The sequence below is a fragment of the Cohnella sp. CFH 77786 genome (assembly GCF_019400745.1).
Classification (GTDB): domain Bacteria; phylum Bacillota; class Bacilli; order Paenibacillales; family Paenibacillaceae; genus Cohnella.
Map to the genome: position 1 here is coordinate 57,672 of NZ_WJIB01000013.1, position 55,385 is coordinate 113,056.

Annotated in this window: 61 protein-coding genes (1 of these 61 only partly in view); 15 read left to right on the forward strand and 46 right to left on the reverse strand. The window is 57.9% G+C overall.

Translation table 11 applies throughout. The features are described from left to right. From GE107_RS18895 to GE107_RS18925, 7 genes are all read right to left on the reverse strand, one after another. Positions 1–474: a DinB family protein gene (locus tag GE107_RS18895; RefSeq protein WP_219641555.1), complete on the reverse strand. Its 474-nt coding sequence runs from the start codon at positions 472–474 to the stop codon at positions 1–3. Then, on the reverse strand, positions 452–682 hold the full coding sequence (locus GE107_RS18900; protein ID WP_219641556.1) for a hypothetical protein: 231 nt from the start codon (positions 680–682) through the stop codon (positions 452–454). Before GE107_RS18900 ends, GE107_RS18895 begins: the two co-directional genes overlap by 23 nt. A gap of 5 nt (positions 683–687) precedes the next feature. After that, a complete protein-coding gene (locus tag GE107_RS18905; RefSeq protein ID WP_219641557.1) occupies positions 688–1,218 on the reverse strand; it encodes a YfiT family bacillithiol transferase in 531 nt (176 codons plus the stop codon). Further along, entirely contained in the window at positions 1,215–2,057 is an 843-nt protein-coding gene (locus tag GE107_RS18910) for an AAC(3) family N-acetyltransferase (RefSeq protein WP_255570641.1), read from the reverse strand. The genes GE107_RS18905 and GE107_RS18910 overlap by 4 nt, the downstream gene beginning before the upstream one ends. After that, complete coding sequence (gene hisC, locus GE107_RS18915; protein ID WP_219641558.1) at positions 2,054–3,139, reverse strand: histidinol-phosphate transaminase; 1,086 nt, start codon at positions 3,137–3,139, stop codon at positions 2,054–2,056. The genes GE107_RS18910 and hisC overlap by 4 nt, the downstream gene beginning before the upstream one ends. After that, entirely contained in the window at positions 3,136–3,534 is a 399-nt protein-coding gene (locus tag GE107_RS18920; protein WP_219641559.1) for a glyoxalase superfamily protein, read from the reverse strand. The genes hisC and GE107_RS18920 overlap by 4 nt, the downstream gene beginning before the upstream one ends. A gap of 230 nt (positions 3,535–3,764) precedes the next feature. Then, a complete protein-coding gene (locus GE107_RS18925; protein WP_255570655.1) occupies positions 3,765–4,763 on the reverse strand; it encodes an NAD-dependent epimerase/dehydratase family protein in 999 nt (332 codons plus the stop codon). A gap of 178 nt (positions 4,764–4,941) precedes the next feature. On the opposite strand from GE107_RS18925, the gene GE107_RS18930 reads away from it, so the two are divergent. After that, positions 4,942–6,498 (forward strand): ABC-F family ATP-binding cassette domain-containing protein, encoded by a 1,557-nt coding sequence (locus GE107_RS18930; protein ID WP_219641561.1) that lies wholly within the window; start codon positions 4,942–4,944, stop codon positions 6,496–6,498. 90 nt (positions 6,499–6,588) lie between these two features. Here GE107_RS18930 and GE107_RS18935 read toward each other — a convergent pair whose 3' ends face one another. Further along, the gene (locus tag GE107_RS18935; protein ID WP_219641562.1) at positions 6,589–7,020 is read right to left on the reverse strand and encodes a hypothetical protein; all 432 of its coding nucleotides are present in this window, start codon (positions 7,018–7,020) and stop codon (positions 6,589–6,591) included. Between the two features lie 76 nt (positions 7,021–7,096). On the opposite strand from GE107_RS18935, the gene GE107_RS18940 reads away from it, so the two are divergent. After that, positions 7,097–7,504, forward strand: a complete 408-nt coding sequence (locus GE107_RS18940) for a hypothetical protein (protein ID WP_219641563.1) — start codon at positions 7,097–7,099, stop codon at positions 7,502–7,504. A 141-nt stretch (positions 7,505–7,645) separates the two neighbouring features. Here the strand turns inward: GE107_RS18940 and GE107_RS18945 are convergent, their stop codons facing one another. Genes GE107_RS18945 through GE107_RS18965 form a run of 5 tightly spaced genes read right to left on the reverse strand, consistent with a single transcriptional unit; the run spans position 7,646 to position 12,735 of the window. Next, positions 7,646–8,794 (reverse strand): metallophosphoesterase, encoded by a 1,149-nt coding sequence (locus GE107_RS18945; RefSeq protein WP_219641564.1) that lies wholly within the window; start codon positions 8,792–8,794, stop codon positions 7,646–7,648. 44 nt (positions 8,795–8,838) lie between these two features. Beyond that, entirely contained in the window at positions 8,839–9,414 is a 576-nt protein-coding gene (locus GE107_RS18950) for an RNA polymerase sigma factor (protein WP_219641565.1), read from the reverse strand. Between the two features lie 17 nt (positions 9,415–9,431). Further along, the gene (locus GE107_RS18955; protein WP_219641566.1) at positions 9,432–10,604 is read right to left on the reverse strand and encodes an ABC transporter permease; all 1,173 of its coding nucleotides are present in this window, start codon (positions 10,602–10,604) and stop codon (positions 9,432–9,434) included. Then, positions 10,601–11,302, reverse strand: a complete 702-nt coding sequence (locus GE107_RS18960) for an ABC transporter ATP-binding protein (RefSeq protein WP_370636456.1) — start codon at positions 11,300–11,302, stop codon at positions 10,601–10,603. The genes GE107_RS18955 and GE107_RS18960 overlap by 4 nt, the downstream gene beginning before the upstream one ends. Before the next feature lie 2 nt (positions 11,303–11,304). Continuing rightward, on the reverse strand, positions 11,305–12,735 hold the full coding sequence (locus GE107_RS18965) for an efflux RND transporter periplasmic adaptor subunit (RefSeq protein ID WP_219641567.1): 1,431 nt from the start codon (positions 12,733–12,735) through the stop codon (positions 11,305–11,307). Positions 12,736–12,928: 193 nt separating this feature from the next. Between GE107_RS18965 and GE107_RS18970 the strand changes: the two genes are divergently transcribed. Continuing rightward, positions 12,929–13,612 carry a response regulator transcription factor gene (locus GE107_RS18970; protein WP_219641568.1) on the forward strand — a complete coding sequence of 228 codons (684 nt, stop codon included), beginning with the start codon at positions 12,929–12,931 and terminating at the stop codon, positions 13,610–13,612. Then, the gene (locus tag GE107_RS18975) at positions 13,609–15,081 is read left to right on the forward strand and encodes a sensor histidine kinase (protein WP_255570643.1); all 1,473 of its coding nucleotides are present in this window, start codon (positions 13,609–13,611) and stop codon (positions 15,079–15,081) included. The genes GE107_RS18970 and GE107_RS18975 overlap by 4 nt, the downstream gene beginning before the upstream one ends. A gap of 106 nt (positions 15,082–15,187) precedes the next feature. On the opposite strand, the gene GE107_RS18980 is transcribed toward GE107_RS18975, so the two are convergent. After that, positions 15,188–15,637: a GNAT family N-acetyltransferase gene (locus GE107_RS18980; RefSeq protein ID WP_219641569.1), complete on the reverse strand. Its 450-nt coding sequence runs from the start codon at positions 15,635–15,637 to the stop codon at positions 15,188–15,190. Positions 15,638–15,768: 131 nt separating this feature from the next. On the opposite strand from GE107_RS18980, the gene GE107_RS18985 reads away from it, so the two are divergent. Genes GE107_RS18985 through GE107_RS18995 form a run of 3 tightly spaced genes read left to right on the forward strand, consistent with a single transcriptional unit; the run spans position 15,769 to position 19,517 of the window. Then, a complete protein-coding gene (locus GE107_RS18985) occupies positions 15,769–16,863 on the forward strand; it encodes a GerAB/ArcD/ProY family transporter (protein WP_219641570.1) in 1,095 nt (364 codons plus the stop codon). Next, positions 16,850–18,352, forward strand: coding sequence for a spore germination protein (locus GE107_RS18990; protein ID WP_255570644.1), 1,503 nt, complete (start codon positions 16,850–16,852; stop codon positions 18,350–18,352). Before GE107_RS18985 ends, GE107_RS18990 begins: the two co-directional genes overlap by 14 nt. A gap of 1 nt (position 18,353) precedes the next feature. After that, positions 18,354–19,517 carry a Ger(x)C family spore germination protein gene (locus GE107_RS18995; RefSeq protein ID WP_219641571.1) on the forward strand — a complete coding sequence of 388 codons (1,164 nt, stop codon included), beginning with the start codon at positions 18,354–18,356 and terminating at the stop codon, positions 19,515–19,517. Positions 19,518–19,611: 94 nt separating this feature from the next. Here GE107_RS18995 and GE107_RS19000 read toward each other — a convergent pair whose 3' ends face one another. Beyond that, positions 19,612–20,421, reverse strand: a complete 810-nt coding sequence (locus tag GE107_RS19000; protein WP_219641572.1) for a DUF2935 domain-containing protein — start codon at positions 20,419–20,421, stop codon at positions 19,612–19,614. A gap of 292 nt (positions 20,422–20,713) precedes the next feature. Then, positions 20,714–21,877, reverse strand: a complete 1,164-nt coding sequence (locus tag GE107_RS19005) for a CobW family GTP-binding protein (protein WP_219641573.1) — start codon at positions 21,875–21,877, stop codon at positions 20,714–20,716. Between the two features lie 291 nt (positions 21,878–22,168). Between GE107_RS19005 and GE107_RS19010 the strand changes: the two genes are divergently transcribed. Continuing rightward, entirely contained in the window at positions 22,169–23,095 is a 927-nt protein-coding gene (locus GE107_RS19010) for a transposase (protein WP_219641574.1), read from the forward strand. A gap of 423 nt (positions 23,096–23,518) precedes the next feature. Here GE107_RS19010 and GE107_RS19015 read toward each other — a convergent pair whose 3' ends face one another. From GE107_RS19015 to GE107_RS19030, 4 genes are all read right to left on the reverse strand, one after another. Next, positions 23,519–24,430, reverse strand: a complete 912-nt coding sequence (locus GE107_RS19015) for an aldo/keto reductase (RefSeq protein WP_219641575.1) — start codon at positions 24,428–24,430, stop codon at positions 23,519–23,521. 12 nt (positions 24,431–24,442) lie between these two features. Continuing rightward, entirely contained in the window at positions 24,443–24,760 is a 318-nt protein-coding gene (locus GE107_RS19020; RefSeq protein WP_219641576.1) for a YbjQ family protein, read from the reverse strand. Positions 24,761–24,839: 79 nt separating this feature from the next. Continuing rightward, positions 24,840–26,759: a tetratricopeptide repeat protein gene (locus GE107_RS19025; protein ID WP_219641577.1), complete on the reverse strand. Its 1,920-nt coding sequence runs from the start codon at positions 26,757–26,759 to the stop codon at positions 24,840–24,842. 50 nt (positions 26,760–26,809) lie between these two features. Then, entirely contained in the window at positions 26,810–27,334 is a 525-nt protein-coding gene (locus GE107_RS19030) for an ADP-heptose synthase (RefSeq protein WP_219641578.1), read from the reverse strand. A 159-nt stretch (positions 27,335–27,493) separates the two neighbouring features. Between GE107_RS19030 and GE107_RS19035 the strand changes: the two genes are divergently transcribed. Then, positions 27,494–28,006, forward strand: a complete 513-nt coding sequence (locus GE107_RS19035) for a hypothetical protein (protein ID WP_219641579.1) — start codon at positions 27,494–27,496, stop codon at positions 28,004–28,006. A gap of 82 nt (positions 28,007–28,088) precedes the next feature. On the opposite strand, the gene GE107_RS19040 is transcribed toward GE107_RS19035, so the two are convergent. From GE107_RS19040 to GE107_RS27260, 5 genes are all read right to left on the reverse strand, one after another. Continuing rightward, entirely contained in the window at positions 28,089–28,385 is a 297-nt protein-coding gene (locus GE107_RS19040) for a hypothetical protein (RefSeq protein ID WP_219641580.1), read from the reverse strand. 15 nt (positions 28,386–28,400) lie between these two features. After that, a complete protein-coding gene (locus GE107_RS19045) occupies positions 28,401–30,710 on the reverse strand; it encodes a thiamine pyrophosphate-dependent enzyme (protein WP_219641581.1) in 2,310 nt (769 codons plus the stop codon). A gap of 40 nt (positions 30,711–30,750) precedes the next feature. Next, entirely contained in the window at positions 30,751–31,755 is a 1,005-nt protein-coding gene (locus tag GE107_RS19050; protein WP_219641582.1) for a 2-oxoacid:acceptor oxidoreductase family protein, read from the reverse strand. A gap of 142 nt (positions 31,756–31,897) precedes the next feature. After that, complete coding sequence (locus GE107_RS19055; RefSeq protein WP_219641583.1) at positions 31,898–32,812, reverse strand: polysaccharide deacetylase family protein; 915 nt, start codon at positions 32,810–32,812, stop codon at positions 31,898–31,900. 176 nt (positions 32,813–32,988) lie between these two features. Continuing rightward, the gene (locus GE107_RS27260; RefSeq protein ID WP_370636457.1) at positions 32,989–33,669 is read right to left on the reverse strand and encodes an MOSC domain-containing protein; all 681 of its coding nucleotides are present in this window, start codon (positions 33,667–33,669) and stop codon (positions 32,989–32,991) included. 79 nt (positions 33,670–33,748) lie between these two features. Here GE107_RS27260 and GE107_RS19065 point away from each other — a divergent pair, with 79 nt between their 5' ends. Further along, entirely contained in the window at positions 33,749–33,889 is a 141-nt protein-coding gene (locus tag GE107_RS19065; protein WP_219641584.1) for a DUF6254 family protein, read from the forward strand. A gap of 6 nt (positions 33,890–33,895) precedes the next feature. On the opposite strand, the gene GE107_RS19070 is transcribed toward GE107_RS19065, so the two are convergent. After that, complete coding sequence (locus GE107_RS19070; protein WP_219641585.1) at positions 33,896–34,624, reverse strand: phosphonate ABC transporter ATP-binding protein; 729 nt, start codon at positions 34,622–34,624, stop codon at positions 33,896–33,898. Between the two features lie 141 nt (positions 34,625–34,765). Here GE107_RS19070 and GE107_RS19075 point away from each other — a divergent pair, with 141 nt between their 5' ends. Next, positions 34,766–34,996 (forward strand): hypothetical protein, encoded by a 231-nt coding sequence (locus tag GE107_RS19075; RefSeq protein WP_219641586.1) that lies wholly within the window; start codon positions 34,766–34,768, stop codon positions 34,994–34,996. Positions 34,997–35,017: 21 nt separating this feature from the next. Here the strand turns inward: GE107_RS19075 and GE107_RS19080 are convergent, their stop codons facing one another. Beyond that, positions 35,018–35,155 (reverse strand): hypothetical protein, encoded by a 138-nt coding sequence (locus tag GE107_RS19080; protein WP_219641587.1) that lies wholly within the window; start codon positions 35,153–35,155, stop codon positions 35,018–35,020. A gap of 134 nt (positions 35,156–35,289) precedes the next feature. Here GE107_RS19080 and GE107_RS19085 point away from each other — a divergent pair, with 134 nt between their 5' ends. Next, a complete protein-coding gene (locus GE107_RS19085) occupies positions 35,290–36,072 on the forward strand; it encodes an HAD family hydrolase (RefSeq protein ID WP_219641588.1) in 783 nt (260 codons plus the stop codon). Positions 36,073–36,109: 37 nt separating this feature from the next. Here the strand turns inward: GE107_RS19085 and GE107_RS19090 are convergent, their stop codons facing one another. From GE107_RS19090 to GE107_RS19120, 7 genes are all read right to left on the reverse strand, one after another. Beyond that, on the reverse strand, positions 36,110–37,195 hold the full coding sequence (locus tag GE107_RS19090) for a hypothetical protein (RefSeq protein WP_219641589.1): 1,086 nt from the start codon (positions 37,193–37,195) through the stop codon (positions 36,110–36,112). 31 nt (positions 37,196–37,226) lie between these two features. Then, positions 37,227–37,553, reverse strand: a complete 327-nt coding sequence (locus GE107_RS19095) for a hypothetical protein (RefSeq protein ID WP_219641590.1) — start codon at positions 37,551–37,553, stop codon at positions 37,227–37,229. Between the two features lie 79 nt (positions 37,554–37,632). Beyond that, on the reverse strand, positions 37,633–39,123 hold the full coding sequence (locus GE107_RS19100; protein ID WP_219641591.1) for a glutamate synthase subunit beta: 1,491 nt from the start codon (positions 39,121–39,123) through the stop codon (positions 37,633–37,635). A 128-nt stretch (positions 39,124–39,251) separates the two neighbouring features. After that, entirely contained in the window at positions 39,252–39,734 is a 483-nt protein-coding gene (locus GE107_RS19105; protein ID WP_219641592.1) for a dihydrofolate reductase, read from the reverse strand. Positions 39,735–39,886: 152 nt separating this feature from the next. Beyond that, positions 39,887–40,654 carry an anti-sigma factor gene (locus GE107_RS19110; RefSeq protein ID WP_219641664.1) on the reverse strand — a complete coding sequence of 256 codons (768 nt, stop codon included), beginning with the start codon at positions 40,652–40,654 and terminating at the stop codon, positions 39,887–39,889. Positions 40,655–40,657: 3 nt separating this feature from the next. Next, positions 40,658–41,224, reverse strand: coding sequence for an RNA polymerase sigma factor (locus GE107_RS19115; RefSeq protein ID WP_219641593.1), 567 nt, complete (start codon positions 41,222–41,224; stop codon positions 40,658–40,660). A gap of 92 nt (positions 41,225–41,316) precedes the next feature. Further along, positions 41,317–41,580 carry a cupredoxin domain-containing protein gene (locus GE107_RS19120; protein ID WP_219641594.1) on the reverse strand — a complete coding sequence of 88 codons (264 nt, stop codon included), beginning with the start codon at positions 41,578–41,580 and terminating at the stop codon, positions 41,317–41,319. On the opposite strand from GE107_RS19120, the gene GE107_RS19125 reads away from it, so the two are divergent. Beyond that, positions 41,549–42,055, forward strand: a complete 507-nt coding sequence (locus tag GE107_RS19125) for a hypothetical protein (protein WP_219641595.1) — start codon at positions 41,549–41,551, stop codon at positions 42,053–42,055. The genes GE107_RS19120 and GE107_RS19125 overlap by 32 nt on opposite strands. On the opposite strand, the gene GE107_RS19130 is transcribed toward GE107_RS19125, so the two are convergent. The 8 genes from GE107_RS19130 to pdhA all read right to left on the reverse strand — a co-directional run bounded on the left by GE107_RS19130 (position 42,042) and on the right by pdhA (position 51,024). Next, entirely contained in the window at positions 42,042–43,670 is a 1,629-nt protein-coding gene (locus tag GE107_RS19130) for a plastocyanin/azurin family copper-binding protein (protein WP_219641596.1), read from the reverse strand. The two genes, GE107_RS19125 and GE107_RS19130, sit on opposite strands and share 14 nt — an antisense overlap. 184 nt (positions 43,671–43,854) lie before the next feature. Continuing rightward, complete coding sequence (locus tag GE107_RS19135; protein ID WP_219641597.1) at positions 43,855–44,502, reverse strand: DNA-3-methyladenine glycosylase family protein; 648 nt, start codon at positions 44,500–44,502, stop codon at positions 43,855–43,857. Beyond that, the gene (thyA, locus tag GE107_RS19140; protein WP_219641598.1) at positions 44,499–45,293 is read right to left on the reverse strand and encodes a thymidylate synthase; all 795 of its coding nucleotides are present in this window, start codon (positions 45,291–45,293) and stop codon (positions 44,499–44,501) included. Before thyA ends, GE107_RS19135 begins: the two co-directional genes overlap by 4 nt. 45 nt (positions 45,294–45,338) lie before the next feature. Next, positions 45,339–45,860: an acyl-CoA thioesterase gene (locus GE107_RS19145; protein WP_219641599.1), complete on the reverse strand. Its 522-nt coding sequence runs from the start codon at positions 45,858–45,860 to the stop codon at positions 45,339–45,341. A 93-nt stretch (positions 45,861–45,953) separates the two neighbouring features. Further along, positions 45,954–47,375 (reverse strand): dihydrolipoyl dehydrogenase, encoded by a 1,422-nt coding sequence (lpdA, locus tag GE107_RS19150; protein ID WP_219641600.1) that lies wholly within the window; start codon positions 47,373–47,375, stop codon positions 45,954–45,956. A 3-nt stretch (positions 47,376–47,378) separates the two neighbouring features. Next, positions 47,379–48,734: a dihydrolipoamide acetyltransferase family protein gene (locus tag GE107_RS19155; RefSeq protein WP_219641601.1), complete on the reverse strand. Its 1,356-nt coding sequence runs from the start codon at positions 48,732–48,734 to the stop codon at positions 47,379–47,381. Between the two features lie 161 nt (positions 48,735–48,895). Then, entirely contained in the window at positions 48,896–49,873 is a 978-nt protein-coding gene (locus GE107_RS19160) for an alpha-ketoacid dehydrogenase subunit beta (protein WP_219641602.1), read from the reverse strand. Positions 49,874–49,920: 47 nt separating this feature from the next. After that, complete coding sequence (pdhA, locus tag GE107_RS19165; protein ID WP_219641603.1) at positions 49,921–51,024, reverse strand: pyruvate dehydrogenase (acetyl-transferring) E1 component subunit alpha; 1,104 nt, start codon at positions 51,022–51,024, stop codon at positions 49,921–49,923. Between the two features lie 245 nt (positions 51,025–51,269). Between pdhA and GE107_RS19170 the strand changes: the two genes are divergently transcribed. After that, positions 51,270–52,016 (forward strand): alpha/beta hydrolase, encoded by a 747-nt coding sequence (locus tag GE107_RS19170; protein ID WP_219641604.1) that lies wholly within the window; start codon positions 51,270–51,272, stop codon positions 52,014–52,016. Positions 52,017–52,281: 265 nt separating this feature from the next. On the opposite strand, the gene GE107_RS19175 is transcribed toward GE107_RS19170, so the two are convergent. From GE107_RS19175 to GE107_RS19185, 3 genes are read right to left on the reverse strand one after another with little or no spacing between them, the layout of a single operon-like run. Continuing rightward, positions 52,282–52,821: a hypothetical protein gene (locus GE107_RS19175; RefSeq protein WP_219641605.1), complete on the reverse strand. Its 540-nt coding sequence runs from the start codon at positions 52,819–52,821 to the stop codon at positions 52,282–52,284. Beyond that, on the reverse strand, positions 52,818–53,297 hold the full coding sequence (locus tag GE107_RS19180) for a low molecular weight protein-tyrosine-phosphatase (protein ID WP_219641606.1): 480 nt from the start codon (positions 53,295–53,297) through the stop codon (positions 52,818–52,820). The genes GE107_RS19175 and GE107_RS19180 overlap by 4 nt, the downstream gene beginning before the upstream one ends. Then, entirely contained in the window at positions 53,294–53,935 is a 642-nt protein-coding gene (locus tag GE107_RS19185; RefSeq protein ID WP_255570645.1) for a trimeric intracellular cation channel family protein, read from the reverse strand. Before GE107_RS19185 ends, GE107_RS19180 begins: the two co-directional genes overlap by 4 nt. Before the next feature lie 136 nt (positions 53,936–54,071). On the opposite strand from GE107_RS19185, the gene GE107_RS19190 reads away from it, so the two are divergent. Then, positions 54,072–54,734, forward strand: a complete 663-nt coding sequence (locus GE107_RS19190) for a thiamine diphosphokinase (RefSeq protein WP_219641608.1) — start codon at positions 54,072–54,074, stop codon at positions 54,732–54,734. Here the strand turns inward: GE107_RS19190 and GE107_RS19195 are convergent. Beyond that, positions 54,731–55,385: the 3' portion of an MBL fold metallo-hydrolase gene (locus tag GE107_RS19195; RefSeq protein ID WP_219641609.1), read on the reverse strand. The gene runs 119 nt beyond the window's last position; the window shows 655 of its 774 coding nt (coding positions 120–774); its start codon lies off the right edge, out of view; its stop codon occupies positions 54,731–54,733. The genes GE107_RS19190 and GE107_RS19195 overlap by 4 nt on opposite strands.

The following is a 55,385-nucleotide window of genomic DNA, read 5'->3' on the forward strand; positions in this document are numbered from 1 at the left end:
TTAACGACCCAAAACATTGTCGATCTGCTTGCGGTGGTGGGTGTCGTGTTCGGCGAAGTCGAGCAGATAGGCTGCGAGCGAGAACGGGCGGCCGTCGGCGTCCGGGTATTCTCGGTCGTACTCGCTTGGCGGGACGGAACGGATGGCTGCAACAAGACGCTCGCGAGCCGCTGCGGCTTGTTCGGTCAGGTACTGCCAATCGAGAGAACTGCAAGCGATTTTCGCGTTTTCATTGAACGAATTGAAATCCAGGTGATGGTACGTCAACGGTTTACCTTGGGTCAGCGGCTGGATCGCGTGCTCCCAGAAAAACTCGTCCCATTTCCACATGTGGGCAATGACATCCCGGACGGACCATTTGCCTTCTCCAAGGGGCTTCCGCTGTTTCTCTTCCGTCAAGGAAGCGAGCGAACGCACATACGCAATGAAATCCTCAAACAGCTGTTGGTTTTCAAACGTTTCGGTCGGGGTCACGGGCGGATTCCTCCAGCAGGCCTCTGATTTGCTTCATTTCCTCGGACAGCGCCTCGATCGCTTTAGCGTTCCGGAGCTGCGCATCTGTCGATTGCCTCATCTCATGATGCAGATCCGCCATGACGGAATTGTTGATGGCGCTCTTTACGACAAGGTACAGGAGCAACAGGCTGACGGCCGTCGTAACGATCCATAAGAATACGGCCATTGCGGTTACCATCCCATCCGTTCGCGAAGCCCGGTAATATGCGCGACGTGATGGCGCCCGTGCCAGGCGTACAAGCCAAGCGTTCGGTCCAGGCGCGATACTCTTTTGTTTTCAGGGTGGTAAAAGGTTTTGGCGAAATCGGCATCGGACATCGAACGAAGCAGCAGTACCCAACGGGCGTGAAGACTGCGGACCGAATCCAGCGCATGCTCGATCGGCGCTTGCCGCGTATCCTCGAGCTGTGCCCATGCGTTCTCGTCGTAAGGTTTGATCGCCGGCTCCGACTCCGTGAGCGCCAGCTTGAAGCGCATGATGCTGTTCATATGGCTGTCCGCGACATGATGCGCCACTTGCCGGACGGTCCAGCCTCCGTCGCGGTACGGAGTGTCCAGCTGATCCTGCGATAACCCGGAGACCGCTGCCGCAAGCCGCTCGGGCAGCTGTTCGATCTCCCGGATCCACTCTTCCCGTTGCGACGGGGTGATTTCGCCTTCGTGCGAGAATTTGCCGACCGGATAACGCAAGTCAATCGTCATGGATTTTGCTCCTTTGTATGTAGGTTTCGTTTCTTGATTTCCCGGTTCAGCCAAGTTACGGCGAAATCGACGGCGTCACGCTGGCGGAAAAGACGGCTGTCTGCCACGCCCATCTTGCCGATGACGACCGGACAAGAGGCTTCGAATGCACGTCCGATCTCCTCGAACAGCTCTGTCTGGAATTCGATTTCGCGGTACGTTCTCCAAACGCGCCGCCCTTCTTCCGAAATTGGAGCGCCTTGAAGAATTTCCTTCCGGTAGACGGAACGGTTCTCCGCCAAATGCAGAGAGGTGTTGCTGTCATGTCCGATGCCGAGCAATAATACCGAGCCGTCCAGATCGTAAATCCGGGCGAGGGGCGACCGTTCCCCCAGTCCGAAATCAAGCCCGTGGTGATCGGTCACGAAGTCCGCATGCTTGCCCCAAGCGGCGAAGGACACGGAGGGATGGCAACTTCGGACTACACCCGGGAACGTTCGGAACGTATCCACGATCCGGCCCATTCCCCTCGTCGGCGCGCAAACAGGATCGAAAGCCGGCATCGTAGCCCGTATGGTATCCCACCAGGCTTCGGGCACCGGAGGATTCCGCCACCTGGCCGGATCCGAATATTCTCCCGAATGCGTCGGCATAACGAGCGTTCCCTGCTCGGTTAACGTCTCCATGAGCGCTTGAACGACCGCAACCGGTCCCCCGTTTACCCATCCGATTTGGCTTAACGAAGAATGGACGAGCAGCGTCATGCCGGCCACAACGCCCAATTGGCGAAAATCGTTCACCAATGTTTCCTTGGTTACTACATCAGGTGACCGTTCCACCGCCTGCCATTCCCCATTCAAGATTCCGCCGAACCTCCCTCCAGGCTCAACACCTCTTCCAGAACCTTCAGGAACGTATCCATCTCTTCGTCGGTTCCGATGCTGATCCTTAAGTAGTTGTCGATCCTCGGCTGGTTGAAGTATCGGACGAGCACGCCGCGCTGCTTCAATTCCTGGAAAAGGCGGGAAGCCGCATGTCCCGGATGCGTCGCGAAAACGAAATTCGCCGAAGAATCGATGACTCGGAATCCCAGTTCTCTCAGCCGCGATGTTGTCCGTTCACGCGTGGCCACTACTTTGCGTGTCGTTTCCTCAAAGTAGGCTTGGTCGTCGAAAGCGGCAACGGCGCCGGCCAACGCGAGGCGGTCGATCGTGTAGGAATTGAACGAGTTTTTGACCCGGTTCAGCCCTTCGATCAGATCGGGATGGCCGATCGCGACCCCTACGCGCAATCCGGCCAGCGACCGGGATTTCGACAGCGTATGGACGACGAGCAGATTCGGAAATTCCGCCGCGAGCTCGATCGCGGATTTGCCTCCGAAATCGATGTAGGCTTCGTCAAGGATGACGACGACGTCAGAGTTCCATTCCAGCACGCCGCGGAAAAGTTCCGTCTCGATGTACCGGGCCGTCGGCGCGTTCGGGTTCGGCAAGACGATGCCGCCGTTCGGTTCGTCGAACGCGTGCAGCGGTATCCCGAACTCCTCGTCAAGAGGGACGGTCTTGTACGGAATGCGGTACAAGGACGCATATACCTTATAGAAGCTGTACGTGATGTCCGGGAACAGGATCGGCCGGTTCGACGGCGAGAAGAACGCGGCGAAAGCGAACGCGAGGATTTCGTCCGATCCGTTCCCGACGAACACCTGGTTCGGCTGCACGCCGTAATAGGACGCGGCTTTCTCCGCGAGCTCGCTGCACGTGGGGTCGGGGTAGAGCCTCAAGTCCCCGTCTGCCGCATTGCGGATCGCTTCGAGCACGCGGGGAGAAGGCGGATAAGGGTTTTCGTTCGTGTTCAGCTTGACGTAAGTTTGATCCTTGGGCTGCTCTCCCGGCACGTACGGAACGAGAGACGCGGCCAAATCGCTCCAATATTTGCTCACAGCGGCTGGTTCCTTTCCGAAGATTCCTCGTAGAAAATGATGCGGTTGCCGAACGGGTCGTGCAGGCTCAATTCTTCGGTTTCCCATGGGGTTTGCTCGATTTTGGACAAGGCGTTCGGATATTTCTTGGCCACCAGTCCCTGATGGTATTCGGTCAGGTTGTCCGTCTGGATCCGGACGGCTCCGCCGGGCGTGCAATCGCCGTGATGCTCGGACAAATGAAGCACGCAGCGATCGAACGAAACTTGCATGTACAGCGGCATGCCGTCGGAGAAGCGGTGCTCCCAATCCAGGCGGAATCCCAGAAAGCGTAAGTAAAACTCCTTCGCTTTCTCCTCGTCGAAAATGCGTAGGATCGGGATCGGACTTCTCATCGCCGGTTTCATAACGGTCATTCGAAATCACCCTCCGCAAGGAAATTTGTCTTTAAGGGAGAAGACGCCGCGCATGCTCCGCGAGTTCCGGCTGCGGCGAACGCTGTCCCGCGATACTTGAGGCATTTTTTCCCGAACATTTGGCCCGTTTCCGCATCGAAGCGGTTTTTCAGATCGGAACCGATTACTTCATAATTGGGCTTGAGGTTCCATCATGCGTAGCTCCTCCTTATACATCAGGTTTCCTGGCATTATTCCGATACCAGCCATTCGGCGAGAAGCGCTGCCTCCCGTTCTTCCTTCATGCCCGCTTTGCGTTCCAAATCCGACGGCCGGGCGGCATCCCATTCGGCGGTATCGCGGATCGTTTCCCTGAGCGGACGGAATACGAGACCGTCATCTACCGCCTTGCGGTTATTAGCCGCCATCAGGCAAACGACCTCGGCGGTTTCTCCGGCTTCGGGCAGCCACAGAGGCATTTCGATCCACGGTCCCACCCCATGTCCGAGCAGGAAATCCTGATCCGCCCAAATCAGCCGGGCATGGGGATTCAGCTCGTCCCGGCACGCTTCCAGCAATTCGAGCATCGTCAAGCTCCGGTCGGGGCCGATCGCGTTATAAGTGCCGGTTCGGCTTCGTTCCGCCATCCGCACGATCCACTCGGCCAAATCACGGACGTCGATCACCTGGACTTGGGCGGCCGGCCGGCCGGGCGCGAGCACCCGTCCTCCCCGCCGGATCCGGGAGGGCCAATACGTGAAGCGGTCGGTCGGATCCCGGGGGCCTACGATCAAGCCGGGGCGAACGATGAGCGAACGGTCCGGGAAGGCGGCCAACACTTCCTGCTCGCACAAGGCTTTGAGCGCTCCGTAATGCTTGGGCACGTCTTCGGATCCGGGTTCGGCAAGTTCCAGCACCGGACTTCGTTCGTCCACGCCCGGCCGGTCCAAGCCGCTGTATACGGAAATGCTCGAAACGAAAGCGTAGTGGCCGACCTGTCCGGCGAGCAACCTGGCGGATTGGCGGACGACTCTCGGGACGTACCCGGACGTATCGAGGACGACGTCCCATGTACGGCCTTCCAGCGCTTCAAGCCGTCCGTCCCGGTCGCCGATCAAGCGCTCGACGCCGGCAGGCAGCTCCGATGGACTGGACACTCCTCTCGTGAAGACGGTGACTTCATGACCGGCCCGAACGGCCGATTGAACCAGGTAATAACCCAAAAACCGGGTTCCTCCGAGGATGAGCATCTTCAACTCCGGCAAACCCCTCTCTTCACCGTTTCCATGATTATACTCCGGTTGGACATGAGCAGAAAAGAGCGGCGGACGATTCCTTTTTTCGGGGTCCCGTTCTATAATGAAATCTGTTGTGTACGTATCCATCAAGCGACATAACCCTTATCCTATATAAAAAAGGTGTCGAACCATGAGCATTCTAACCGTAAAAAATTTAAGCCACGGATTCGGTGACCGGGCGATATTCCGGGACGTATCCTTCCGTCTGCTGAAAGGCGAGCACGTCGGGCTGATCGGCGCGAACGGCGAAGGCAAATCCACCTTCATGAGCATCATTACGGGAAGTCTCGAGCCCGACGGGGGAACCGTCGAATGGTCGAAGAAAGTCCGCGTCGGCTACCTCGACCAGCATTCGGTGCTGCAGAAAGGTTTGACGATCCGCGACGTGCTGAAGAACGCGTTCCGCTATTTGACGGATCTCGAGACGGAAATGAACCAAATGTACGAGCGCATGGGAGAAGCGACGCCGGAGGAACTGGAGCAGCTGCTCGAGGAAGTCGGGTCGATCCAGGACACGCTCAATAACAACGACTTCTACCTGATCGATGCCAAAGTGGAAGAAGTCGCTCGGGGTCTCGGGCTGGGCGACATCGGATTGGAGCGGGACGTCCACGATCTGAGCGGCGGACAGCGGACCAAGGTGCTTCTGGCCAAGCTGCTGCTCGAGAAGCCGGACATCTTGCTGCTCGACGAACCGACCAACTACCTGGACGAGCAGCACATCGAGTGGCTGAAACGGTATCTGCAGGAATATGACAACGCGTTTATCCTTGTCTCCCACGATATTCCGTTCCTGAACAGCGTCGTCAACCTCATTTACCACGTGGAAAATCAAGAACTCAGCCGATACGTGGGCGATTATGAAACGTTCGTGCAACAGCACGAAGCGAAGAAGCAGCAGTTGGAAGCCGCGTACAAACGCCAGCAGCAGGAAATCGCCGATCTGAAGGATTTCGTGGCGCGCAACAAAGCCCGGGTGTCCACCCGCAACATGGCGATGTCCCGCCAGAAGAAGCTCGACAGCATGGAGATCATCGAGCTCGCCAAGGAGAAGCCGAAGCCGCAGTTCCATTTCAAGGAAGCCCGCACGTCCGGCAGGATGATTTTCGAAACGAAGCAGCTGGTCATCGGCTACGACGAGCCGCTGTCCCGTCCGCTCGACCTGCAGATGGAACGCGGCCAGAAGATTGCGCTCGTCGGCGCGAACGGCATCGGCAAAACGACGCTTCTCCGCAGCATCTTAGGCGAACTCCTGCCCCTCTCCGGCTCCGTCGTACGCGGGGAGAACCAGTTCCTCGGTTACTTCGAGCAAGAGGTTAAAGGCGGAGCGGACGAGACATGCATCGAGTCCGTATGGAAGGAGTTCCCTTCCCTGTCCCAGTTCGAAGTGCGCGCGGCCTTGGCCAAATGCGGGCTGACTACGAAGCATATCGAGAGCAAGATCTCCGTGCTGAGCGGCGGCGAGAAAGCCAAGGTGCGGCTGTGCAGGCTGATCAACCGGGAGACGAACTTGCTCGTACTCGACGAACCGACGAACCATCTCGACGTCGATGCCAAGGACGAATTGAAGCGCGCTCTGAAAGCCTACAAAGGCAGCATCCTGCTCATCAGCCATGAGCCGGAATTTTACCGGGAAGTCGCGACCGACGTATGGAATTGCGAGTCGTGGACGACGAAAGTGTTCTAAAGGAATGAAACCAAGGAGAACAGCCCCATCGTGCATTCCGCACTGGGGCTGTCGTTCATTAATATCATTAAATACAAAGGATTGCTTCTTCTATCCCCGCAATGCTACGGGGATGACCAGCTTCAGCCCCGACCAGACATGGTCCACCGCGCACACCTTCACGTCGACAAGCCCATGGGACAAAGCAAACGATCGGATCGCATCCTCGGTGATGTCGGTCGGCACCTTGGATGCTTTTTTCGGCCAGGACACCCAAATCATGCCGCTGCGTTTGATCCGGGTTCGGCTGGCGATCACTTGAGCCTCGCATTCCGCTAACGAGGTGGCGAACAGATGAACGAGATCGAGTTCCCCCTCTTCTCCTCCTGTCATCGAGGTTCGGTCGGGCATCTCACCCAGCAGTTCGAAATAATCATTTGGGGCATTAAATATCCAAACGCGAAAACCCTCTTTGTAACCGAGTTTCTTTACGAGCGGCGTGCCGGAATAGCCGGCTGCTGCGCCGGATGAAGGATTTACCATGGCGTTTTCCCTTCCCCTTTCCTCGAAAAGCGTTTACGATGGGTATCGAAAACCGGTACAGATTGGAGCGTCTATGATGAGACTGGAGCACCACGAATTTACGGGAACGCTGAAAGGCAAAATCATGGAGGCGGAGCGGAAGTTCGCCAAGCTGTGCGAAGACTTGACCTTGAAGTATAAGCCTATCGCGGCGATGAAGCAATTGGATGTCGAAATCCAAATGTTCCGCGACGGACACGATTCGTACATTCCCGGATACCGATCGGAAATCGCATTGGGCGTATCGAGAAATGAAGTTCCGCTCGACACCCATGTCATCGTCATCTGGGCGTGCAGCCGCGAATTCCTCGGTCTCCCGGTCAAATGGAACCTTCCCGGCTCCAAAGTCGTCGGCGAGTTCCTCGACGAAACCTTCGAACAGGTAGCGCTGGAGCTGGAAGAGCTCTTGGGGACATTTCTGCAAGACGACCATACAACCGCATAAGAAAATGATTCTCTCTAGCACGGCCAATTCCTTCGAAATCATCTCTTCAATTGTGAAATCATGGACGACGAGTCGGCGCCAAACGAAATGAACCAGCCACGGAGGCGACGGCTCCCTTCCTGGCTGGTTCTTCTATAACGATTATCCCGAGAAAGTCATGTCGATTTGCACGATTTCGGAGCGGCTTGCGATCCGGATCGGCGGTCCCCATGAACCGAATCCGGAGGACACGACGACGTGCATTGCCGCTTTTCGCATGTAGCCCCAATCCAACTCGAACAAGCGTCTCGTGAGCAAGTGGTTGGGGGCGAATTGTCCACGGTGGGTATGGCCGCACAACAGCAGATCGACGCCCGCTTCCGCGGCTTGCGCGAAATGGCGGGGCTGGTGGTCCATCAGGAGGATCGGCTTGCTCCGGTCGATGCCCTCAAGCAGCTTCTCTACGCTCAGCCTGCCGGTCGGATCCGCCGTTTCCGCGGTGGAGTCCTTGCGCCCCGCCACGATGACGGATCCTCCCGCAACGGCGACCGTCTCGTCCCGAAGGACGGGGATGGCGATTTCCTTCATCCGCTCCACGTACTCTTCGATATGGCCCCCGTAGTATTCATGGTTGCCGAGCACCGCATACACGCCGTATCGGGCCTTAAGCAGGCGAAGCAAATCGCTGAGCCGGTTGCGCACGAACGGCTCGATGCTGTCGTCGATCACGTCCCCCGGCAGCAAAATCAAGTCCGGTTCGAGCGCGTTGACCCGTTCGACTAAACGTCGCAAATGCCGTTTGCCGACGATGTTGCCCAGATGGAGATCCGAAGCCGCGACGACGCGAAGCCGCTCCATCCCTTCCACCCGTTTGTCGACGCGGACCGGATAGTGCCGCACGACCGGGCTCCACGCATTCCGCGACCCCCAGACCAGGATCAAGGCGATGAAGCCGATCACGCCCCAACCCGCGATGCTCACGTAGTTTTCGGGTCTCGCACCGGCTGCATCCAATAGCCAACCGGCCAAATCCGCGACAGGCAGCAAGAGCACGGCGAACTCCATCACCGCGAAATAATAGGATCCGATGACCTTGAGCAAGCGGGCGGCCGGGCGAACCGGTTTCGGAACCGGGATCCTTCCGATCAAATACGCGTACACGATCAAGACGAACACGATCCAATAGGCCCCAAGCGGCACGGCAGGAGCGATTTCCTCCAGGAAGATTGACCCTTGCCAACCGATATACAGATTCACCAGTGCATGAAGCGTCAAAAACATTGCAAAAACAACCGCCATGCGTCCCTTCATTTCCCGCGTCTCCCCATCTCTAAACTGAGAAGAGTATATCACAGTCAGAGACAAGGCGGGAGGTCCCTCATAATCGCTTTGGACCAACGTTCGACATCGAAAAGAATGACTTTCGCTCCTTCCGTTTTCCGCACCGAATCGATGCTGATCTCCCGGAGCAGGCTGCGCGTGCGGAACAGCACCGATTTGACGGCCGGGACCGTCGATCCCGTCGTCTCGGCGATCTCCTGCATCGTATAGCCGAAATAATCGGACAGCAGGAGCATTTCGATGTTGCGGCCGGGCAGGCGTTCGCCGATCCATTCGATCAAGCTTCTGACCTCCGCGTAATCGGAGTCATGGCAAGAAGCCGGGAGGCTCTTCGGGTTCAGCCTCCTCTGCCTCTTCAGGGCCCGGCAGCCGTCGATCCACAAATTCCGGGCCACCCGGATCAGGAACGGCTTCACGTCCGGATGGGGCTCCTTGTTCCGGAAATAAACCATGGACTTGAGAATCGCCTCTTGGCACAGGTCTTCCCCGTCCCATTTGGATTTCGTCAGGAAGAAGCAGTATCTCCGCAAATCGTCCAGGTGAGGCTCCACCAACGATTCGTAGAAGGAAGTCACGCTCACCTGCGGCACACCCTTTCCTCCGGGAATTATTCGAAGCGCAGCGCTTCGATCGGCTTCAGCGTGGCCGCCTTGTTGGCCGGGAACATGCCGAAGATGACGCCGATCAGCACGGAAAACACGAACGCGACCACGATGATGTTCGCCGAAAATTCCACTTGCATCTTTAATAGGGACGCCGCCAGCTTCGCAGCTCCGATGCCGATGCCGATCCCGAGCAAGCCGCCCAGTCCGCTGAGCGCCATGGATTCGATCAGGAATTGCGTGAGGATATCCCGTTTCTTCGCCCCGATCGCTTTGCGGATTCCGATTTCTCTCGTCCGCTCCGTAACCGACACCAGCATGATGTTCATGATGCCGATCCCCCCTACGAGAAGGGAAATACCGGCGATGCCGCCCAGTGCGAGCGACAACGTTCCCGTGACCGTGCTCAGCGTGGAGAGTACGTCGCTCTGGTTGAAGACCCGGTAGCTGTCCGTGTTGCCGCGGAACTTCTTGCTTAGTGCCGTTTCCAGCCGGGCGGCGACCGCGTCGATCTGATCGGCCGTCTCCACCTGGACGTATATCGTTCGCACGCCTTTCGATTTGAACAGACGTTCCGCCGAGCTCTGCGGGATCATGACGACTTCGTCGCTCGAGCCGTTCGTGGTGCTCCCCTTGGAAGCGAGCACGCCGACGACCTTGAAGCGGGAGCCGTTGATTTGCACGTACTGCCCGATCGGGTTGCCTCCGCTGAACAGGTCGGATGCCGTTTGCGACCCGATGACCGCCACCTTCTGGTAGAAATCCAGGTCGATCTGCGACAGGAAGCGGCCGGTCGCCACCTGATACTCCCGAACGTCCGCGTATTCCGCGTTCGTGCCGACGACGCTCACGTTCACGCTTTCCGTGCCGCTCTTGACCGACGCGTTCGTCGTGCTGGCCGGCGCCAAATACTGGATGCCGCTGATGTTGCCCAATTCGTCCGCTTCCTTCAAGGACAACGTATTTGTCGTCCCCCGGCCGAGAATGTTGACCGTCAGCAGGTTCGTGCCCAGGCTTTGCACCTGCTCGGTAACGGATTTCGTGGCGCCTTGGCCGAGCGCGACGAGGGCGATGACGGCGGTGACGCCGATGATGATGCCGAGCATCGTGAGCAGTGAACGAAGCTTGTTGGACAGAATGCTCTTGAACGCCATCTTGATTCCCTGCGCAAAATTCATGCCGGCAGCACCTCTTCCTCGCTCAGCCTGCCGTCCTGGATGCGGACGACGCGTTTGGCCTGGCGGGAAATGTCAAGGTCGTGCGTGATCAGGACAATCGTATGGCCGAGTCCGTTGAGCTCCCGGATCAGGCCCATCACTTCCTTGCCCGTCTTCGTGTCGAGCGCGCCCGTGGGTTCGTCCGCGAGCAGCATCGGGGGATTGCCGGCCAGCGCCCTGGCGATCGCCACGCGCTGCTGCTGGCCGCCCGAAAGCTCCACGGGGCGGTGGTTCATCCGCTCCTCCAGGCCGACCTTGCGGAGCGCCTCGATCGCCTGTTCCCTGCGTTTCTTAAGCGGCACGCCTCGGTAAATAAGCGGCAACTCCACGTTCTCGTAAGCCGTAAGTTTGGCGAGCAGGTTGAAGCCTTGGAAAATGAAGCCGATTTTGCGGTTGCGGATTTCCGCGAGCTTATTCTCCCTCAGCCGGCTGACTTCCTCCCCATCCAGCCAGTAGCTGCCGGAAGTCGCGGAATCGAGGCAGCCGACGACGTTCATGAGCGTGGATTTGCCCGAGCCGGAGGGCCCGATGATGGCCACGAAATCCCCATGCCCGACGGTCAAGGACACCTCGTTCAGCGCATGGACCGTTTCCCCGCCCATTTTGTACAGCTTGGACAACTGCTCGATCCGGATCAGCGGATGTGCCATATTCATCATCCTCACGATCCGCCTCCCTGTGTCCCTCCGCCTCCGAAGTTGCGCGTGCCGCCGTTTCCGCCCTGGAATCTGCCGCCTCCCTGGAAGCCGCCGCCGGCGCCGAGGAAGCCCACTCCAGGAATGCCGATCGCCCCGTTGCGGTTCTGGGTGCTGCTGCTGGTCGTCATCGTCGGCACCACGACCGCTTCTCCCTCTTTGAGGCCGGATAAGATCTCGATGTTGTCCTCGTTATGGATCCCGACCTGAACTTCGACCCGCTTCACGCCGCTTTGCGACAGGCCCGCGAACTGCCGATATTGCCGATTCCCGTTTCCGTATTGACCGGATTGGGCGCTTCCGCTCCGGGCGCTGCCGTATTGTCCGGATTGGGCGCTTCCCCCCCGGCCTCTGCCGAATTGTCCGCTGCCGGCTTGACCCGTTCCGGGTTGACCGCTGCTCTCGGCTGCTCTCGCTCCCCCTCGGCTTCCGGCAGCCGCGGTGCCGGAAGCATCCGGCAGCAGGACGAAATATCGCCCCCCGAACGACTGTACGGCTTCGATGGGCAAGTACAGCGCGTCCGTCTTCTGCTCCACCAGAATGCGGGCTTCGGCGGACATGCCCGCCTTAAGTCCGGCGATGTCATCCAGCGTCACGGTGACGTCGAACGTCGACACCCCGTTGCTTGTCGTTCCTTCTTGAGCGATCGCAGTCACTTTACCGGTAAAAGTCTGGTCCGGCAGCGCCTCGACCAGCACTGTCGCTTGCTGGTTTAACTTCACCTTGGAGATGTCCAGCTCGTCCACCCCGACCACCATTTGCAGATGCTTATAATCGACGACTTCCCCCAGCGAAGAAGATCCGCTGCCGCCTTGTCCTCCGACCGTTTCCCCAACCTTGATGTTGAACGTCGCGAGGGTGCCGTCGATCGGCGCCGTGATCGGCTCCAGTACGCTGTCGTTCTCTTCGTCCCGCAGCGACTGAATGTCCGATTCCTCGGTCTCGATGTCGAGCTGCTGTTTCTGGATGTTGATCGAGAGCTGGGCGCGCTGATCGTCGTCAGCCGCCTCCTTATACTGAGTTTGCATGCTTTCCAGATCGAGACGTTTCTTTTTAAGGTCGATCTGCTTGCCGCGAATCTGGCTTTCGACGGACGTGCTCTCGCTGTTTTGCCCGAACGTGGCCAACACTTGCCCTTTTTTGACGAGATCCCCTTCTTTGACTTTCACGGAAGCGATCTTGCCCGAGGACGACGAGGTCAGCGTTTCCCGGTAGGCCGTCTCGATGTTGCCCGTTCCGCTGATGTTCACCTCCAGGTTTCCTTTCCGGACCTGGGTCGTCGGCAAAGCGGCTTGCAGCGGCTTCTGCTGGCTGCCCGACCACCAGCGGTAACCCCCGTAAGCGCCGGCCAGGATGACCAATACCGATCCGATCGTCCACCACTTGTTCCATCTCATCTGAATGGGCTCCTCCTTAAGCGGCATGTTCAACGGTCATTATGAGAGGTGAACCTTAGTTCAAGATGAGCGCCCGCTGAATGTTTGCTGAACGGGATTTTCAGCTATTTTTCAGCTATTCCTCAGCCAGACTTAAGCCCTATCCAATACAATAGAGGCATCGATGCCTATTATCCGGACGGAGGAAGCTGCCATGACGCAAACCAAAGGAATCAAGGTTCTGCTCGTCGACGACGAACCGAACATTTTGCAGTTTCTCGAGATGGGACTGGTGAACGAAGGATACCAGGTCGGCTGCGCGAGGAACGGCGCGGAAGGACTGGAGCTGTTCCGTACCTTCTCTCCCCATATCGTTATCCTGGACGTCATGATGCCGGAGCTAGACGGGTACGAGGTGTGCCGGAGGATGAAACGGCAGCAGCCGGTGGCCGTGATCATGTTGACGGCGAAGGAGGAGCCGGAGGATCGGGTGCGGGGGCTGACGATCGGGGCGGACGATTACATGCCCAAGCCGTTCAGCTTCGAGGAGCTGCTCGCCAGAATCCATGCGCGTCTTCGCAACCAGTTTCCCAATTTGCTCGAGGAAATCCACGCGGGTCCGTTCTGCATCGACGACAAGCGCAAAGAGATCCGGCTGCGCGACGAACCTCTCGATCTGTCTCCCACCGAGTACGGCCTGCTCAAACTCCTGGTGCTGGAAAACGGATCGGTGCTCAGCAAAAGCGCCATTTTGGATCGGGTATGGGGGTATGATTTCGGCGGCGAGGAGAACATCGTGGAAGTGTACGTCCGCGCCTTGCGAGAGAAAATCGGCGACCGGGAGCACCAGACGATCCGCACGATCCGAGGGGCCGGTTACCGGATGGATCTGGCATGACGAAGTTTCGTTTCCCGATGCTCGCGAAATGGCACCGAATTCGACCCGCCGGCTCCCTCCGCTCTCAGCTGCTGGTCCGGTCGCTTCTCCTGCTGACGGCTATCCTGGTCGGAGTCGGCTTCTTTCAATATTTATATATGGAGCGATTCCTCTACCGGAACAAGGCCGATTCCATCCGCAGGCTCGTCCAATCCACCCCGGGCGACTTGTGGCAGCGGTTATCCGAAGGCATGCGACGCGGGCGGGAACCGCCTCTCTTCTTTTTCCCTGCATCGTCGATCGTGTACCGCGATTCAAACGGCAACATCACGGAACTGGCGCCGAATGCCGGTTCCCCTCGGCTGAACGAAGATTTGCTGCGTGAAATCGAATCGGACCCGAGAGGTCCCGGCCGCCGCGCTCCTTACCGGATCGCGAATAACGAGAAAGGCGTCGAGCAGCTCGTCGTGATGCAGCCGGTTAGATCGTTCGGCGGCACGAGAGGGATCGTGCAGATCAGCACGGACACGTCTCCGCTCAAAGCGGAAGTGTACCGGCAGCTGGCGCTTTATTCCGTTATTTCCCTCATTGCGCTCCTGCTCGGCTGGGCGCTGTTCCTTCCCGTCATCCGGCGCACGCTGGTCCCTCTGTCGAGGGTTGCCGGTACGATGGAACGCATCGACGCAGGCAGCCTGGATGAGCGCTTGCCCGTCCGGCAAGGCCAAGCCGAGATCGACCGGCTCGCGTCCTCGTTCAACCTCATGCTGGAACGGCTGGGACAATCCTTCCGGTCGGAGCAGGAAGGCAAGGAGCGGATGCGCAGGTTCGTTGCGGACGCCTCGCACGAGCTGCGAACCCCGCTGACCTCGATCCACGGGTTCCTGGAGGTGCTGCTACGGGGAGCCGCCCAGCATCCGGAGCAGCTGGAGCAATCGCTAAGAAGCATGTACGGCGAATCCAAGCGGATGAGCAAGCTGGTACAGGATCTGCTGCTGCTGGCCAAGCTGGACCGCAAGCCCGAGCTGCATTCGTCCGCTGCCAATTTGAATGCGGTCGTGAAGGAAATGGAACCGCAGCTGCGCTTGCTGGCGCTGGAGCGGGAAGTCGCGCTTGACCTTCGGCCGCTGCCTCTCGTCCCTCTGGACGCGGACAAAATCAAACAGGTGATCCTGAACTTGTTCCATAACGCGGTTCAACATACGGATCCTCTCCGGGGCAAGATCCGCATCGTCACCGATGCCGTAAAAGGAGGCATCACGCTGGTCGTGACGGACAACGGCGCCGGGATTCCGGCCGAGCATCTTCCCAAGCTATTCGACCGGTTTTACCGGGTGGACGAAGCCCGCGCCCGCGAACACGGCGGCACCGGACTCGGCTTGTCCATCAGCCGGTCCATCATCGAGCTCCATGGCGGCTCCATCTCCGTCTCGAGCGAAGCGGGCAAAGGCAGCGCGTTCCGATTATACTTGCCGGACGCGAGCGAACGGTAAGCGATGGAACGGACAGCCTGATAAGACAAAGGACAGGCCCTGGAGGCCTGTCCTTTGTCCGCTGCGGCGATGCCGGCCTTTATCTGATCCCGTGCGCTTAGTCCGCTCAGTCCGCGAGCGCTTTGCTCATCCGGACGTGCGGAATCCCCGCGTCCAGGAACGGCTCCGCCGATTCCGTCGCGTAACCCAGCTTGCGGTAGAACGCCTCCGCTGCGCATTGCGCGTCCAACACGGATTTGCGGTATCCGAGCGCGGCAGCGTCTCGCTCCATCGTTTCGACGAGGAGCTTACCGACGCCGCTGCCCCGCCACGGCTTCAATACCGCGATGCGCTGCAGCTTCGCCGTGCCCGGCTCGTACTCCCGAAAGCGGGCCGCACCGACCGTTTTTCCGTCCGACTCCGCGATATAATGCCTGCAAGCATTTACGGTTGCGTCGTATTCGTCCAATTCCAAATCGAGCGGCACCTGTTGCTCTTCCACGAAGACGGTTTTCCGGACGTCGAAAGCTTGTTCCAACTCTTCCGAAGTCCGTACATGACGGCAGTTCATCCCCATTTCTCTTCCCCTGCCCTTCACTCTCACTTTGGCGCTTCCCCCAGCATAACGGAATCCCGGAATGCACGCAACGGAATAACGCGGCCTCCACAAATTCATACTAAGGCTAAAAATGGAAATCCGGAGAACTTATGCAGCCTGTCAAACTCAGCGGCATCCAAGCCGCGTTCCTGTTCCTGCTTGCCGTCGGCATAACCAACCACGTGATCGTGATCCCCATCCTGCTTCAAGTTGCCGAAAGGGATGCCTGGGTGTCGGGTCTGCTGTCCATACCCCCGCTTGCGCTCTGGGCGGCCGTATTGCATGGGCTGATGAAAATATCCGGCCGGCAATCGGTGTTCGACTGGTTTCGAAACCGCTGCGGCAAGCTGACGGCGGCGATCGTGACAGCGCCTGTCGCGTTATATTTGATCGCCATCTTGATCATGACCCTGCGCGATACGAGCAGTTGGACGCACGATACCTATTTGCCGAATACGCCTCCCCCCGTCATCTTGGCGTTGCTTCTGATATCCGGCTATTTCGCGGCCCTCCAAGGACTCAGAACGATTGCGATCGCAGCAGGATTATTGCTTCCGGCGGTCGTCGTTTTCGGCGTCTTCGTCGCTTCGGCCAATTTGCAGTTTAAAGATTACTCCTACTTGTATCCCGTGTTCAGCCATGGCGCCGATCCCGTTCTCAAGGGAGTCGTCTATTCGATGGGCGGTTCGATCGAGCTCGTCTTGATCATGTTTATCCAACAGCACTTGAAACGACCGGTTCGCTATTCCCTGCTGCTGGCGGTCATCGTGATTTTGACGGGGCTTGTCCTGGGTCCGACGATGGGTTCGATCGCGATTTTCGGACCGTTCGAAGCGGCGGATCAGCGTTATCCGGCCTTCGACCAATGGCGGATGGTCATGATCGGGAAATTCATCAACCATCTCGATTTTCTGTCGATCTACCAGTGGCTGGCCGGATCGTTGATCCGGATCGCGTTTGCGTTGTATCTGTTTTTCGACGTGCTTCAGTTGACCGAACGCAAAAACCGCGGTTGGTGGATGGCCTTGTTTTGCCTGTTTTTGTTCCTCTTCGTCACCTATTCCGGAATCGGCGATCCCGAATTGATGCGAATTCTGAAAAATTATTATTTTCCGGTCACACTGGCCTTCTTCTTCGTCTATCCTTGTCTGTTGCTGGCCATTATGCTTGCGAAACGGAGGGAGCACAGCCATGCCGAAGGATAAACAGGCGGACACCTCGCAACCGTATGCCGAACTCCGGCTGGAAGAGCTCGACGAGGGGACGATCAGGAACCTGTTCCGACACGCCTCTGACGTCGTCGTTGCCCGCATGTATTCCGATTCGGATCCAGGCCGCTTGAATCCTCTGCTGGTCTATTGCACTGGTATGATCGATTCCGCCATGCTGAACGAGTTCCTCTATCAGCAGTCGAACGGGCTTTTGAAGCGCGATTCTTCGGAAGAACCGGCTATTTCGCTCGAAGACAGGAATATGAAACGAATCCAGGACCCGGATGCCGGCGATCAGCTCGTGCGAAACGTCTTCTCCGGACAATTGGCCCTTTGCTTCGATAAGCCGCGGACCCTGTTCGTCATCCCCATGAGTAAGCCGCCGCAGCGCACGCCGGAGGAATCGAGCACGGAAATCTCGATCAAAGGCCCGCGGGACGGGTTTACGGAAGAAGTCGACGTGAATGTGGCTTTGATCCGCAAGCGGTTGAAAACGCCGACCTTGGCGGTCGAATATTTTTATACGGGCTCGCGCAGCCAGACGAAAATCGCCCTGCTCTACGTCACTGACGTGACCAATCCGCAATATGTCGAGGAAGCGCGAATCCGCATTCAGGGCATACATGCGGACGGTGTGCTCGCGAGCCAACAGGTGGAGGAAGGGATATCCGATTCCTCTTCCTCTCTCTTTCCGTTAATGGATTCCATCGGCCGCCCCGATTATGCCGCGGACAGCTTGCTGAACGGCCGGTTCGTCGTCGTCGTGGACGGCTCTCCCATGGTGCTGCTCGGTCCAACCACGCTGACGACGATGCTCAAATCGCCCGAGGACCTGCATCTCCCCTACTATTTCGTCAGCATGGAGCGGCTGCTCCGATTGCTCGGATTCATTGTCGCCGTTTTTTTGCCGGGGTTCTGGGTGGGGATCTCTTCCTTCAGCCTGGATCAAATCCCGTTTCCGTTGCTTGCAACGGTCGTCGTGTCCAGGCTCGGTTTGCCGCTGTCCGGACCGATCGATCTGTTTCTCATGCTCGGCATGTTCGAACTGTTCCGCGAAGCGGGCATGCGTCTGCCGAAAGCCGTCGGACAAACCGTGGCCGTCGTCGGCGGGCTCATTGTCGGAGACGCCGCGATATCCGCCGGCTTGACAGGACCTACGACGTTGGTCATTTCCGCGGTAACTGCGGTCGCTTCCTTCACGCTGGTCAACCAATCGCTGACCGGATCCGTGACGGTTATTCGATTCTTCGTGCTGGCGATGAGCTGCTTGTTCGGCATGTTCGGCTTTTTTATCAGCTTGTTTATGATCGTCGTGTATTTGTCTTCGCTCACTTCGTTCGGCGTCCCCTTCATGGCGCCGATTACCCCGCTCAGCTATCGGGACGTCCTATTCGCCTTATTATCCGTTCCATGGAAAAAGTACCGAAGAAGGGCTGCATTCTATTCGCCCCTCGATCCGGATCGCCAGAAGGAGAATTCCTGATATGACCGCGCGCCGCTGGATTCTCTTCCTCCTGATCGCGTCACTCATTCTCCAGATGGGATGCTGGGATATCAAATCGATACAGGACGTGAACTATTTCACGGGAATCGGAATCGACTACAAGAACGGAAAATATGAATTATTCGTTCAGCAATTGGATTTCTCCAACCTGGCCAAATCCGAAGGAGGCAAAACGGACAAGCCCGGTTCCATCTGGATCGGTCATGCGAGCGGGGTTTCCGTCGCGGAAGCGGTGGACGAATTGTATCAATCGTCTCAGCAGCTCGTCTTCTGGGGACATGTCGGCGTCGTTTTATTGTCGGAAAACGTGCTGAAACACGATAAACTGCTGCAGCTGTTCGACGCCCTGAATCGCAGCCGGGAAATCCGGTATACGCCTTGGATTTACGGAACAAAGTCCGCGATCCCCGACATTTTCACGACCGAGCCATTCTTCAACTTGTCGCCGCTTAATTCTATTTTGTTTGCACCCGAGCGTAATTATCGTCAGAGATCTCACATCCCGTCCATTCGCAACCAACGATTCTTCCGCGAGCTCAGGGATCCGGGAACTACGCTGCTACTTCCCTCCATTAACATTGAGACATCGACATGGAGCCGGAACCGCAAAGCGGATCCGAAGCTGACAATTGACGGATATTTCGTCTTAAGGAGCAATGCATACAAAGGGTGGTTTTCGGAATGGGAAACGACTGGGCTCCGCTGGATCGAGAGCCGGAACGCGGAAACCCGTCTCGTTCTTAAAGAGCAAGGCCACCCCTTAGCCACCGTCGTGTTCCACAACCCTTCCCCGAAAATCCGGATCGCGGTCAAGAACGGCAAGCCGGAATATACGTTCGAGCTTCGGTTGAAAGGGAGAATCAACGAACTGTGGAAACCGGTGACGAAGATGCAATTGGAACAGAAAACCAAAGAAGCGGTTCGTCAAGAAATCGAATCCGCGTTCCGGACCGGTCATGCTCGGAAAGCCGATTTGTTTCGACTGGAGCATCAGCTCTACCGGAGGCGATTTCGCGCGTGGAAGGACCTGACGGATGAAGGACGTCAAGAAGCGTTGCCGGAGAGGCTTGCGGGGATTCAGGTAGAAGTCCGGATCGAGGAAGTAGGCATGTTCAAATTATACCGCAAGCATCAAGCTTATTGATGCTGATGTCGGTCGTAACGTCTGACCCCTCATTACTTGTTCCGCACAAGGTTTCGCAGGATCGCCGATTGGAGCCGGAACACGCCACTCCCCATTACCGTTCCACCCGCGGTTTCGTCGGATCGCCGTTAGGAGCCGGAACAAGGCCGCTGTTAGCCAGCTTCGATAAGTAGTACCACTCTTCCCTCATCATGTGATCGGGCAACAGCGGAGAAATCCGGTCGAGCACCTCCGCCGACAACTCCATCTCCTCCAATTCGGACAGAAACCGGACGAACAGCCGCATTTCCAAGTCGATGTCCGAATGGAATTTCCGGAAGGCGGGGAAATCTCGCCGGTTCGTTCTGATATAACCCGACATTTCTATCGCTTTCAGGTATAAAGCTTCAAAGTGCTTCATATACTCGCGGCTTTGCTTGATCAATCGCTTCTCCACCGCGTCCAAATCCGACGCGATTGCCCCCGCATGGCCAGCCGCGTCCGGCAGCCATAGCAAATCGTGGTGCAGAGGATCGAAATGGGGAACAGGCTGTCCGGCCTGAAGGGCTTGCAGGATCCGAACGTACTCGTCCAACTCGTTCACCATGTGATTGAGAAACGTCGGAGTAAACATGATGTTCACTCGACCGTACAACAATCGGGCCAATAGGTCGAGCTTGAAAGACCGCAACGCCATCGTTTGATTCAGGGCTTCTTTGTTTAATGCCATTAAATCTGCTGATGCCGTCGCCGATCGGGCCTGTCCCAACAGCCGGTCGAACGTTGAGATAAAATATTGCGCCTTCTGGATATCCGCCGTTTCCTTCGGAGACAAGGCGTCCAATATGAACCTGGCATGGTCCCCCAAGATTTGAAGCCAAAACCTGTGTTCGTACAGTGCGCCATCCGTACGGATATCATCCATGACCGACCACACTCCCCTCGCCACACCCTATGCCCAGTTGCTTGTCCGATATGCAAGGTGTTTCGAGCGGAAGGACGGATACTCTCCCTTGACGCCTCCTAAGTAGCTCGAGCATGGAATGACGGATACTCTCCCTTGACGCCTCCTAAGTAGCTCGAGCATGGAATGACGGATACTCTCCCTTGATGCCTCCGCAATTGCCCGAGCATGGAATGACGGATACTCTCCCTTGATGCCTCCGCAATTGCCCGAGCATGGAATGAAGCGCGACTAAGGGAAGCGAACTCCTTCTCTACTCAGATGTTTCCTTCCCTATTGGTGAAGCGGAGTCATCTACGAGCCGTGTCAATTCGGATTCGATCGCGGATTTGTCATAATCCTCCCCGATGAAAACAAGCACATCGTAAACCGGCTTCTGCGGCCGGATCGGCAGGAAATCGCTTTGTCGGTACGCGTATTGAAACAGATAGCGGTTCGCCGTATCCCGGAACGATACGATGCCTTTCGCCCGGTAAACCCCTTCCGGCAACCTCTGGATGAACGACTCGAACGCGCGGCTGTCGAGGGGTCCATCGAGATAATGCGTAAGAACGTTCACATGGCTATGGCCGTGATGATATTCGTGCCCGTGCGCATGCTCATGTCCTACGAGTTCGTGACCACGTTCGTGTCCGTGCTCATGGCCTTGTTCGTAATCGTGTTCGTGGTCTTGTTTATGATCATTCTCATGACTGTGTTCTTGGTCGCGATCATGGCCGTACTCGTTAACTTGCTCGTAGTCTTGCTTGTCACCATGTGCGTGACCGTCAGCGTGCCGATCTAGCGCCTTATCACTCTTACGAACAACGCGGCTCCCATAGATCCGATCCGGATCGACCTCCGAATGGACGGTCGGAACCAAGACCGCACCTGCGTTCCAATCCGCCATCCGTTCTTCCAGTTCCAACCGTTCAGCCCCCGCCACCAAATCCGTCTTGTTCAGCAGCACAACCGTGGCGGCCCGGATCTGATCGCGCATGAGACGATAGGTTTTCCCGGTTCCGATCCGCATCCTGTCCAGCAGATGGCGTGCGTCTACGACCGTGACCACTCCTTTTAGCTCAAGCTTCCCATACAGGGAAGCATCCGTCACCGCATCGATGATCTCCATCGGCTCCGCCACGCCGGTCGACTCGATCCAGATCAAATCCGGGGCGTACTCCTCCGCCAATTGCATCAATTCAAGTCCAAGATCGCCCCGAATCGTGCAGCAAATACATCCGCCAAGCATCTCGGCCATCGGAACCTCCGCATCCACCAGCATTCCGTCCAGATTAACATCCCCTACCTCGTTCATCAAAACGGCAGGCTTCCATCCCCTTTCCCGCGCGTCGTCGATTAATCTTCTCAGCAAGGTCGTCTTTCCGCTCCCCAAAAAACCGGTCAATACATACACAGGTATCATCTTGTCGTTCATCTTCAACTCTCCGTTCCATCCCAAATATCTTCTTTCCAACCAATGTGTCTTCTCTCTTTTCCATCAACTATACCATTATCCCATTGGCTCAGATAACCCGGGGCGCTTCTCGCTCCTCTAAAAATATGCCATTATCCCCTTCGTTCAGAAACAGACAAAAAACGATCACGCTCCGTCTGAATCCTTTTTCCCATTACTTCAAGTAGCATTTATCAAGCAACTGTTGATATCGGAACGTATGTTTGGTATAATAAAATAAGAACAAACGTTCCTATTTGAGGGGGTGTATGCATGAGGGATGGACTACCATTCGAAGCATTCTGCCAACAGTTCGATTCCGACCAAGCATGCGCGGAGGCACTTTTCCAAGCCAGATGGCCGGACGGTTTTCGATGTCCCTCCTGCTCATACCCTCATTATTACCTCATCCGCTCAAGGAGACTGCCTCTGTATCAATGTCAGGCCTGCCGTCACCAAACCTCCGTTATTTCCGGTACCGTTATGGAAGGCAGCCGCACGCCTTTGCCCCAATGGTTTCAGGCGATTTATTTGCTCTCCCAACCAGAAGGGATCAGCGCGACCCGCCTGGCGGAAATTATTCATGTCACCTACAAAACCGCGTGGCTGATCGCGCACAAAATCCGGAACTCCATGCGGAAAGCCGATGCGGACGAACTTCTTAAGGGACATGTTAGGGTGGAGCGCGTCGATTACGGCTATCACCATTACGGCGATGCCCGGCAACCGTTGCTGATCGGCGGTTCTATCGATGCAAGCAGTAAACTCCGGCATGTAAAGATCAAACAACCCCATCCTGACCATGTACAAAACGATAGCAGGTTTATTCGTGAGGAAGGAATCCGTTCATTCGAAAATGAACATCTGGATCGGAAAGCCGTAACCGTAATTGGCCGTGCCTCAAATATGTTTGCCCCTTTGAGACAGATGGCGCGAAGGATATTTTCTTGGTTGAACGATACGTTCCAGGGAATCGGCGCCAAACATTTGCAAGCTTACCTCGATGAGTACGGGTTTCGCACTAATTTGAAGCTCCGTGGTATAGCTGTTTTCAATCGCCTTATTCATTGGTGTGCCATCACGAAGAAAATTATGTATAAAGAGATAATCCGCAGCAAACCGGTTCTCCCGGTCCCATGGGTCGTCTGGGGCGGCAAAGCCAAATGGAGAGGCAGACACCTCAGCCTATGGAACACGTAACGACTTATCTCATTGTGACTTGCCACATGCTTTTTCTCGCTTTCCCTTTTTCCTGAACCAAAGGCACAGCAAATCCTTTATTTGGTATTAATTTAGTTAATTTCTTTTATAACAGTTTCTTCTTACCGACTATAGTTTGCGCTTACCCTGTCTTCGGAACCCAATAAACCGAACACTTCCTATCATTCCTCATTTCTTTCTGAACCAAAGGGATAATGGCATAGTTTTGCAAAAAGAGAAATGAACATTGCTTTGTGACACCATTCTGCTCAGACAACAATGGTGATCTAACAATGTCTGCCGCAGGGTAAAAAATAAAAACGCCGCAAACCAAAGCTGCGACGTTCTGGATATAACCCGCGTTGTAGTGTGGATCGTGCTTCGGCCGCTTCTTGGAACAAGGAGATCCCAAAATGCTCATCTTCAAGCGTCTTGAGGATGGCCGGGTTCAACCAATTCGACGGCAGCGGCATTAGCTTCGACTTGCGCGACGTCTTTGCACCCGGGGATGACCGTGGTGACGGCCGGATGACGCAGGCACCAAGCGAGCGCCCAAGCCGCCATGTTCGTGCCCGCCGGCACTTCTTCCCGGGCGATCCGCTCGGCTTCGCGGATTTGATGTTCCACGTCCTCGGGATTTCTGCGCGATCGGACGTCGCTCGGTTCGAAAGTGGTGCCCGGACGGTATTTGCCGCTCAGAAAACCGCTGGCCAGGGGTACCCGCGCGAGAACGCCCAAGTTCTGTTCGATGCAGGAGCGGAAAACCTCTGCTTCCGGGTTGCGGTCCAACCGGTTATACACGACTTGAATGGCATCAGCGCCGACTCTCGTCGCGTTCGATGTCTGATGGATGTTCTGATTGGAACCGATCGAAATGCCGAGGTGGCGGATTTTGCCCGCCTCGACCTGACGGTTCAGCGTATCCCAAAGCGCGTCTTGGTCGAACGCAGAATCCGGTCCCGAATGGAATTGATAAAGATCGATATAATCCGTTCTCAACGCCTTGAGCGACGATTCCAGCTGTTTCACGACGTCTTGCGGATCGTAGCCGTCCGTCCGTTCGAACGGTCCGTGAAAATGGTGGCCGAACTTCGTCGCCACGATCCAATCTCCGCGGCTGCCCGAAATGGATTGCCCGATCAGCGATTCCGACAGATGATCCCCGTAACATTCGGCCGTATCGATCAGATTGATGCCGAGCTCCTTGGCACGTCCGAGGATCTCGTCCGCTTCCTTCGGCGAATATTCTCGGCCCCATTCCCCGCCGAACTGCCAGGTGCCCACGCCAACGACGGAGACCCGGAGTCCCGTTCTGCCCAATATGCGATACTTCACGCCCGGACCTCCTTACGGCTCTACTGTCACGGCCGTTCCGCTCACCGCCACCATCAGCATGCCTTCGCGGACAACCTCGTAGTCGACGTCCACACCCACGATCGCATTGCCGCCAAGGCGCTGAGCCTGCGACACCATTTCGGAAATGGCGATGTCCCGCGCCTCTTTCAATTTACTCTCGTAAGTGCCGGAGCGTCCTCCTACCACATCCGTGATCGAGGCGAGGAAGTCCCGGAAAATGTTCGCGCCCATGATCGTTTCGCCGTTCACGATTCCCATGTACTGCGTGATGCGATACCCTTCCACATTCGGCGTTGTCGTAACCAGCATGAGACATCCTCCTTTAGGCATAAGTTCGCCTCATTTTACCATAGGAATCGGCCCCTCAACAAACGAAGCTGCCTCGCCTTCAAGACAAATACCGGCTGGAATCGATGACGGTGCGAAATTGCTCCATGGCCCGTTCCCTCAATTCGTCGTCAAAGCCCGGGAGTTCTGCGAGCAGAGACAATTTGTCTTGCGCGTCCTCTCCTTCCGCGCTGCCGGTATAAATCATCCACTGCGCAAGATCGTCTGCGGCCCGGATCCGGTCGAAGGCATGATGGTACCAAATCGAAGCCCTTTCCAGATAGGTTTGCGGCTCGAACGGATTCAGCTCCATCGCTTTCGTAAACGAGCCGATCGCCTCGTCGTAACGGTACAGTTTTTTATAGACAAGACCTAGATTATAATGGCCTTTCGGATCTTCCGGACGAAGCTTGGCGTACGTAAGCGTATCGCGCAATGCCGAGTCGTATTCGTCCATCTTGAAATGCAGGTAACCCCGCAACCACAGCAGCTTGGCGTTGGAGCCGTCGAGCGCGAGTCCCCGGTTGCAGTCGTCGACGGCGTCCGTCCATTTCTCCGCGGCCGCCCGGCAACGCGCTCTACGATCGTAAATCTGGGGATTCTCCGGATCGGTTGCGATCGCGCGGGAATATTCCATCTCGGCCAATTCCCAGTTCTCCATGCCCACGAACAGCTCAGCCAACGCATACGCCGTTTTGCTGTCATGCTGCAAGCCGATGTCGCGTTCCATCGCGGATTGAATATCCAGCAGCGCGTCTTCGTACCTGTCGTCCATATAACGCGCGAAACTGCGCCTCATGTAATAGTCGGCTTTGTCGTCCAGCTGCAAAGCCCGGGTATATGCGTAATCGGCCTCTTCAAACCGGTCGGCATCGATCGCGAGCTCGCCTTGCTGCTTCCAGTTCAGCGGATCGTTCGGCTCCAGTTCGGTCAGGATGCGGTTTTCCGCGATCGCTTCCTCTCCCCGTTCGGCTTCGCGGAGCACGTCGGCGAGCCAATATCGGACCACCATGTTATCCGGAAAACGAGCCTTGGTCTCCCGAAGGACCGCGACCGCTTCCGCAAACTTCTCCTGTTGACGCAGCGTCGCACACAGCTCCAAAGAAACGGGCAACCATGAAGGATTGCGGTTTTGGATGTCCTTCAGCAAATTTTCCGACTCCGCCAATCTTCCCAGGTTCCGCAAAGCGGTTCCTCTCCGCAACTGCAACTCGGCAGCATCCGGGTAATCCGGAAGCGCCTCCTCTACCGCCTCGATCGCGTCCTGGTGATTGCCAAGCCGTTCATACAGCTTTGAGAGGTACAGCCGAAATCCGAACTCCTCTTCCGTGATGTGCAGAATGCTTTTGACCGCTTCCGAGGAATAGCGGGTTCGGCGCCGAATCTCAGATGCGCCTTTGTCGGCCGCCGTCTTCCACAAGTCGTTCAAGCGGATGGCCTCCATCAGAATCGGCAAAGCCTCCTCCGCGCGGTTCAACGCTTCCAGCGCTTGGGCTCGCCTGTAGAAAAAATGAGGGATGACCTGATCCGGCGCCTCGCAGGATAAACGAAAGCACGTTTCCGCGTCCTCGAACCGTTCCAACCGCAAATAGACGTTACCAAGCTCGAAGTAGGTGGAAGACCGGGCATCGTCCTTTCTCCGCAGCGCTTCCCGGAAATCTTCGGCCGCCGCCTCGTATTCCCCGCGCTCATTCCGGAGTATGGCTCTTGAATACCAGTACATAAACGGCTCGGGATCCAGACGGATCGCTTCGTCCAAATCGGCAAGCGCTTCGTCGTCCCGTCCGAGTTGATGAAGGAGGCGGGCTCTCCGCTCGTAGCCTCCCGCATCGGCTCCGCCCTCGATCATCCGATTCAACGTTTCCAGGGCCTTCCCGATATCACCATTCTCCTGCAGCAAGGAGGCGTTTTCGAGCATTTCCCTGTGACCGTTTTCCGCCCGAAACCAACCTGCCACACGCTTCGCGAACGATCGGAACATGCGGATCCCTCCTTAGGAAAGACAAAGCTGCCGAGTGCTCGGCAGCTTGGCTATTGCGAGTAACCGTCAGGCGTATCCACGCCTTCTTCCACGGCGAACTCGAAATCGTCGATATCGTACAGCTGGATCGGCACGGCGCCTTGCACCACTTTGTCCTGAAACTCCACATGATCGGTAAGGACCGGGCACTGCAGGCGCAGCGAAGCCAAAATAATCTCCGTCTCGATCGGGTCGAACGTTTCGCCGTACTGCATGTTTTCAACGGCGTTCACGACAACGAACGTAACATGCTCGTTGATCGGCATCGGCGGGCTTTCTTTCCACGGCGCGACGAGCGCGCGCTCCAGCTTCTTCTTATTGAACGGATCCTCGAAGAACGCGATCATTTCCCCGATTTTGTCCCGAACGTGGCGTTCGTCCTCCGGATCCTGCATGATCGGTTCCTCGCTTTCCTTAAGGTCGTATAGCTCCATTACCGTAGAATATGGAATCCTATATTCCACTGAACGTTTCGGCAGAAGCAGTTGCCCATAGATGGCGATCATAACCGCCTCAATGACAAAACGCCGGCTCATTCTTCGTCATTCCCTTCCCAAGCTCTTGAAGCGATCGCTTATGCATTGGTTCCCATTATAACATAAAATGGCGGACGTGAAGCGAGCGAATGCGATATAATAAACGGAGAAAGTTTCCGTTTTCCTACCTCCCGACTGCCGAAAGGAAGGTACCGTCCAATGCCGGATTTGAGCTTTGGGGCCTACCGCCGACTGCATTCCGCCGGGCAAAGGGAAGTATTCCGCGCCGCCATGGAAGCAAGAGGCTACTATGCATTCTTCGCCTTCACGGAAGATTTCCGCGAGTCTTTGAAAACGTACTCTGACTCGGAAATGGAAGAAATCGGGTCACTCATCGGACGAGTCCGTTCCGACTTCCCGAAGCCCGGACGATTCAGTCCCTCTTGGGAGATGCTATGGGAAGAATTCCAGGCGATATACGACGCGAAAAACGAAACGTTGGCTGAAATCTCGGCATCCGATCGCTCCGGAGAGTGGCAAGTGCTGATCGACAATCCGTACATGCCGCAGCAGGTTGCCTGTTACCCCGGACTCGCTTTCCTGGATGCGGCCTATCTTTTCGCCTATTTCCAGAAGGACCTGAAGCCGAACGAGTTTTTGAGATTGCAGAAAGTGACGCATGTCCACGTGAAAACCGGCCTGAAAGAAGCGACGCTGTTCCCGGACCTCTGAGATCGGTCTTCGGACCTGGCAATTGCCCAAGCTTACCGAACAAATACGAACCCCCGAGTGTTGACACACCGGGGGTTCTTCGTTATCCGGATTGTTCGGGGACGGTGGAAACCAGTCGGCCATCCCGCAAGTACACCTTGCGCCGAGTATCGTTGCGCAGCTTGACATTGGCCATTTTCGCCTCATGCTCAGTCAGCTCGACCGGTATCCACGCCTCCGGCGCGCCGCTCTCACCGGCACGCCGGAGCTCCTCCCGAAGTTCGGCGTCGCTTGGAGCCGCATCCCGCAATACGACGCCGAAATAAGGCAACTGATAGCCGTTCACCTGCGGGCACGCCAGCAGCTGCCCGGTTTGTTTATCCATGATCGCATAAGGCATGGCTGCCATCCAATCTTAGAGATATGGGTTATCGTGTTTCGCTTTCAGCATGTTCCACCGTCGCTCGATCTCGGCTTCGAATTCGCGAAGCGTTTCGGCGTACTCCGGTTTGGACAGGTGTTTCGTCTTGCCCATCATCTTCAGCCAATCCGACACGGGAACCCGTTTGCCCTTCTCTTCCGGATTGTAGGTGATCGTCGTGACGCCTCTCTCCACCTCGTATAACGGGAAGAAGCACGAGTTGACCGCGTTATCGATGATCGTAGCGCCGTCTTTATCGTCGGACAGCCAGTTGAGCGGGCACGTGATCAGGATTTTGCCGTATACCATCCCGACGTTCTGGGCGTACCATTGCGCCTTCGCCGCTTTGCGGACCAAATCCTGCGGGTTGGCTTCGCTGCCCGTGAACACATACGGAATGTTCGTTGCGGCCATGATTTGCGCAGTGTCTTTATGGTGGAACACTTTGCCGCCCTGCGCCTTGCCCACGTTGGAGGTGGACGTCCGGTGGCCGATCGGCGTGGAATACGACAGTTGAGCGCCGGTATTCATGTACCCTTCGTTATCGTACTCCAAAACGATCATCCGATGGTTGCGCAGCGCGGCGCCGATCGCGGGTCCCATACCGATGTCCATGCCGCCGTCGCCGGTGATCATCACGAACGTGAAATCATCCTTGAGCCCGAGATGGTCCAACTCGCCCCGGCGTTTGCGCTCATGGAACATCTCCACGACACCGGACAGCGTGGCCGCCCCGTTCTGGAACAGGTTATGGATATACGTCGCCTTGTGCGCGGAATACGGATACCCCGTCGTGACGACCATGGCGCAGCCGGTTTGGAACAGCGCGACGATGTCGCCTTCAATGCCTTTGAAAAACAGCTCCAGTCCGGAGAAAATGCCGCATCCCGGACAAGCCCCGTGCCCTGGCGCGATCCGCTTGGGCTTCTTCGTGAGCGAACGCAGCGGGGGCACGCGCACGTTCAACTTTCCGGTCTCCTCGTCCGGGGTCACCGTGATCAGCCCGGTTTTGAGGTCTTCGAACTTCATCGGCTCGAGCACGCGTTTCGGCGCTTTGGCCGGATCGCCGGGCGTATGGCCATGGTAGTCGAACGGCTTCTCCACGACCCCTTTCTCCGCCGCTTCGATCGCGAATTCGAACAGCTGAAATCCGTCTTCGGCATAGAAGTCTTTGCCGCCTAGCCCATAGATGCGACTGATCACCAACGTGTCATGGTTCCGAAACGTTTGCAGCGCCGCTTTCACTTCCACGACCATGTTCCCGCCGTGGCCGCCGTATGAATCCGCTCGGTCGCCTACGGTAACCGCCTTGACGCCCCGCAGCGCGTCGGCGATCGCCTTCGCCGGGAAAGGGCGGATGATGTTCGGCGAAATCGAGCCGGCCTTCACGCCCTTCTCCCGCAGCTGGTCGACGACGTCCTTGATAATTTCGGCGGACGAGTTCAGCAGGAAGACTGCGACTTCCGCGTCTTCCATCCGGTACAGGTCCAGAATCGGATAATCGCGGCCCGTCAACGCGGCGTATTCCTTGCGGATCCGGTCGAAGACGGCTTCCGCCTTATACATGGCCATCGACTGCTGGTAGCAGTTGTTGATGTAGTCGGGCTCGTTCATGTAAGGGCCGACGGTCACGGGATTGTTCCGGTCCAGCACGTGGACGAAGCCTTCCGGCGGACGTTCGCCCACGAATTTCAGCACGTCCTCACGCTTCGCGAACGTATGGACGCGGCGCTTCTGATGGCTGGTGAAATAGCCGTCGGACGCGACCAGCACCGGCAGCCGGACCTCGGGATCCTCCGCCAGCTTCAGCGCCATGATGTTCATGTCGTAGACGGCTTGAGGATCGCGGCAGAGCAGAATCGGCCACCCGGTATTCAGCGCGAAGTACAGGTCGGAGTGGTCGCCGTGAATGTCGAGCGGACCGGATACGGAACGGCACACGAGGTTCATGACCATCGGGAACCGGGTTCCGGATTGGACCGGCATTTGCTCGAGCATGTACAGATAGCCGTTGGCGCTGGTCGCGTTGAATACGCGGCCCCCCGCCGTCGACGCGCCGTAACAGACGCCCGCCGAGCCGTGCTCCCCGTCGGCCGGGATGAGCACGATGTCGTGCTGCCCGTTCGCTTTCATCAAATCCAGGAACTGAGCGACCTCGGTGGACGGCGAAATCGGAAAATACCCCATGATGTGATAGTTGATCTGGTGTGCGGCGTAAGCGGCCATTTCATTGCCGGACTCGTAGACGATGCGCTGCTCCACGGTGCCCGCGGAGCCCATCTCCTTGCGAATGTCGATCGCCATTGTGCCATTCCCCTCTCCTTATCCCATGACAGGTATCTGATCAGAGCGCCAGATGGAACCGATGGGCCACCCGGTGGCTTTCCGCGTATCCTTCTTCCTCCAACTCGCTTTGCAGAGCTTCGGTCGGACAAGCTTGCACGCATTTCAAGCAGCCTTTGCAATACTGATAGTCAATGCCTTGCAGGAACATCTGGGGACGGCCCTTCTTGTCCGGCAGCTCTTCCCAGACAAAGCAGAAATCGGGGCACACGTTATCGCAGGCCGCGCAATGGATGCACTTCTCGTCGTCGAAATGAGGCATTTTGCCCGCGCGTGAGATGCTGAGATCCTTCAGGATGCTGTTGCCGGGATTCGTGATGGTGCCGCCGATCGGCTGGGTTTCGTAGCCGAGAACGGGCGTGTCCATCCGGACGTAATCCGGCATTCGGTCCCCGTCGGCCAGCGCGAACGTCTGGAACTTCACTTCGTCGTATCCGCGCTGGAACGTGTTCAGCGCCGGCTGCACCGCTCCCGGATATTTCTTCTCCAGCGACTTGCGGACGACGCCTTTCATGAACTCGGGATCCAGGAAACCGCACAGACGGAACAGCCCGCCAAGCATCGCCATGTTCACCCGGTTGTTCTCTTCGAGCGAGATCCCCGTCGCGTCCACCACCGCGATGACTCCGCCTTTCAGCTTCAGCTGCTCCTTTAGCTGCTCCGGGGTCTTCTTCGAGTTCACGAGGACGATGCTGTCCTCGTAGATTCCGGAAATCACGTTAACCGTCTTGGACAGGTTTTCGTGGAAAATGCCGACGACATGAGGCCGCTCGACCGGGGAGGTATCGCGGATTCTGGCGTCGGTGTCGCAGAAGCGGATATGCGCCTTAACGGGAGAACCTTTCTTTTCCGATCCGTAAGAGCTGAAACTGACGCCGTTTAAGCCTACGCCCATGACGCCGGCCTCGGCCAGCATTTTGCCGGCCAGATTGGCCCCGAGCCCGCCGATCGATTCCAGCCGGATTTCAAAAAAGCCGAGTTCGTTGACTTTAGGTAACTGCACCATGCTGCCTGTCGACCCCTTTCTGGATTAAAGTAGCGTCGATTGCGGTATAGTGTGCAATTTTGAAATATTAATAATTTCGAGATTATTTGCAAAATTCCTGCACCGTAGCGGAAAAAACGGCAAACGCTTTCTTCGCGTTCCCTTAAGCGGAGAGACTGCTTTGCAAACGCTGGAGCTCCTTCCATCCGATCAGCCGGATCTGTTCCTGGCGAAGCACAGATTTGACGTCGGGATCCGTCCAGAACGACCGTTCCATCCCCCTCTTCTCCGGATGCTGATGGAACGACTTCAATTCGTCGGTCAAGCGGGCAGGATGCGCGATCCATTCCGTCACGCCGGGCAGTAGCCCGCGCAGCAATGCAATGCCTTCCGCCTTGACGTCGTCGTATGTTTCGCCGGGAAGCAGCCGATATTCGGGACCCGTGACGTAATCGGGCAGCACGATGCCATAGTCTTCGGCTTGTCGGGCACGGATTTTGGCTCTCTCCAGCATCTCTTGCGGAATCTGCCGCCCGCCGACGGGAATCAGCTTCCTCGGCAGACGGAACGGGAGGCCGTAGCGGGCGCATACCTCGAACGCGACATGCAGGAGATCGCGTCCTGTAGCCAGTCCGTACAAGCTTCCCAGATGGTTGTCGGCATGCGTCAAAGCAAGGCCGCTGCGAAGCGCCGCTTCCGTCTGGGCGATCAATTCGAACCGGACTTCCTCCGGGTCCGCTCGACGCTCCACTTCCTCAGAGGTCAAGGGAAACCACCCGTCCTTGCCGCACAGCGACTCGGCAGGACGGGAACGGACGAGCGGCCCCCACCGATAAGCCGGCCATTCGCTCGTCAGTGTCCAATGGACGCCGATGTCGGCGTCCGGCAGCGAGGCGGCCTTGGCTGCGGCATCGGACGACCATGGACAATTCATCATGACGGTAGCGGACGAAACCGCACCCTCCACCAGCAAATCGAGCACCCCGTCGTTCACGGAACGGGATAGGCCGAAATCGTCCGCGTTCACGATGAGCAGCTTTTCCTCCTTGCCGTATCCGAGCCTTTCCGACGTGTTCATGCGTACCGCCTCCTTGCTACATTGTATGACGCGGGACTTCCGGCTTTGCCAAGCGGATAGCGGAATGCCAATATCCCCAAAAAGGACATAAAAAAGAGCGCCCCTCGGAAGCGCCCTCAACTGCTTGTGATGACATATCGTTCATTTTCTACGCCACGCCGCCGGTCACGACCAGCTCAGCCTCCCGCCTGCAATCTCGCCAACCGGCTCTCCAGCGAGTCGATCCAAGCGCCGGCCAGTACATCCTTTAAATCCAGCAGCTTGCGAATGCCGGCCATATCGTGCTTGTCCGTATGCATGATCCGGTTCGCTTCCGCGACGGTCACGCCCGCCGCGTGGCTCTCTTCCAGCTCGAGCGGGTCGCCCGCCCGGACTTCACCAGGTTCCAACACGCGGAGATAGAATCCGGTCGCTCCGCTGCGGATCACCAGGTCGGGCAGCTCGCCCAGCCCCCACTTCATGGCCAGCTTCCAACAAGGAACGCGCGGTTGGCTGATCTGCACGACGGCCGATCCGACCCGGAACACGTCGCCGATGCGCACGTCTTTCTCGTACAACCGGTCCACCGTCAAATTTTCGCCGAACGCTCCGAACGGCATTTCACGCCCCAGCACTTGCTCCCAATGCGGAAAATGGACGCGGCTGTAAACGCAGATCGCCTTGTCCGGACCTCCGTGATGCACCTGGTCGGCCACTTCGTCCCCCGAGACGCCTTGCGGACTGACGCGGACCGCCCCGTCAACCCGGTGCTTATGAATGCCCGTCACCGCCTCTTTCCCTCGATAAATGGCCGTTTCCGCACGCCCCGTGTTGACTGACACGATCGGGACGTCATATGTACGTGCGGTCTGGGTCACCGCAATCCCTCCATCCGCTCCGAATAACCTTCCAATTATTTCGCCACGCTATAGGAAACCCGCGAAAGGAGGATCCACGATGACCTCATCCAAACGCCGCCGGGAAAACCAATGGAAAAGCCGCAAGCAGGCGCAGAACCCTCACGGCAAAGTGCCATCGCTCCACGGCCTCGCGAACGACGCCGATCCGGAAGGCAAGCCGGACCCGGCGAATCTGTAACGGTGACTACGCCAGACGGAGTTTCTCCGCGGCGGTAAGGCGTCTGCCTCTCACCTGCAACACGAGCCTGCCCTCCTGCAGGCCCCAGATTTCATCGGCGAATTTCTCCGCGAGCTCCAGCCGGTGAAGGGCGGCCACGATGGTCGCTCCTTTCTCCGCGCACAATTTCTTGAGCGTGGCCATCAGCTCTTCCGAAGAATGCGGATCGAGGCCGGACACCGGCTCGTCCGCGAAGACCAAGCGGGCGCCGTGCACGAGCGCGCGGGCGATGGCCACACGCTGGCGCTCCCCTCCGCTCAGCTTCTCCGCCTGGCGGTGCGCATGGCCCAGCAAGCCGACCGTCTCGAGCATATCCATGCCGCCCATATAATCGTCGCTGCGGACCATTCCCGTTATCCTGCGCCATAACGGAGTCTGTTCGGCGTTTCCGATCAGCACGTTTTTCAGCGCCGATTTCTTCTCGAGCAGGAGCGGCTTTTGCTCCAGATACGCGATTTGACGCCGGAACTTCAGCTTGGCCGCGAATCCCGCCTTCAGAATGTCCGTGCCGTCCACTTTGTATTCCCCGGCGGACCATCGGTCTCGCAGCGCCAGGCAGCGGAGCAGGGCGGATTTGCCGCTCCCGCTCGCGCCCGCCACGGCCACGAACGTGCCGGGCTCCAGCCTGGCTCCGATGCCGTCCAGAATCGTTTTGCCTTCGGGAAGCTTGCGGGTCAATCCGTGAATGATGATCATCGAGAGGGCGGACTCCTTTTTGGAAAACAAGATAAATCTAGTTTATTTCATTCCGAAACGCCTTTCCATACGAACAAATGTTTGCTATAATGGAAACAGGAACAAACGTTCCTACTAAGTTGGCTAAGGTGGGATGATGGCATGGTGAACAGCGAACATTTCCGTTATTTGGAACCTTCTAAGGGATCCAGACCGTCAAAGGATTTGACCTTCAAATTTTACACCGACGGCAAATTGGAGATCATCGACAACGATACGGGGCATACGATGAACCCCCGGGAATTGACCGGGGGCAGCTACGACTTCTATGTCCGGCAGCGGCTGGCGCTGATCAAGCGGGACTTGCAATCGAAGATCGCCAAATACGCATGATTGTCCCGCATGTCCCGCATGCTAAGGCAAGTTCTTGTTGATCTTGTTCAGACTGGCCGGGTAACGCGCCATCTTGTTCAGGGCCACCTTCGGCGCTTGGGCTTTGAATCGCGATTCGTTCCGCTGGTCGTCCGCTTTCGTGCTTCTATTAACGGGCATACGCTCACCTCCCGCCCTTCCTGCACGGGAAGGGTTTTTCTTTATAGCTTTCCTCGTTCGCCTCATTTACAAACCCGATTTCCCAAGGGATAATGGGAAGAACCGAACTTCCATGAAGCAGGAGAACCGATCCGATGAAACAAACTTTACTCTTCGACTTGGACGACACGCTGATCTACTGCAACAAATATTTTCACCTGATCCTGGAGCAGTTCGCCGACGAGATGACAGACTGGTTCGAACCCCATGGCATCTCCCGGGACGAAATCCTGCGCAAGCAGACGGAGATCGATATCGCGGGCGTTCAGGTACTCGGATTCAAGGGGGACCATTTTCCCCACTCGTTCGTCGAAACCTACCGTTATTTCCATCATTTGACCGGGCGGCCTTCCTCGGAGCGGGAAGAACGGTTGCTCCTGAAGCTCGGATTCAGCGTATACGAGCTGGAGGTCGAGCCCTATCCGCACATGAACGAGACGCTCGAGCAACTGGCCGGTGAAGGCCACGACCTGCATCTATACACCGGAGGCGATCGGAAGATCCAGCTGAACAAAATCGAACGGATGGACCTCAAACGGTATTTCGGGGATCGAATCTACATCCGGCAGCACAAGAACACGGAAGCGTTGGAGCAAATCCTCCGGGAAGGCTCCTTCGACCGGTCAGCCACCTGGATGATCGGCAATTCCTTGCGAACCGACGTGCTCCCCGCTCTGCAATGCGGAATCAACTCCGTCTATTTGAAGCAGGAAGGCGAATGGACTTACAACGTCGTGCCGATCGAGGAGGCGCAGCCCTCCGGCGCTTTCTTGACGCTTCATGAGCTCGCGGAGGTACCTCCCGCCATCCGGCAATATTTGATGAGGAGCTCAGGTCCGCACGTCTCCTCCAGCCCAACTGTGAAAAAACCGTCCTGAGCCTCCATGGCTCCGGACGGTTTTTTTTCTCCTATGATCAAGGAGTGCCGGATGAGGGCGGCAAACGGCTTAATTTATCGAAAATCCGTTTGACGCCGTCGGACCAGTTCGGGTCTTCGGCATAGGTTTGATTGAGCCAATCGAACGGCTCGAAGCCTTTGGGACGTTTGGCGCCTTGGCGGGATAATGTGCGAGCCGCGATGTCTGCGGAATCCGCGATATCCGTGTTGAATTCTTCCCAGCTGTGAAACACGTTAAACGGATTGTTCGCGATCTTCTTGGCGTTCTTGTTCGATTTCGGAACGAACCCTTGCTCTTGTCCCGTGACCGCAAGCAGCAACAACGGGTTCACATCATGGCGGCGGGCGCCTTCGATAATGGCGTTGTAATAAGGCTCGTCCGCCAAGATCGAATCCCGGCTGCGCAAGTAAGCTTTCACGGCATCCTCGTCGATATCCCGGTATCGGAGAATCCGCGGCATTCCGATATCGTCCTCCGTCGCAGGCTCTTCCACGACGGGCGATGGCGACGGAACGACCGGCTCGCGCGTTGTTCTGTCTTGCTGAATGTAGACTCCAGAGACGATGCCGCCGGCGAGAACGAGTGCGGCCATCGCCCATGCCGCCTGAGGCATCTTCGTTCGCAGTTTCGTGCCTTCCGGCGCATGGCGATCGGTCTTAGTATCCAGCAGCGCGACCGCGGCCACGCCCCTATCCGTGCGGAATTCCGTATCCAATGCGGCCGAGTCTTTCCGGAACAATCGGGACATGAGACGCTCGGGGGGCCACTCGCCCGGCGCCCTCTCGTTCATCCATCTCAGAACCGGATCGAGGATCATGGCTTCCTGTGACGGGTCGGGCAGCTCGATTTCGGAACAGACGTCGAGCACATCGTTCGGCTGAATCTCCCTCTGCTCACGGACCAGACATCGCCGGATCAACTCGTCCGCGATTTGCCCCTTCAAGCCGTCCGGCATTTCGGGCAGCCGCCGATGGATCGTTTGCCGGATCGCGGTGGCTACGATCTCGGCTTGCTTCGCACCGGGCAGCTGAGCGTATTTGGTTTGCACGTATCGGCGGATGACACCTACATCCGCCGGCGACAGCAATGAAGCGTTCTCCAATTTCCGCTCCTCCGCATCTTTCGCCGGTGCGTTATCGGTCTCCGCTTTCGGCCGCTTTGAGGATCATGGCCCGAACCGGGCCGCTGGCGATATAGTCTTCGATCTGCCGCTTCTCGCTTTCCGTCAGCTGGTATTCGCAATCGCAGCCTTCATCCTGGGGCTCGATCTGCATCGGGTATCCCCGATGGGTGCAGACGGCCAGGATCGAGAAATCGACCAAATCCTCCGGCAGAGGCGTCGATTCCGCGGTATCGACCCGGAGCTCCACGTCGATCCACTGGTTGTCCCGCCTCTCCATGCGCGGGTAAAAGGCGGTAAACGTCAACTCCGTCCAGGTTTCGTCCCCGTATCGGATCATGGATATCCCCTGCCTTTCGTCGCAATCTGGGAAAAATTATAACAGGCTGTTCCGAACGGAACAACCTGTTAGTTTCGATTTATGGAAGCATCGTGCTCCCCATCAAATATTTATCGACTTCGCGCGCGGCTTCGCGGCCTTCGTTGATCGCCCAGACGATCAAGCTTTGCCCGCGTCTCATGTCGCCGGCGGCGAACACTTTGTCGACGTTCGTCTTGTAATGGCCGTAACGGGCTTTGACGTTCGTGCGGCGGTCCGTCTCCAGGCCGAATTGATCGACCAGCGTTCGTTCGGGACCTTCGAAACCGACGGCCACGAGCACGATATCCGCAGGCCATACTTTCTCGGTGCCCGGGATTTCCTCGTAAATCTTGCGGCCCTGCTCGTCCACGTAACGGCGGATTTGCACGGTGTGCAGTTCTTTCACGTTGCCGTTCTCGTCGCCGACGAATTTCTTCGTGAGCACGGAGAACGCGCGCGGATCTTCGCCATACAGCGCTTTAGCCTCTTCATGGGCGTAGTCCAGCGTGTAAACGTTCGGGTATTCCGGCCACGGGTTGTTGACCTGATCGCGGCGTTCCGGCGCCTTGGCATGCGTACCGAACTGGGTGACCGTGCGGCAGCCGTGACGGAGCGCGGTGGCCACGCAGTCGGTTCCCGTGTCGCCGCCCCCGATGACGATGACGTTCATATCCTTCGCGGAAATATAAGTGCCTTCCTGAAGGCCGGCATCCAGATAGCTCTTGATCGTGCTGTTCAGGAAGTCCATCGCGGGGTAGATGCCTTTCAGCTCGGCGCCTTCCACGTTGCCGATCGGACGCGCTTTGGTCGCGCCGCCGCACAGGACGACGGCATCGAACTCTTCCATCAGCTTCTGAGCCGGAATGTCCTTGCCGATCTCCGTGCCCGTGACGAATTGGACGCCTTCCGCGGCGAGCAAATCGACGCGTCTTTGCACGACGTGCTTCTCCAGCTTCATCGTCGGGATACCGTACATAAGCAGGCCGCCGATCCGGTCAGCGCGCTCGTAAACGGTCACCGTATGGCCCGCTTTGTTCAGCTGGGCCGCGGCCGCAAGTCCGGCCGGTCCAGACCCGACGACGGCGACTTTCTTCCCGGTGCGCGTTTTGGGCGGCTGCGGCACGACCCAGCCTTCCTCGAACGCACGGTCGATGATCGCTTGCTCGATCGTCTTGATCGTGACCGGATCGCCGATCAGGCCAACCGTGCAGGAGCCTTCGCACGGAGCCGGGCAAACCCTGCCCGTGAATTCCGGGAAGTTGTTCGTCTTCATCAACCGCTCGTAAGCTTCTCTCCAAAGCCCGCGGTACACGAGGTTGTTCCATTCCGGGATCAGATTGTTGATCGGACAGCCCGAAGCGGACCCGGACAATTCCATCCCCGTATGGCAGTAAGGCGTTCCGCAGTCCATGCAGCGGGCGCCTTGCGTGCGCAGCTGCTCATCCGAGAACATTTTGTGGAACTCGTTCCAGTCCTTGATACGCTCGAGCGGATCGCGGTCGCTTGGCAGCTCCCGCTTATATTCCATGAATCCCGTAGGTGTGGACATTTTTCGGTTTCCCCCATCTGTCGGTGTTTCGCGAAGTCCGGCGGACCTCTATCTGTAATTTAGAACATGCTACCAAATCGATTTCGGTGTCAGAATGGACAATCCCCACAATTGTTTGCATTATCCGTCTACTGCTTCTCGTAAACGGCGAAGGCATAGGGCAAATCGTTCTTCTCGTCCCGGACGCCGGGCTCGCGGGACACGAGCTTCCAAACGCTGCGGTCAATGGCGGGAAAAAAGGCGTCGCCTTCGTATTCCCGCTCGATCTCCGTCAGCAGGATCCGGTCGGCATGGGGCATCATTTGCCGGTATACCTGCTCTCCTCCGATTACCATAAGTTCTGCGTCTCCGAAACGTTCCAGCGCTTCTTCCACCGAGCGGACGAGGACGCAGCCTTCCGGCGCTTCACCCAACGTGCGCGACAGAATGACGTTCGTCCGGTCCTTGAGCGGTTTGCCGAGCGATTCGAATGTCAGACGGCCCATAAGGACCGGTTTGCCTCTCGTCTGGGCGACAAAATACGCCATATCCGCGGGCAGCCGCCAGAGCAAACGGTTGTTCAGCCCGATGGCCCCGTTGGAAGCGGCGGCGGCGATCATCGTAACGGCCATACGGCGTAAACCCTCTTTCGAAGAGCTATAACGATTAAATATTTACACTATCATATCACACTGTACGGATGCTGCCTACCCGAACGAACCCGAAGATTCGATTTCCAATTGTTAAGAATTGACGAAAATATACGTCGGTTTCGGCTTCGCTTTCAGGCAGATCCGAACATTTTGGGCCCTTGAGGCGCAGTCGTGTTCGCGCTCGGCTCTAGCGTCACCCCGATTTGATCGAACGGTTGCGCGTCGTCCGGCCAAGGCACCGTAAGCAGTCCGATTCCCGAAGCATCCACCGTGAACGTGCCGGCGCTGCTCCGAACCCCGTCCTTCAGCAACCAAACATGGTACGCCTCGTTCCCTACCGTCTTCGGCGTTCCGAAGACGTACACGACCAGCCGGGTTTCTCCTTCGGATTTCAGCATGCAGGCGACGCCGTATGCGTTCCGGCTTGACGATTGAACTGCCGCCTCGGGCGCAAGGCGTACGATTTTTTCGATTTGCGATGGCGAAGCCATCGCCGCTTCCGTCCGGTCTTGGGTCGTCGCGAGCAGTCCGCGCCCGGCAAAGCCCGCGATAAACATCACGCCAAGAGCGGCCGCAATGGCCAGCCGGCGAAGTACCTTGACGTTGCGTTTTCGGACAGCCGCAGGCGGTCCGGAGAACTCATCGGCTTTCGCGTCCGGCGCATCCACCCGCCCGAATGCCGCATCCAGGACTTCCGCCTTCAGGTCGGACGGCAAATCGGCTTCCGGCGCCTCTTCCGCAAGCCGGTCCCATACGTAACGCCATTCGGCTGCGTCTTCCCGGCACGCGGCGCACGTGTCCAGGTGGCGTTCGAACCTTTTGCGCTCGACGTCGGACATTTCCCCCGTCATGTAGTCCGCGAGTCCTTCGCATGCGGTCGTCGTTTCGCGTTTTTCCATCGTTTACCGTTCCTCCCTGAGGCCTTGCAGATGCCGGCGCAGCGTCTTCAGCGCTTGGTGGAGCCGATTTTTGACGGTCCCGACCGGCTCCCCGCCCATCTCCGCGATTTGCTGCAGCGTATACCCTTTCCAATACAGGAGCTCGATCACCCGTCGTTGCGGCAAGGTCAGCCTGGAAGCCGCGGCCGCCACTTCGGACAATTCCGCTCGGCGTACGGTCTCGGATTCCGGATGGTCCGATTCCGCCGCTTCCCGGCTGTCTTCGATCCATTCCATCGGGACGTTGGCGGCATGGCGTCTCTCCCGCCGCATAACGTCGACCGCAATATTCCTCGTTATGGTCAGCAGCCAATTGACGAAACTTCCTTTGGCCGCGTCGTATTCGGCGCGCGTCGTCCATAATCGGGTAAATACCAATTGGACGATTTCGCGGGCCAGCGCTTCGTTGCCGGCTGCCCGCCTGGCAAACGAGTAAACCAGCTTCGCGTACCGGTCGTACAGAAGCTCCAAGGCTTCCCTATGCTTCATGCGGATGAGCCGCATCAATTCGCTATCGGAATGGGTCGGCATGTCGTTGTTACCCCTTTTGAACCTGCAATGGCCTGACATTCCCATTCTAACAGAAAACGGGCGGACGGTAGCCACCCCGTCCGCCGCGTTTGTTATTTTGTTTTGACGATGATTTTGCCAATCATGGCGGGGTGCGGTCCGCAAGAATAGGAGAACGTGCCTTCTTTCTCGAAAGTAACGGTTTTCGATTCATCCTGGCCGAGCAACCCGGTATCGAACGATCCGTCGTCGGCCACGGCCGAGTGCTTCACCTGGTCCCGGTTGACGAAGGTGACTTTGTCTCCGGGCGAAATCTCGATGTCGCCGGGCGCAAAGGCGAAGTCCTTGATCTCCACGGTCACCGTCTTGCTCTTCACGTCGGTACTCGCCGATGCCGATGGCGACGGAGAAGGCGAAGCGGGCTTCGGCGAAGGCTTGGGAGACGGTTTCGGCGACGTTCCGGGCGACGGTTTCGCCGAAGGCGAGGAAGACGGCTCCGCGGAATGTCCCGCATGGCCTTCTTGCGACGGCTCCGGTTTCGCCGACGGTTCGGAAGAAGCGGAAGCTGCCGGCGAGGCTGCGGCTGAAGGCGATGGCGAAACCTCCGAGGAGGCAGAGGCTGAAGCTGCCGGCGTATCGGACGGCGACGGTGAAGGCTCTGCAGACACCGATGACGACGGGGACGCGGAAGACGATGCCGATTCCGACGTTACCGGGTCCGACGGTGACGCGGATGAGCTTCCTCCTTCGGAGGAGCACGCCGTCACGATTCCCGTGAGCAAGATCAAAACGAATAATTTATGGATTCCTTTGCTGCCGTTTCTCATCAGTCTGCTTCTCATTGGACGATAATCTTACCTTTCATATGATCTTTGTGCGGTTCGCAAACGAATTCGTACGTTCCCGGTTTATCCAGCTTGATCGTCGCGGATTCTCCTTGCGAGAGGAGCGGGATCCGGAAGGAGCCGTCCAAGGCGACGGCATTGTGCTTATCGTTGTCGCGGTTGACGAACGTAACGGTCGAGCCCGCCTTGATCGTCACTTCTTCGGAAGAAAACATGTAGTTCTTCATCTCGATCGTCACGTTGTCGGCGATGGAATTCCCGGCCGTCGTTCCGGCGAATTTATCCGGATCGACGACGAACCACACCTTGCCGACTTCGTGGCCCGTGGTGTCGCCGCGTTTGGTATCCTTGACCCAATAATACAGCGGGTACCCCTTGAACGTCGTCTGTTTGGCGCCGTCCGGACGGATGATTTCCCCGAAGTCCTCCGCCTTCAGGCCGCTCGGCACCGCGATCTTGTCGGCATGGAATGCCGGCCAATTTGCCAGGCAATCGCCCGAGCAGACGCTCGTGCCTTTCGGATCTTTGTCGAAGTAGTACAAGGTCATGCCGTTTGCATCGACCAGGTAATTGCCCAGTTTCGGATCCGTACCCACCGTGACCGTATAGAAGGGCTGCTTGATCAGGTACCACACCTTGCCGACGCCTTCACCCGTGATATCGCCGGGTTTCGTATCCTTGACCCAGTAGTACAGCGGCCAGCCTTTGTACGTAATCTGCTTCGTGCCGTCGGCCCGGATGAAGGAACCGAAATCTTTGCCGTCCAACCCGTCCGCGAGCAGCAGCCGGTCAGCGCCGAACACCGGCCAGTTGGCGAGACATTGCCCGACGCAGGAGTTCAAATCGGCCATATCCTTGGTGAACAGATACAAAGCCATCCCGTTGCCGTCAGTCAAATACATCGACCCGTCGGCGGCCTTGCGCACGTCGATCCGTTTGCCGCTTAACAATCCGGCCTTATCCGCAGACAAAACCTTCGTCTCCGCCAGCACGTCGACCAGCGGCTTGGTCCCGCCTTTGGGGGTCGCCTGAAGCGTCTCCAGCAGCGCCGAGGCCAAGTCCCGGTTCGTGAACGGCTTCGCGGCCGCCGCGCGGGTTAATCCCTTCGAAGCGGAGAACGCGATCGTATCCGCGTATTGAAAATCGCTGCCGGTTTTGTAGGACAACGCTTCAAGCATGACCTTATATACCTGCTGCGCCGTGATAGCCTGATTCGGGCCGAACCGTCCTCCGCCGATTCCGCTCCACCCCAGCTCGGGATGTTTCTTCAAGTAAGCCAGCACGGGACGGATGCTCTTGCCGACCGAACCGGCGTCGGCGAAATTGTCCGTACCGTCGTACGCCAGCGCTTCCTTTTCTTTGCCGAGGAGCCGCAGCGTCAGGATCGCGCCCTGTACCCTCGTCGTCGTTTTGGCCAAATAAGCGTCCGTCACGCCGTTTCCATCCCCGAGCAGTATGCCCAGCTGTGCCGCGATGTCGGATGCATGGCCCGTCTGTACCCCAGCCGTTGCCGTTGTCGTTGCCGCCGCTCCGCTCCCGCCTTCCGCCAAGACGCCCATGGGCGCAATCGCCATCCCGATGGTCAAAATCAACATCCACAACCACTTTTTGCCCATTTTCATGCTTCATCGTTCTCCTCTCGGTTTCCATCTTCACCCAAGGAAACGGAGCATACGGGGATACGGTTTGAGGTTGTGCAGAAAAATTTTGAATCCCCAAGTAAAAACGGCTTCGTCGTCTTCTTTGTATAAATGCTAGGAGGAAAAATAAAAAAGCCGCGGCTCCCGTAAAGAACGGCAGGCGACTTTATTCGTTGATGATGCCCCGATTGATCGCTTCCCACAAATAGAAGGAGGCCGCGGAACGGTACGGCGACCATTTGTGGCCGTGCTGCTCGAGGTATTTTTTGTCCGGCCGTTCCTCCATCCCGTACAGCCATTTGCACGACCGCTGAAGCCCGAAATCCCCGACCGACAGCACGTCCGGACGACCGAGGCAGAACATGAGGAACATCTCGGCCGTCCACCTGCCGATCCCTTTGACGGCGGACACCATTTGGATGATTTCCTCATTCTCCATGCTTTCCAAGCGATCCAGATCCAATTCGCGGCAAAGCGTTCTGGCAGACAGATCGCGGATGGAAACGACCTTGGCGCGGGAAAGCCCGGCGCCCCGAAGCGTGTCGGCATCCAAGGCCAGCAGCGCTTCCGGCGTGAATTCCGGCGCGAGCTGCCGCACCCGGCCCTTGATGACCGCGGCGGCTTTGACCGACAACTGCTGCCCGACGATGGACAAGGCGAGCGACTCAAAAGGATCGGGATTGAGCTTGATCGTCAGCTCCCCTACCCTGCCGATCAGCCAGGCCAGCCGATCGTCGCGGGCGCTAAGCGCCGCGATTTCCGGGCTGTCCATCCGGAAGACGAGCTCGGATCGGCGCACAGGCTTCTTCGTCATATCGCCACCGGGGCTTTGATCGCCGGATGGAACTCGTAGCCCGCGAATTCGAAGTCTTCGAACGCATAGTCGAATATCGACTCCGGCTTCCGCTTGATGATCAGCTTCGGAAGCGGCAGAGGCTCCCGGCTGAGCTGCAGCTTCACTTGCTCGAGGTGGTTGCTGTAAATATGCACGTCGCCTCCGGAGAACACGAATTCCCCGACCTCCAAATCGCACTGCTGCGCGACCATATGCGTGAGCAGCGCGTACGATGCGATGTTGAACGGCAGGCCGAGGAACGTGTCCACCGAACGCATCGTCAGCATGCAGGAGAGCTTCCCGTCCGCCACGTAGAATTGGAACAGCATATGGCACGGCGGCAGCTTCATCTGATCGATGACCGCCGCGTTCCATGCGCTTACGAGGTGCCGGCGCGAATCGGGATTCCGCTTGATCCCCTCGACCACCTGGGCGATCTGGTCGATTTTACGGCCGTCCGGCCCTTCCCACGCGCGCCATTGCGACCCGTACACCGGTCCCAGATCGCCGTTCTCGTCCGCCCATTCGTCCCAAATCGTCACGCCGTTTTCTTTGAGATAGCGGATATTGGTATCCCCCCGGAGAAACCAAAGCAGCTCGTGGACGACCGATTTCAGATGGATTTTCTTCGTCGTCACGAGCGGAAACCCTTGACTTAAATCGAACCGCAGCTGCCGCCCGAACACCGAAATCGTTCCCGTCCCGGTCCGGTCCTGTTTCACCGTACCATGGTCCAGGACGTCTTTCAGCAGATCCAAATAATTGCGCACGAAAACGACACCTCTGACTCTCTAACTTGGTTTCCGCTTATTTTATCATTTGGTCTCCTCTTCTGTCGACGAGTACCGTTGCTTTCTTCGATCCATCCGGAGCCGGTACCGTTCCGGGGCGCTCTCGTGCAATCTTTTCTCATCATCGTTTTCAGGCGCAACTTGCGGAACCGGCGTCGGTTTTCCGCCATCGTTCAACGCCACGAACGTGGAGAATGCCGTCACCGTCACCCTCCGTTCGCCCGTGAACAGATTTTCCGCCCGCACGACGACAAACACTTCCATCGAGCTGCGGTGCGTCCAGGTGACGAACGCTTCCAACTCGACCGCTTCCCCGACGCGGATCGGAGAAACGAAATCGAGGCTGTCCGAGCTGGCGGTGACGACGGGTTTGTTGCAGTGACGCATGGCCGCGATGGCGGCGATCTTGTCGATATACTGCATGAGCGTGCCGCCGAACATCGTGCCGTGATGGTTCGTATCCGATGGAAACACGATCTCCGTCATGATGGAGCGGGAACGTCCGATCGGCCTGGGAGGACCGAGCGGCTCGGTCGTATTGGACATTCTGAATCCTCCTTATTGAATGTAACCTCATGGATCGCAAGAAGCCCTCCCGTTCCTTCGTCGGAACCAAGAGGGCTTCGTTTCTATTGCCTTTTATCCTTTCGGCGCGACCGTGTGGATCGGATGGCCCATGGCCAGCTCGGCCGTGTCCATCGTGATTTCGCCCAGCGTCGGGTGGGCATGGATCGTCAGCGCGATGTCCTCGATCGTTGCGCCCATCTCGATCGCGAGCCCAAGCTCGGCGATCATGTTGGACGCTTCGACGCCGGCGATTTGCGCGCCGACCACGAGACCGGTGTCGATTTCGTGAACGATCTTCATGAAGCCGTCCGCCCCGCCGAGCGTAACGGCACGGCCGTTGCCCCCGAACGGGAACTTGCTGCTCTTCACGTTCAGGCCTTTCTCCTTCGCTTCCTTCTCGGTATACCCGACGCTCGCGCACTCGGGATCGGAGAAGGCGACGGCCGGAATGCATTTGTAATCGACCTTCGACGGCAATCCCGCGATCGCTTCCGCCGCTACTTTGGCTTCATAGGACGCCTTATGCGCCAGCGCAGCGCCGGGGACGATGTCGCCGATGGCGTAGATGTGCGGAATGCTCGTGCGGCATTGGTCGTCGACTTCGATGAGGCCGCGATCGGTCATCTTGATGCCGAGCATGTCGAGACCGAGCTCCCCATCCGTATTCGGACGGCGGCCGACGGTGACGAGCAGGTAATCGGCGGTAACGGTTTTCGTCTCGCCGCCCGCTTCATACGCAACCGTGACTTCCTTGTCGTTCTGCTCCGCGCTTTGGGCTTTGGCGCCCGTAATGATGTCGACGTTCGCCTTCTTGAGCTTCTTGGAGACGAGCTGGCTCATGTCCTTGTCGAAGCCGGCCATGATCGTGTCCAGCCCTTCGAGGATCGTCACCTTCGTGCCGAACTTGCTGTACATCTGTCCAAGTTCGATGCCGATATAGCCGCCGCCGATGACGACGAGGCTCTTCGGCACTTCGGGAAGAGACAGCGCTTCGGTCGACGACAGAATCCGTCCGCCGAACGGGAACGGCTTCAGCTCGATCGGACGGGAGCCCGTCGCGATGATGCAATTCTTGAACCGGTAGCGCGGGGCTTCCTGGTCGTTGAACAGGCGGGCCTCATGCTCGTTGATGAACATCACTTCGCCAGCGAACATTTGGACCTTGTTCGCTTTGAGCAGCATTTCCACGCCGCCCGTCATTTTGTTCACGACGGAATTTTTGTACGCCTGCACCTTGCCGAAATCCACGCCGACATTCTCGGCTTTGAGCCCATACTCCTCCGCATGCTGCATCGCTTCGTAGTGATGCGCGGCGTTGATGAGCGCCTTGGAAGGAATGCAGCCGACGTTGAGGCAGACGCCGCCCCATTTGGCTTTGTCCGCGATGATGACCTTCTGGCCGAGCTGGGCGGCGCGGATGGCGGCCACATAACCGCCGGGTCCTGCGCCGATGACCAGCAAATCGATGTCCAGGGAAGCGTCTCCTACGACCATCGTTTACACCTCCATAACGAGCAGTTCCGGATCGCTAAGCAATTGCTTGATGTAGTTCAGGAAGTTCTGCGCAGTCGCGCCGTCGATGATCCGGTGGTCGAAGCTGAGCGACAACGCCATGACCGGAGCGACGACGATTTCGCCGTTCTTCACGACCGGCTTCTCGCTGATCCGGCCCGTGCCCAGGATCGCGACTTCCGGGAAGTTGATGACCGGCGTGAAGAACATGCCGCCGGCGGAACCGATGTTCGTGATCGAGATCGTGCTGCCCTTAAGCTCGTTCGGCGCCAGCTTGCCGTCGCGTCCGCGAGCCGCGAGGTCGCGGATTTCGTTGGCGATCGTCCAAATATTCTTCCGGTCGGCATCAAATACGACCGGAACGAGCAGCCCGTTATCCGTATCGGTGGCGATTCCGATGTTGTAATACTTCTTGTAGACGATCTCGTTCGCCGCTTCGTCGATCATCGCGTTCAGCGCCGGGAATTCGCGGCAAGCGGCGACCAGCGCCTTGACGATGAACGGCAGGTACGTCAGCTTGACGCCCTTCTTCTCGGCCACCGGTTTTGCCCGCGAACGCAGCGCGACCAGCGCGGTGACGTCGACTTCGTCCATCAACGTGACATGCGGCGCGGTGTATACCGATTTGACCATCGCGTTCGCGATCGCCTTGCGGATGCCTTTGAACGGCACGCGTTCTTCGATGCCCGGGCCGGTTTGCGCGGCCGGACGGGCTGTCGCCGCTGCCGCAGGTGCCGCGGGCGCTTCCGCGGGAGCCGCCGCCGCCGCAGTCGCTGCAGGAGCCCCGCCTTTGGCGAACGCGGACACGTCCTCGCGGGTGATGCGGCCATTCTTGCCCGTACCCGCGACGAGTGCGATATTGACGCCTTGCTCACGGGCGAACTTCCGCACGCTCGGCGTGGCAAGCACGATTCCGCCGGCTGCCGCGGCCGGTTTCGCTTCCGCCGGAGCCGCAGCCGCGGCAGGCGCCGGTTCCTCGGCCGCAGGCTGCTGTGCCGGCTGGCCTATCGTATCCGCGCCGCCGACGGCCGCGTTGCCCGAAGCTCCGCCGGCCGCTTGGGCATGTCCGCCTTCAGACGGCGCCTGTTCCGGCACGTCGCCTTCGGCTTCGATGACGGCGACCACATCGCCGACGTGCATCACTTGTCCGTCCTTCGCGAACACTTCGAGCACTTTGCCGTTCACCGGACAAGGCACCTCGACGATCGCCTTGTCGTTCTGCACTTCCATGATGATATCTTCGTCCGTTACCGTTTGGCCCGGGGCGATGAGCATCTTGACGATTTCGCCTTCATGCAGTCCTTCGCCGAGCTCCGGGAACCGATATTCGAATCTGGCCACCTGGCACCCTCCTGTTTACACCCCAAAAAGTGACGTTTGCTAAGGTCCCCCAAAAGTGAAGGTAAGCTTCGATGTGTATTCCGATTCCTATTGGGGGAGCCCCCGGTAAACCGTATGCCTATTCCGATTCTTTTTTGGGGACCCCGAATTTTCTGCTCAATTTAGAACTGCAGCACCTGATTCACGGTTTTCACGATGCGGGCCGGGTTCGGAAGCCACGCGTCTTCGATCTGCGCGAAAGGATAAACCGTATCCGGAGGAGCACAGCGGAGCACGGGCGCTTCCAGGTGCAGAATCGCTTTCTCGTTGATTTGGGCAATGATCTCCGCAGCCGCGCCGGCGGATTTCTGCGCTTCCTGCACGACGATGGCGCGATTCGTTTTCTGGATCGACGCCAAGATCGTGTCGATGTCGAGCGGCACCAGCGAACGAAGATCGATGACTTCCGCTTGCACGCCGGCTTTCTCCAGCTCTTCCGCGGCCTTCAAGGCGGTATGGACCATGAGTCCGTAAGCCACGATCGTAACGTCCTTGCCCTCGCGGACGACCTTGGCCTTGCCGATCGGCACGGTATAGTCGTTCTCCGGCACTTCGTCGCGGAATGCATGGTACAAGTTCAAATGCTCCATGAAAAACACGGGATCGTTGTCCCGGATGGCCGAAATGAGAAGTCCTTTGGCATCGTAAGGATTCGACGGAATGACGACTTTGATGCCCGGCGTCTGGATCGCCAGGCCCTCCAGCGCGTCCGTGTGGAGCTCCGCCGCCTTGACTCCGCCGCCGAAAGGCGTGCGGAACACGATCGGAGAATGGTAGCGTCCGCCGGAGCGGTAGCGCATCCGCGCCGCCTGCACGAACATTTGGTCAAGCGCTTCGAAAATAAACCCGACGAACTGGATTTCCGCGATGGGGCGGAAGCCCTGGGTGCCCAGTCCGACGGCCAAGCCGCCGATCGCCGATTCGGCCAGCGGCGTGTCGAATACGCGGGTATCGCCGAATTCGCCTTGCAGCCCTTCCGTCGCGCGGAATACGCCGCCGACCTTGCCGACGTCTTCACCGAACACGAGCACGTTCGGATCGCGTTTCAGCTCGACCCGCATCGCGTCGCGGATCGCTTCTTTCATATTCATTTGCGCCATGCTCTTATACTCCCCCGTCTAAGGATCCGATAGCGAATCAGGATTGATTATTGGAAATCGGCTTTCTGTTCTTCCAAGTGAGGCGGCGTATGCTCGAACATCGAATCGATGAGGCCGGGCACCGTCATTTTCTCGGTTTGCTCCGCTTTTTTGATATGCTCGTTGACCGCGTTCTTCGCCTCTTCCTTCACGCGGGCCGTATCTTCGTCGGTCCAAAGCCCTTTTTTCGCCAAATATTTGCCGAAGCGCACGAGCGGGTCTTTCTCGCTCCATTCCGCCTCTTCTTCCTTCGTGCGGTACTTGGTCGTGTCGTCCGCCATCGAGTGAGGCTTGAACCGGTAGGTCAACCCTTCGATCAGCGTCGCGCCACCGCCGTTACGGGCGATTTCGGCCGCTTCGCGAACCGCGGAAATGACCGCGAGCACGTCCATACCGTCCACCTGTACGCCGCGGATGCCTGCCGCGAGCGCCTTGTGCGCGATCGATTGCGCGGCCGTCTGCTTGGCGTAAGGCGTCGTGATGGCATAGCCGTTGTTCTGCACGAAATAGATCACCGGAAGCTTAAACGCGCCGGCAAAGTTCAGCCCTTCGTAGAAGTCGCCTTCGGAGGATCCGCCGTCTCCGGTGTAGGTAATGGCCACGCGCTTCTCGTTCTTCAGCTTGAAGCCCATCCCGATGCCGGTAGCATGCAGGATTTGTGCACCGATGATGATCTGCGGCATCAGAACGTTGACGCCTTCCGGAATTTGCCCGCCATGCTGATGGCCGCGGGAATACAGGAACGCCTGGTACAGCGGCAGGCCGTGCCAGACGAGCTGGGGCATGTCGCGGTAACCGGGACAGATGAAATCTTCCTTCGTCAGCGCGTATTCGCTGCCGACCATCGTCGCTTCCTGCCCGGATACCGGCGCATAGAAACCGAGACGGCCCTGGCGGCCCAGGTTGATCGCCCGTTCGTCCCAAGTACGGGTAAATACCATCCGGTACATGATTTCCTTCAGCTGATCGTCCGTCAATTCCGGCAAGTGCTCGGGACTTACGACTTCTCCCTCGGGAGACAATACGCGCAGCGGGGCCACGTCATTCGCGTACACGACGTGCGGCGCGGCGCCGGTTTTCGCTGCCGGCGCTTCCATCGATATTTTGCTCATTAAGGTCACCTCATCTTGGATTGTGGAAGAGGAGTTTCTGTTATAGAATTATTATACTTCTGTATAAGTCATTTGGTCAAAGAAAAACGGAAGAAATCCTTATGATTGTTGAGTTTTGGACTTTCTTTGTTTGTATAACAGAATCGTCTTTTAAGTATAACAGGTTAATACACTTCCCGGCGAAATCCTTCATTGGTTTTCCCACGACCGGGATTTCCCATACCTTGCCGCAGGAGGAATCGCCGATGAGCGACCTACCCGTCGTCCGCCGCACCGTCGTCAAGCATGCCGTGTCCAGCCGGATTTTGCCGGAGGGCGGGCGCAGCCTTCGTGTCTATTTGCCTCCGGGATACCAAGAGACGGTCAGCTACCCGGTCGTCTACTGCCAGGACGGGGAAGACTTTTTCAATTTTGGGCGCATCGCCACCATATCCCAACGGATGATCCTCGAGGAGGATTGGGAGCCCTTCGTCGTCGTCGGCGTCGACGTCGACAAGAAGCTCCGCACTTCCGAATACATGCCTGGCGGATCGCGGCACGAGGCGTATACCGGCTTCTTCAGCGAAGAAATGCTTCCCGATGTCGAGAAGCATTTCTCCGTCCGCCGCACGCCCGAGGAAAGGCTTCTCGCGGGCGATTCCCTCGGCGCTTCCGCCTGTCTGAGCCTGGCCTTGAAGAGGCCCGACTTGTTTACGAGGGTCTTGTCCTTGTCCGGCGCGTATTATGACGCGTCCGTAGATCAAGCGGACCGGGAGCCCATCCTCGCCGGCCTTCGCGTCTGGATGTCGGTCGGATTGCAGGAAACGGCGTTCGAGACGGACCGGGGCACGTTCGATTTCGTCGCGCTCAATCGGGTAATGAAACGGCTTCTGTCTGCCAAAGGAGCCGAAATCGTCTATTCGGAAAGGGACGGAGAGCACAAATGGGGGTTCTGGCAGCAGCTTCTTCCCGAAGCGCTGTCCGCTTTCCTCGGACCTTCTCCCGATTTATGATCTTCGAACGCCTAACACCGGCGCGAACCTGGCCCTTTCGCGGAAGGGCCAGGTTGATTCGCGACATCGACGTTTAACAAGCAACGATCAACGAATCCCGATTCGGAGAAAGGTTCGAGACAATCTTGCAATTCGCGCCGGGATGGCGTGCTGGCGAGGGAGCCGATACCAATCGAACGGCTAATCTTGATGGGATCAAACGGAAAGAGGTTTACAACGAATTCGTCAGCCATAGAAAAAAAAGCGGCCCGTTTCACCGGATGGTTCAATCTGGTGACGGGCCTTGGTTTTCCGATTTGGCACCGGATTTCGTCGGGTCCGGCTCGAAGAGCCGATCCACCTGTTCCATCAAGCGGGCGACTTCCTCTTCCCCGCCACGGCGTTCGTGCCGGAATGCCTCCAGCTTGGCGCGGATTTCGGCGGCGATGGCTTCGTACCGTCCGGGTTCCTCGGGCGCGCCGTCTGGATCGTACCAGGCGTATCCGCCTCCCGGTCCGTTGCGCAAGTAGGGGCGCCTCCAAAACCCGGGATAGGCGTATTCCTGCGCGCCAAGCGCCAATGCGATGACGTCGTCGTGCTCGAGCGGCATGAGATGATGATAGGCCTCTTCCGCGCCGCCGGCCGCCACGTTTACGTGGCGAACCGCGTAATGCAAATAATGTTCGCCGGTTTCGGCGTCCTTCTCGATCAGATACGCTTCGTTCTCGTCCTCGGCCAACGTCTTCACCGTTTCCAGTCGGACTTGCAGCATCTCTTCCGTGACGACCCGGATATTCGTCAAGGAAACGGGCGGAAACGCGCTCATGCTCTTCCCCCCAAACGCGCCTTCACTGTCGCCAGCAGCCTTCTGCATCCTTCTTCCACCATGGCGAACACCTCTTCGAAGTTGCCGGTGTAATACGGATCGGGAACGTCGGCCAGCCCTTTCTCCGGAAGGATGGACAAGAAGCGAATGATTTCCGCTTTCTGCTGCGGCCGGAGAGCTGCGCGGATATCCCGCTCGTTGCGGGAATCCATCGCCACGATCAAATCGTATCTCGTCCCGTCTTCCGCCGAAAGCTTCCTCGCCTTCTGGCCGGCATAGGAAATCCCGCGCCGGTCCAGCACCTTCCGCGTTCCTTCATGCGGGGGATGGCCCAGATGCCAATCACCCGTCCCCGCAGACGCCACGGTCACGATGCCTTCCAACCCTTCCTTGCGGACAAGGTCGCGGAAGACCGCCTCCGCCATCGGCGAGCGGCAGATGTTGCCGAGGCATACGAACAATACGGAATAACTCATGCTCCGCCCCCCACGCTGGAACCCTGATTTCCCGGCAGCGAGCGCCGGGGCAATTTCCAATGATAATGCACGGACAACATCCGGAACAACACGACGAGCACGAACAATCCGATCAGCTCCCAGGTCCCGGAGAGCTTGGCGGCGCCAACCGCCAGTCCCGCCAGGATCGCCCAGACGGCGTATATTTCGTCCCTCAGAACAAGCGGCTTCCTGCCCGCCATGATATCGCGGATCATGCCGCCTCCGATTCCCGTCAACATCCCCGCCGTCATGATCGCGCTGAGCGGCAGTCCGGCGTCCGCCGCGTACAGAGCCCCTTGGATGGCGAACGCGGCCAGCCCGATCGCGTCGAAGAAGGCTTCCCCTCTCTTCCAATGACCGATGAGGCTGACGGGCATGAGGAATACGATCAGAATGGAGAAAAAAGCCGTCTTCAGAAACACCCCTTGGTTCCACAAGGTCGTGACCGGCACGCCGATCAGCAGGTTGCGGATGACGCCTCCCCCGAACGCCGTCACGAGGCCCAGCACGAATACGCCCAGAATGTCGTACTCCTCTTCCATCGCCACGATGGCGCCGCTGACGGCGAAGGCGACGATGCCGATCAGACTGAACAAATGAAAGACGTCGAAATCCAACGCAGACGACCCCCGCATGTCGAATTGTCACAAACTCTCCCCATTGTAGTCGGTCTCCCGAAGTTTCCGCAATGGAAGATTTCCGGTTATACTGTTTACGTTAAGAGAGTCGTGACGGATACGGAGGAACATCATCATGAATTTCGCGGAAAACGTCGAAACGAGAGAGGCGGTCATCGTGACGGGCGGCCGCCTTGGCGCCTGGGCGCTGGAAGAAATCCGGGCCGGCGATTACCTGATCGGGGCCGACAGCGGCGCCGAATTTCTCGTTCGTCACGGGATCGCGCCGGATTTGGCGCTCGGCGATTTCGACTCGGTTCCGGCGGACCGGCTGACGTCCATCTCGGCGGCATCCAAGGATTACCTTGCCGTCGACCCCGTCGACAAAGACTGGACCGACACCGAGCTTGCTCTTCGCGAAGCCTTGGACAGAGGCTATTCTCGAATCCGGATTCTGGGCGGTCTCGGCTCCCGTTTCGACCATAGCCTGGCGAACGTGCATCTGCTGCGGCAAGCGTTCGAGCGGGGCGGCGAAGCCGTGCTGATCGACGAACATAACGAAATCCGCCTGTGCGCAGACGCATGCCGGATGAACCAAGATCCCCGTTACCCGTACGTATCCCTGTTGCCCCTCACGCCGGTGGTGACGGGCGTCAACCTCACGGGATTCCGCTATCCTCTGAACGAAGCCACGCTGACGCTCGGTTGGTCGCTTGGGGTCAGCAACGTACTGGATGCGCCTTCGGGCACGGTATCCATCCGCGAAGGACAAGTCCTCGTCATCCGCAGCCGGGATTAGATCCGGGCGGTCATCCCTGTCTCCCCCAGCCTTACGTGAGAAGGCAATCCGTAGTCCCGCCTCGAGTCGACGTCATGGGACAGGTGCGTGAACAGCACCTTCCCCGCCCCGACTTCGGCCGCCAGCGCCAAACCTTCCTTCATATCGTATACGGAACGGGTATCCATCGGGAACGGCTCTTCGGCGAAGCTGGTGCCGAGGATAAGCAGTTCCAGACCGCGCAGCGGCTCCTTCTCCGCTTCCGACAGGTTGATGGAATCCGAACAGTATGCCCACGATTTCCCGGTTTGGGGACGGTCGAACCGGTACGCGTAAGAATAACCGTTCTTCCCATGGTTTACTTTCCAAGGCCGGACGTTCCATCCCCCGTATTCCATTCCTTCGTCGTTCGCATGCAGACGCAGGCGGGACCCGATCCACGGGAATCGGCGAAGAACCTCCTCCAGCACTTCCGCCGGCGCGAAGACGTCGGCATGGACGTCCGTCCAGCGGCAGGCATCGGCCCAATCGACGAGACCGCCGATGTGGTCGAAATGCGCATGCGTGAGCAGACCCATCGCCGCGTTCCGAACGCCGATCGACTCCATCTGCTCCCGCCAATCGGGCCCGCAATCCAGCAGAAGAGGCGAAGCGTTCTTCTCCCGCAGCCAC

What these genes read in the sequence shown, in the direction of transcription:
- GE107_RS19100 (WP_219641591.1), bottom strand. Translation starts at nt 39,123, where the DNA reads ATGTCCACACCTACGGGATTCATGGAATATAAGCGGGAGCTGCCAAGC.
- GE107_RS19190 (WP_219641608.1), top strand. Translation starts at nt 54,072, where the DNA reads ATGAATTTCGCGGAAAACGTCGAAACGAGAGAGGCGGTCATCGTGACG.
- GE107_RS19160 (WP_219641602.1), bottom strand. Translation starts at nt 49,873, where the DNA reads ATGGCGCAAATGAATATGAAAGAAGCGATCCGCGACGCGATGCGGGTC.
- GE107_RS19020 (WP_219641576.1), bottom strand. Translation starts at nt 24,760, where the DNA reads ATGCTGGTTACGACAACGCCGAATGTGGAAGGGTATCGCATCACGCAG.
- GE107_RS19045 (WP_219641581.1), bottom strand. Translation starts at nt 30,710, where the DNA reads ATGGCGATCGACATTCGCAAGGAGATGGGCTCCGCGGGCACCGTGGAG.
- GE107_RS19110 (WP_219641664.1), bottom strand. Translation starts at nt 40,654, where the DNA reads ATGGAAAAACGCGAAACGACGACCGCATGCGAAGGACTCGCGGACTAC.
- GE107_RS18905 (WP_219641557.1), bottom strand. Translation starts at nt 1,218, where the DNA reads ATGACGATTGACTTGCGTTATCCGGTCGGCAAATTCTCGCACGAAGGC.
- pdhA (WP_219641603.1), bottom strand. Translation starts at nt 51,024, where the DNA reads ATGAGCAAAATATCGATGGAAGCGCCGGCAGCGAAAACCGGCGCCGCG.
- GE107_RS19075 (WP_219641586.1), top strand. Translation starts at nt 34,766, where the DNA reads ATGGTGAACAGCGAACATTTCCGTTATTTGGAACCTTCTAAGGGATCC.
- GE107_RS19070 (WP_219641585.1), bottom strand. Translation starts at nt 34,624, where the DNA reads ATGATCATCATTCACGGATTGACCCGCAAGCTTCCCGAAGGCAAAACG.
- GE107_RS19010 (WP_219641574.1), top strand. Translation starts at nt 22,169, where the DNA reads ATGAGGGATGGACTACCATTCGAAGCATTCTGCCAACAGTTCGATTCC.
- GE107_RS19145 (WP_219641599.1), bottom strand. Translation starts at nt 45,860, where the DNA reads ATGTCCAATACGACCGAGCCGCTCGGTCCTCCCAGGCCGATCGGACGT.
- GE107_RS18965 (WP_219641567.1), bottom strand. Translation starts at nt 12,735, where the DNA reads ATGAGATGGAACAAGTGGTGGACGATCGGATCGGTATTGGTCATCCTG.
- GE107_RS18940 (WP_219641563.1), top strand. Translation starts at nt 7,097, where the DNA reads ATGAGACTGGAGCACCACGAATTTACGGGAACGCTGAAAGGCAAAATC.
- lpdA (WP_219641600.1), bottom strand. Translation starts at nt 47,375, where the DNA reads ATGGTCGTAGGAGACGCTTCCCTGGACATCGATTTGCTGGTCATCGGC.
- GE107_RS18995 (WP_219641571.1), top strand. Translation starts at nt 18,354, where the DNA reads ATGACCGCGCGCCGCTGGATTCTCTTCCTCCTGATCGCGTCACTCATT.
- GE107_RS19035 (WP_219641579.1), top strand. Translation starts at nt 27,494, where the DNA reads ATGCCGGATTTGAGCTTTGGGGCCTACCGCCGACTGCATTCCGCCGGG.
- GE107_RS18930 (WP_219641561.1), top strand. Translation starts at nt 4,942, where the DNA reads ATGAGCATTCTAACCGTAAAAAATTTAAGCCACGGATTCGGTGACCGG.
- GE107_RS19055 (WP_219641583.1), bottom strand. Translation starts at nt 32,812, where the DNA reads ATGAACACGTCGGAAAGGCTCGGATACGGCAAGGAGGAAAAGCTGCTC.
- GE107_RS19105 (WP_219641592.1), bottom strand. Translation starts at nt 39,734, where the DNA reads ATGGCCGTTACGATGATCGCCGCCGCCGCTTCCAACGGGGCCATCGGG.
- GE107_RS18920 (WP_219641559.1), bottom strand. Translation starts at nt 3,534, where the DNA reads ATGACCGTTATGAAACCGGCGATGAGAAGTCCGATCCCGATCCTACGC.
- GE107_RS19080 (WP_219641587.1), bottom strand. Translation starts at nt 35,155, where the DNA reads ATGCCCGTTAATAGAAGCACGAAAGCGGACGACCAGCGGAACGAATCG.
- GE107_RS19085 (WP_219641588.1), top strand. Translation starts at nt 35,290, where the DNA reads ATGAAACAAACTTTACTCTTCGACTTGGACGACACGCTGATCTACTGC.
- GE107_RS19170 (WP_219641604.1), top strand. Translation starts at nt 51,270, where the DNA reads ATGAGCGACCTACCCGTCGTCCGCCGCACCGTCGTCAAGCATGCCGTG.
- GE107_RS18970 (WP_219641568.1), top strand. Translation starts at nt 12,929, where the DNA reads ATGACGCAAACCAAAGGAATCAAGGTTCTGCTCGTCGACGACGAACCG.
- GE107_RS19115 (WP_219641593.1), bottom strand. Translation starts at nt 41,224, where the DNA reads ATGCCGACCCATTCCGATAGCGAATTGATGCGGCTCATCCGCATGAAG.
- GE107_RS19135 (WP_219641597.1), bottom strand. Translation starts at nt 44,502, where the DNA reads ATGACGAAGAAGCCTGTGCGCCGATCCGAGCTCGTCTTCCGGATGGAC.
- GE107_RS19040 (WP_219641580.1), bottom strand. Translation starts at nt 28,385, where the DNA reads ATGCCTTATGCGATCATGGATAAACAAACCGGGCAGCTGCTGGCGTGC.
- GE107_RS19030 (WP_219641578.1), bottom strand. Translation starts at nt 27,334, where the DNA reads ATGAGCCGGCGTTTTGTCATTGAGGCGGTTATGATCGCCATCTATGGG.
- GE107_RS19065 (WP_219641584.1), top strand. Translation starts at nt 33,749, where the DNA reads ATGACCTCATCCAAACGCCGCCGGGAAAACCAATGGAAAAGCCGCAAG.
- GE107_RS18985 (WP_219641570.1), top strand. Translation starts at nt 15,769, where the DNA reads ATGCAGCCTGTCAAACTCAGCGGCATCCAAGCCGCGTTCCTGTTCCTG.
- GE107_RS19130 (WP_219641596.1), bottom strand. Translation starts at nt 43,670, where the DNA reads ATGAAAATGGGCAAAAAGTGGTTGTGGATGTTGATTTTGACCATCGGG.
- GE107_RS18925 (WP_255570655.1), bottom strand. Translation starts at nt 4,763, where the DNA reads ATGCTCATCCTCGGAGGAACCCGGTTTTTGGGTTATTACCTGGTTCAA.
- GE107_RS19180 (WP_219641606.1), bottom strand. Translation starts at nt 53,297, where the DNA reads ATGAGTTATTCCGTATTGTTCGTATGCCTCGGCAACATCTGCCGCTCG.
- GE107_RS18975 (WP_255570643.1), top strand. Translation starts at nt 13,609, where the DNA reads ATGACGAAGTTTCGTTTCCCGATGCTCGCGAAATGGCACCGAATTCGA.
- GE107_RS19050 (WP_219641582.1), bottom strand. Translation starts at nt 31,755, where the DNA reads ATGGTGCAGTTACCTAAAGTCAACGAACTCGGCTTTTTTGAAATCCGG.
- GE107_RS18990 (WP_255570644.1), top strand. Translation starts at nt 16,850, where the DNA reads ATGCCGAAGGATAAACAGGCGGACACCTCGCAACCGTATGCCGAACTC.
- GE107_RS18945 (WP_219641564.1), bottom strand. Translation starts at nt 8,794, where the DNA reads ATGAAGGGACGCATGGCGGTTGTTTTTGCAATGTTTTTGACGCTTCAT.
- GE107_RS19025 (WP_219641577.1), bottom strand. Translation starts at nt 26,759, where the DNA reads ATGTTCCGATCGTTCGCGAAGCGTGTGGCAGGTTGGTTTCGGGCGGAA.
- GE107_RS19095 (WP_219641590.1), bottom strand. Translation starts at nt 37,553, where the DNA reads ATGATCCGATACGGGGACGAAACCTGGACGGAGTTGACGTTTACCGCC.
- GE107_RS18935 (WP_219641562.1), bottom strand. Translation starts at nt 7,020, where the DNA reads ATGGTAAATCCTTCATCCGGCGCAGCAGCCGGCTATTCCGGCACGCCG.
- GE107_RS18955 (WP_219641566.1), bottom strand. Translation starts at nt 10,604, where the DNA reads ATGAATTTTGCGCAGGGAATCAAGATGGCGTTCAAGAGCATTCTGTCC.
- GE107_RS18980 (WP_219641569.1), bottom strand. Translation starts at nt 15,637, where the DNA reads ATGGGGATGAACTGCCGTCATGTACGGACTTCGGAAGAGTTGGAACAA.
- GE107_RS18960 (WP_370636456.1), bottom strand. Translation starts at nt 11,302, where the DNA reads ATGATGAATATGGCACATCCGCTGATCCGGATCGAGCAGTTGTCCAAG.
- GE107_RS18900 (WP_219641556.1), bottom strand. Translation starts at nt 682, where the DNA reads ATGGCCGTATTCTTATGGATCGTTACGACGGCCGTCAGCCTGTTGCTC.
- GE107_RS19175 (WP_219641605.1), bottom strand. Translation starts at nt 52,821, where the DNA reads ATGAGCGCGTTTCCGCCCGTTTCCTTGACGAATATCCGGGTCGTCACG.
- GE107_RS19005 (WP_219641573.1), bottom strand. Translation starts at nt 21,877, where the DNA reads ATGAACGACAAGATGATACCTGTGTATGTATTGACCGGTTTTTTGGGG.
- GE107_RS19000 (WP_219641572.1), bottom strand. Translation starts at nt 20,421, where the DNA reads ATGGATGATATCCGTACGGATGGCGCACTGTACGAACACAGGTTTTGG.